General features: G+C 68.5%; 53 protein-coding genes and 1 riboswitch (2 of these 54 cut by a window edge). Of the genes, 32 read left to right on the top strand and 21 right to left on the bottom strand.

The annotated features are described in order from the left end of the window. Positions 1–294: the 3' end of an HlyC/CorC family transporter gene (locus EJO66_RS10445; protein ID WP_021012634.1), read on the top strand. The gene continues 585 nt to the left of window position 1, outside the view; 294 of the gene's 879 nt are visible here — the last part of the coding sequence; its start codon lies beyond the left edge, outside the window; it ends in the stop codon at positions 292–294. Further along, positions 294–1,883: an apolipoprotein N-acyltransferase gene (gene lnt / locus EJO66_RS10440; RefSeq protein WP_125965237.1), complete on the top strand. Its 1,590-nt coding sequence runs from the start codon at positions 294–296 to the stop codon at positions 1,881–1,883. The genes EJO66_RS10445 and lnt overlap by 1 nt, the downstream gene beginning before the upstream one ends. A 21-nt stretch (positions 1,884–1,904) precedes the next feature. Here the strand turns inward: lnt and EJO66_RS10435 are convergent, their stop codons facing one another. The 8 genes from EJO66_RS10435 to EJO66_RS10400 form a co-directional block, all read right to left on the bottom strand. Next, a complete protein-coding gene (locus EJO66_RS10435; RefSeq protein WP_125965236.1) occupies positions 1,905–3,278 on the bottom strand; it encodes an FAD-binding oxidoreductase in 1,374 nt (457 codons plus the stop codon). A 10-nt stretch (positions 3,279–3,288) separates the two neighbouring features. Continuing rightward, complete coding sequence (locus EJO66_RS10430) at positions 3,289–4,092, bottom strand: ABC transporter permease (protein ID WP_124958808.1); 804 nt, start codon at positions 4,090–4,092, stop codon at positions 3,289–3,291. Next, positions 4,089–4,919, bottom strand: coding sequence for an ABC transporter ATP-binding protein (locus EJO66_RS10425; protein ID WP_015867520.1), 831 nt, complete (start codon positions 4,917–4,919; stop codon positions 4,089–4,091). Before EJO66_RS10425 ends, EJO66_RS10430 begins: the two co-directional genes overlap by 4 nt. Before the next feature lie 11 nt (positions 4,920–4,930). Beyond that, positions 4,931–5,917, bottom strand: coding sequence for an ABC transporter substrate-binding protein (locus EJO66_RS10420; RefSeq protein ID WP_124958806.1), 987 nt, complete (start codon positions 5,915–5,917; stop codon positions 4,931–4,933). A gap of 73 nt (positions 5,918–5,990) precedes the next feature. Then, the gene (locus EJO66_RS10415; protein ID WP_125965235.1) at positions 5,991–6,854 is read right to left on the bottom strand and encodes a creatininase family protein; all 864 of its coding nucleotides are present in this window, start codon (positions 6,852–6,854) and stop codon (positions 5,991–5,993) included. A 15-nt stretch (positions 6,855–6,869) separates the two neighbouring features. After that, positions 6,870–8,144, bottom strand: a complete 1,275-nt coding sequence (locus EJO66_RS10410) for an amidohydrolase family protein (protein WP_125965234.1) — start codon at positions 8,142–8,144, stop codon at positions 6,870–6,872. Then, positions 8,141–8,728, bottom strand: a complete 588-nt coding sequence (locus tag EJO66_RS10405) for an NAD(P)H-dependent oxidoreductase (protein WP_124958803.1) — start codon at positions 8,726–8,728, stop codon at positions 8,141–8,143. The genes EJO66_RS10410 and EJO66_RS10405 overlap by 4 nt, the downstream gene beginning before the upstream one ends. A gap of 104 nt (positions 8,729–8,832) precedes the next feature. Next, entirely contained in the window at positions 8,833–10,056 is a 1,224-nt protein-coding gene (locus EJO66_RS10400; protein WP_125965233.1) for an MFS transporter, read from the bottom strand. 110 nt (positions 10,057–10,166) lie between these two features. Between EJO66_RS10400 and EJO66_RS10395 the strand changes: the two genes are divergently transcribed. Continuing rightward, the gene (locus EJO66_RS10395; RefSeq protein ID WP_124958801.1) at positions 10,167–11,108 is read left to right on the top strand and encodes a LysR family transcriptional regulator; all 942 of its coding nucleotides are present in this window, start codon (positions 10,167–10,169) and stop codon (positions 11,106–11,108) included. Positions 11,109–11,126: 18 nt separating this feature from the next. Here the strand turns inward: EJO66_RS10395 and EJO66_RS10390 are convergent, their stop codons facing one another. Next, the gene (locus EJO66_RS10390; protein WP_125965232.1) at positions 11,127–11,984 is read right to left on the bottom strand and encodes a hypothetical protein; all 858 of its coding nucleotides are present in this window, start codon (positions 11,982–11,984) and stop codon (positions 11,127–11,129) included. 123 nt (positions 11,985–12,107) lie between these two features. On the opposite strand from EJO66_RS10390, the gene EJO66_RS10385 reads away from it, so the two are divergent. Next, positions 12,108–12,827: a carbonic anhydrase gene (locus tag EJO66_RS10385; RefSeq protein ID WP_124958799.1), complete on the top strand. Its 720-nt coding sequence runs from the start codon at positions 12,108–12,110 to the stop codon at positions 12,825–12,827. Between the two features lie 45 nt (positions 12,828–12,872). On the opposite strand, the gene EJO66_RS10380 is transcribed toward EJO66_RS10385, so the two are convergent. Then, positions 12,873–14,006: a hypothetical protein gene (locus EJO66_RS10380; RefSeq protein WP_125965231.1), complete on the bottom strand. Its 1,134-nt coding sequence runs from the start codon at positions 14,004–14,006 to the stop codon at positions 12,873–12,875. Between the two features lie 156 nt (positions 14,007–14,162). Beyond that, positions 14,163–14,840 carry a TetR family transcriptional regulator C-terminal domain-containing protein gene (locus EJO66_RS10375; RefSeq protein ID WP_185738310.1) on the bottom strand — a complete coding sequence of 226 codons (678 nt, stop codon included), beginning with the start codon at positions 14,838–14,840 and terminating at the stop codon, positions 14,163–14,165. Positions 14,841–14,992: 152 nt separating this feature from the next. On the opposite strand from EJO66_RS10375, the gene EJO66_RS10370 reads away from it, so the two are divergent. Then, the gene (locus EJO66_RS10370; protein ID WP_124958797.1) at positions 14,993–16,063 is read left to right on the top strand and encodes an asparaginase; all 1,071 of its coding nucleotides are present in this window, start codon (positions 14,993–14,995) and stop codon (positions 16,061–16,063) included. A 7-nt stretch (positions 16,064–16,070) separates the two neighbouring features. On the opposite strand, the gene EJO66_RS10365 is transcribed toward EJO66_RS10370, so the two are convergent. Genes EJO66_RS10365 through EJO66_RS10355 form a run of 3 tightly spaced genes read right to left on the bottom strand, consistent with a single transcriptional unit; the run spans position 16,071 to position 18,686 of the window. Further along, positions 16,071–16,889, bottom strand: a complete 819-nt coding sequence (locus EJO66_RS10365; RefSeq protein ID WP_125965230.1) for a phosphatase PAP2 family protein — start codon at positions 16,887–16,889, stop codon at positions 16,071–16,073. A 10-nt stretch (positions 16,890–16,899) separates the two neighbouring features. Then, positions 16,900–17,724, bottom strand: coding sequence for a metallophosphoesterase family protein (locus tag EJO66_RS10360; protein ID WP_124958795.1), 825 nt, complete (start codon positions 17,722–17,724; stop codon positions 16,900–16,902). Next, positions 17,721–18,686: a diacylglycerol/lipid kinase family protein gene (locus EJO66_RS10355; RefSeq protein ID WP_124958794.1), complete on the bottom strand. Its 966-nt coding sequence runs from the start codon at positions 18,684–18,686 to the stop codon at positions 17,721–17,723. The genes EJO66_RS10360 and EJO66_RS10355 overlap by 4 nt, the downstream gene beginning before the upstream one ends. Before the next feature lie 250 nt (positions 18,687–18,936). Between EJO66_RS10355 and glyQ the strand changes: the two genes are divergently transcribed. Genes glyQ through EJO66_RS10330 form a run of 5 tightly spaced genes read left to right on the top strand, consistent with a single transcriptional unit; the run spans position 18,937 to position 24,377 of the window. Then, on the top strand, positions 18,937–19,842 hold the full coding sequence (glyQ, locus tag EJO66_RS10350) for a glycine--tRNA ligase subunit alpha (RefSeq protein WP_021012613.1): 906 nt from the start codon (positions 18,937–18,939) through the stop codon (positions 19,840–19,842). 3 nt (positions 19,843–19,845) lie between these two features. After that, on the top strand, positions 19,846–21,984 hold the full coding sequence (glyS, locus tag EJO66_RS10345) for a glycine--tRNA ligase subunit beta (RefSeq protein ID WP_125965229.1): 2,139 nt from the start codon (positions 19,846–19,848) through the stop codon (positions 21,982–21,984). Positions 21,985–22,006: 22 nt separating this feature from the next. After that, positions 22,007–22,600 carry a D-glycero-beta-D-manno-heptose 1,7-bisphosphate 7-phosphatase gene (gene gmhB / locus EJO66_RS10340; protein WP_124958792.1) on the top strand — a complete coding sequence of 198 codons (594 nt, stop codon included), beginning with the start codon at positions 22,007–22,009 and terminating at the stop codon, positions 22,598–22,600. Beyond that, positions 22,600–23,373 (top strand): lysophospholipid acyltransferase family protein, encoded by a 774-nt coding sequence (locus EJO66_RS10335; protein WP_125965228.1) that lies wholly within the window; start codon positions 22,600–22,602, stop codon positions 23,371–23,373. Before gmhB ends, EJO66_RS10335 begins: the two co-directional genes overlap by 1 nt. Before the next feature lie 26 nt (positions 23,374–23,399). Continuing rightward, complete coding sequence (locus EJO66_RS10330) at positions 23,400–24,377, top strand: M48 family metallopeptidase (protein WP_399281409.1); 978 nt, start codon at positions 23,400–23,402, stop codon at positions 24,375–24,377. Between the two features lie 54 nt (positions 24,378–24,431). Here EJO66_RS10330 and EJO66_RS10325 read toward each other — a convergent pair whose 3' ends face one another. From EJO66_RS10325 to EJO66_RS10310, 4 genes are all read right to left on the bottom strand, one after another. Further along, on the bottom strand, positions 24,432–25,202 hold the full coding sequence (locus EJO66_RS10325; protein WP_125965227.1) for an SDR family oxidoreductase: 771 nt from the start codon (positions 25,200–25,202) through the stop codon (positions 24,432–24,434). Positions 25,203–25,269: 67 nt separating this feature from the next. Next, on the bottom strand, positions 25,270–26,181 hold the full coding sequence (locus tag EJO66_RS10320) for a pseudouridine synthase (protein WP_125965226.1): 912 nt from the start codon (positions 26,179–26,181) through the stop codon (positions 25,270–25,272). Continuing rightward, the gene (locus tag EJO66_RS10315; RefSeq protein ID WP_125965225.1) at positions 26,178–27,488 is read right to left on the bottom strand and encodes a leucine-rich repeat-containing protein kinase family protein; all 1,311 of its coding nucleotides are present in this window, start codon (positions 27,486–27,488) and stop codon (positions 26,178–26,180) included. The genes EJO66_RS10320 and EJO66_RS10315 overlap by 4 nt, the downstream gene beginning before the upstream one ends. Before the next feature lie 9 nt (positions 27,489–27,497). Next, entirely contained in the window at positions 27,498–28,577 is a 1,080-nt protein-coding gene (locus EJO66_RS10310; RefSeq protein WP_124958787.1) for an MBL fold metallo-hydrolase, read from the bottom strand. Positions 28,578–28,697: 120 nt separating this feature from the next. Here EJO66_RS10310 and EJO66_RS10305 point away from each other — a divergent pair, with 120 nt between their 5' ends. The 8 genes from EJO66_RS10305 to iaaH all read left to right on the top strand — a co-directional run bounded on the left by EJO66_RS10305 (position 28,698) and on the right by iaaH (position 37,909). Further along, positions 28,698–29,096, top strand: a complete 399-nt coding sequence (locus tag EJO66_RS10305) for a MerR family transcriptional regulator (RefSeq protein ID WP_124958786.1) — start codon at positions 28,698–28,700, stop codon at positions 29,094–29,096. Positions 29,097–29,134: 38 nt separating this feature from the next. After that, positions 29,135–29,899 (top strand): carbonate dehydratase, encoded by a 765-nt coding sequence (gene can, locus EJO66_RS10300; protein WP_124958785.1) that lies wholly within the window; start codon positions 29,135–29,137, stop codon positions 29,897–29,899. 4 nt (positions 29,900–29,903) lie between these two features. Continuing rightward, positions 29,904–31,724 carry a bifunctional isocitrate dehydrogenase kinase/phosphatase gene (aceK, locus tag EJO66_RS10295; RefSeq protein ID WP_124958784.1) on the top strand — a complete coding sequence of 607 codons (1,821 nt, stop codon included), beginning with the start codon at positions 29,904–29,906 and terminating at the stop codon, positions 31,722–31,724. Between the two features lie 62 nt (positions 31,725–31,786). After that, entirely contained in the window at positions 31,787–32,971 is a 1,185-nt protein-coding gene (locus EJO66_RS10290; protein WP_125965224.1) for an acetyl-CoA C-acyltransferase, read from the top strand. Positions 32,972–33,056: 85 nt separating this feature from the next. Continuing rightward, a complete protein-coding gene (locus tag EJO66_RS10285) occupies positions 33,057–34,307 on the top strand; it encodes a glutamate carboxypeptidase (RefSeq protein ID WP_124958782.1) in 1,251 nt (416 codons plus the stop codon). A 40-nt stretch (positions 34,308–34,347) separates the two neighbouring features. After that, positions 34,348–35,478: an acyl-CoA dehydrogenase family protein gene (locus EJO66_RS10280; protein WP_124958781.1), complete on the top strand. Its 1,131-nt coding sequence runs from the start codon at positions 34,348–34,350 to the stop codon at positions 35,476–35,478. 8 nt (positions 35,479–35,486) lie between these two features. Next, entirely contained in the window at positions 35,487–36,314 is an 828-nt protein-coding gene (locus EJO66_RS10275) for a metallophosphoesterase (RefSeq protein WP_125965223.1), read from the top strand. Positions 36,315–36,400: 86 nt separating this feature from the next. Then, the gene (gene iaaH, locus EJO66_RS10270; RefSeq protein ID WP_124958779.1) at positions 36,401–37,909 is read left to right on the top strand and encodes an indoleacetamide hydrolase; all 1,509 of its coding nucleotides are present in this window, start codon (positions 36,401–36,403) and stop codon (positions 37,907–37,909) included. Positions 37,910–37,925: 16 nt separating this feature from the next. Here iaaH and EJO66_RS10265 read toward each other — a convergent pair whose 3' ends face one another. Further along, on the bottom strand, positions 37,926–38,660 hold the full coding sequence (locus EJO66_RS10265; protein ID WP_124958778.1) for a helix-turn-helix transcriptional regulator: 735 nt from the start codon (positions 38,658–38,660) through the stop codon (positions 37,926–37,928). A gap of 134 nt (positions 38,661–38,794) precedes the next feature. Here EJO66_RS10265 and EJO66_RS10260 point away from each other — a divergent pair, with 134 nt between their 5' ends. From EJO66_RS10260 to EJO66_RS10245, 4 genes are all read left to right on the top strand, one after another. Further along, positions 38,795–39,223, top strand: coding sequence for a YchJ family protein (locus EJO66_RS10260; protein ID WP_124958777.1), 429 nt, complete (start codon positions 38,795–38,797; stop codon positions 39,221–39,223). 26 nt (positions 39,224–39,249) lie between these two features. Continuing rightward, positions 39,250–39,354, top strand: a riboswitch (TPP riboswitch). Between the two features lie 83 nt (positions 39,355–39,437). Beyond that, the gene (thiC, locus tag EJO66_RS10255; RefSeq protein WP_124958776.1) at positions 39,438–41,324 is read left to right on the top strand and encodes a phosphomethylpyrimidine synthase ThiC; all 1,887 of its coding nucleotides are present in this window, start codon (positions 39,438–39,440) and stop codon (positions 41,322–41,324) included. Between the two features lie 55 nt (positions 41,325–41,379). Beyond that, entirely contained in the window at positions 41,380–42,072 is a 693-nt protein-coding gene (locus tag EJO66_RS10250; RefSeq protein ID WP_125965222.1) for an HAD family hydrolase, read from the top strand. A 97-nt stretch (positions 42,073–42,169) separates the two neighbouring features. Beyond that, positions 42,170–42,496 carry a thioredoxin family protein gene (locus tag EJO66_RS10245; RefSeq protein WP_124958774.1) on the top strand — a complete coding sequence of 109 codons (327 nt, stop codon included), beginning with the start codon at positions 42,170–42,172 and terminating at the stop codon, positions 42,494–42,496. A 193-nt stretch (positions 42,497–42,689) separates the two neighbouring features. Here EJO66_RS10245 and EJO66_RS10240 read toward each other — a convergent pair whose 3' ends face one another. Further along, complete coding sequence (locus EJO66_RS10240; protein ID WP_124958773.1) at positions 42,690–43,718, bottom strand: AraC family transcriptional regulator; 1,029 nt, start codon at positions 43,716–43,718, stop codon at positions 42,690–42,692. Positions 43,719–43,861: 143 nt separating this feature from the next. On the opposite strand from EJO66_RS10240, the gene EJO66_RS10235 reads away from it, so the two are divergent. Genes EJO66_RS10235 through EJO66_RS10200 form a run of 8 tightly spaced genes read left to right on the top strand, consistent with a single transcriptional unit; the run spans position 43,862 to position 53,868 of the window. Next, complete coding sequence (locus tag EJO66_RS10235) at positions 43,862–45,034, top strand: isovaleryl-CoA dehydrogenase (RefSeq protein ID WP_124958772.1); 1,173 nt, start codon at positions 43,862–43,864, stop codon at positions 45,032–45,034. Between the two features lie 42 nt (positions 45,035–45,076). Further along, on the top strand, positions 45,077–46,045 hold the full coding sequence (locus EJO66_RS10230; RefSeq protein ID WP_124958771.1) for a tripartite tricarboxylate transporter substrate binding protein: 969 nt from the start codon (positions 45,077–45,079) through the stop codon (positions 46,043–46,045). Between the two features lie 29 nt (positions 46,046–46,074). Continuing rightward, a complete protein-coding gene (locus tag EJO66_RS10225) occupies positions 46,075–47,745 on the top strand; it encodes an AMP-binding protein (RefSeq protein WP_125965221.1) in 1,671 nt (556 codons plus the stop codon). Then, a complete protein-coding gene (locus tag EJO66_RS10220) occupies positions 47,742–49,370 on the top strand; it encodes a carboxyl transferase domain-containing protein (RefSeq protein WP_124958769.1) in 1,629 nt (542 codons plus the stop codon). Before EJO66_RS10225 ends, EJO66_RS10220 begins: the two co-directional genes overlap by 4 nt. A gap of 13 nt (positions 49,371–49,383) precedes the next feature. Further along, positions 49,384–50,178, top strand: a complete 795-nt coding sequence (locus tag EJO66_RS10215; protein ID WP_125965220.1) for an enoyl-CoA hydratase/isomerase family protein — start codon at positions 49,384–49,386, stop codon at positions 50,176–50,178. A gap of 10 nt (positions 50,179–50,188) precedes the next feature. Then, positions 50,189–50,860, top strand: a complete 672-nt coding sequence (locus EJO66_RS10210; RefSeq protein ID WP_124958767.1) for a DUF4126 domain-containing protein — start codon at positions 50,189–50,191, stop codon at positions 50,858–50,860. Beyond that, positions 50,853–52,856 (top strand): acetyl-CoA carboxylase biotin carboxylase subunit, encoded by a 2,004-nt coding sequence (locus EJO66_RS10205; protein ID WP_125965219.1) that lies wholly within the window; start codon positions 50,853–50,855, stop codon positions 52,854–52,856. Before EJO66_RS10210 ends, EJO66_RS10205 begins: the two co-directional genes overlap by 8 nt. A 58-nt stretch (positions 52,857–52,914) precedes the next feature. Further along, the gene (locus EJO66_RS10200) at positions 52,915–53,868 is read left to right on the top strand and encodes a DUF4349 domain-containing protein (RefSeq protein ID WP_125965218.1); all 954 of its coding nucleotides are present in this window, start codon (positions 52,915–52,917) and stop codon (positions 53,866–53,868) included. A 15-nt stretch (positions 53,869–53,883) separates the two neighbouring features. On the opposite strand, the gene EJO66_RS10195 is transcribed toward EJO66_RS10200, so the two are convergent. Continuing rightward, the gene (locus EJO66_RS10195) at positions 53,884–54,198 is read right to left on the bottom strand and encodes an EthD family reductase (RefSeq protein ID WP_125965217.1); all 315 of its coding nucleotides are present in this window, start codon (positions 54,196–54,198) and stop codon (positions 53,884–53,886) included. Positions 54,199–54,316: 118 nt separating this feature from the next. Here EJO66_RS10195 and EJO66_RS10190 point away from each other — a divergent pair, with 118 nt between their 5' ends. Then, positions 54,317–55,237, top strand: coding sequence for a 2-hydroxyacid dehydrogenase (locus EJO66_RS10190; protein ID WP_124958763.1), 921 nt, complete (start codon positions 54,317–54,319; stop codon positions 55,235–55,237). A gap of 94 nt (positions 55,238–55,331) precedes the next feature. Next, positions 55,332–55,468, top strand: the beginning of a protein-coding gene (locus tag EJO66_RS10185) for an IclR family transcriptional regulator (protein ID WP_027730328.1). It continues 601 nt past the right edge of the window; the window shows 137 of its 738 coding nt (coding positions 1–137); the start codon lies at positions 55,332–55,334; the stop codon falls past the right edge of the window.

The raw sequence follows: 55,468 nt of genomic DNA, 5'->3' as shown, positions 1-55,468 counted from the left end.
ATCGCCGAGGACGAGGGCGACATCTTCGGCCTGGCCGACCACACCTACCGCGTCTCGGGCGACACGCCCATCGAGCGCGTGGCCGAGGCCTTCGGCATCGTCTTCGACGAAGAGCAGCTGAGCGAAGACTTCGACACCATCGGCGGGCTCATCGCGCACGAGATGGGCCACGTGCCCAAGCGCGGCGAGCACCACGCCATCGGCGGCTTCGACTTCGTGGTGCTGCACACCAAGGGCGGGGCCGTGCGCTGGTTCAAGGTGTCTCCGGCCCGCGGCAGCGACGCGGCCGACTGATGCCGCTGCCGGCAGCGGCCACGCTCCGCACGTCTCCCGCCTTTTCCGCCATGGGCCTGCTGCGCCTGCTGGGCTTTGCCTTCGCGGGCCTCGCGCAGGCCGCGGCCATTGCCTGGCCCGCGAACGGCCGGCCGCTGTGGTGGCTGCAGCTCGTCTCGCTGGCGGTGCTCGTCGGCCTGCTGGACTGGCTGCGCGCCGAGGGCGCGGGCTGGCGCCGCGCCGGGCTGCATGGCTGGCTCTTCTCGACCGCCTGGCTCACCGGCAGCTTCTGGTGGCTCTTCATTTCGATGCACACCTACGGCGGGCTGGCGGCGCCGCTCGCGGCCATTGCGGTGCTGCTGCTGGCGGCCGCGCTCGGGCTGTACTACGCGGCGGCCTGCGCCTGGTTCGTCGTTCGCGGGCCGCGAGGGCCGGTGGCCGGCGCGCTGGTGTTCGCCGCGCTGTGGACGCTGGCCGAACTCGTGCGCGGCAGCTGGTTCACCGGCTTTCCCTGGGGCGCTGGCGGCTATGCGCACGTCGAGGGGCCGCTGGCGGCCTGGGCGCCGTGGATCGGCGTGTACGGCATCGGCGCGGTGGCCGCGCTGGTGGCCGCGCTGGTGGCGCTGACCCGGCCCGCGCCCAGCATCGCACTCGCGCAGGTCCTGGTACTTGTCGCCGCTGCATTCGCCGCGCCGCATCTCGCGGCACCGCTGTCCGGCGACGCGCAGGGCGCCAGGGGTTCGAGCGGCAAGCTGCAGCTCGCACTGCTGCAGGGCAACATCCCGCAGGACGAGAAATTCATTCCCGGCGGCGGCATCGACCTGGCGCTGCGCTGGTATGGAGAACAGCTGCGCGATGCCAAGGCCTCGCTCGTGGTGACGCCCGAGACCGCGCTGCCGCTGCTGCCGCAGCAACTGCCCGCGGGCTATCTGGAGGCGATCCAGGCGCGCTACAGCCAGGGTACGCAGGCTGCCATCGTCGGCCTGCCGCTGGGCGGCCAGGGCACCTACAGCAACGCGGTGCTGGGCTTCCAGCCCGGTGCGGCGCAGCCCTACCGCTACAGCAAGCACCACCTGGTTCCGTTCGGCGAATTCATTCCGCCGGGCTTTCGCTGGTTCATCCGCATGATGAACATCCCGCTCGGCGACTTCGCGCGCGGCGGCCTGGCGCAGGCGCCCTTTGCCTGGCAGGGCCAGCGCATCGCGCCGAACATCTGCTACGAAGACCTGTTCGGCGACGAGATCGGCGCCAACTTCAAGGACGAGGCCACGGCGCCGACCATCCTGCTCAACGTGAGCAACATCGCGTGGTTCGGCAACTCGGTGGCGATCGACCAGCACCTGGCCATCTCACGCATGCGCTCGCTCGAATTCGCGCGGCCGATGGTGCGCGCCACCAACACCGGCGCCACGGTGGTCATCGATGCCGAAGGCCGCGTCACGCACCAGCTGCCGCGGCTCACGCGCGGCGTGCTCGAAGCGACAGTCGAAGGCCGCACGGGGCTCACGCCCTTTGCGCGCTGGGTGGCGCCGTTCGGGCTCTGGCCGATCTGGATTGCGGCGATCGCCATCGTGGCCATCGCCTTCGTGCTGCGCCGCCGCCAGGGCTGACCCGGCGGCGCCACGTGATCGTCAGGCTGCCGCCGGCACGGGCCTGACGGGCCAGTCGCGCAGCTTGCCCGGGTTCAGCAGGCCCATCGGGTCGAAGCGCTTCTTCATCTCGATGACCTCGGGCGGCAGCGGCCCGCCCGCCTTGCCGTCCTCCACGATGTTCACGTGCGGATTGTTGATGTGCACGCCGTGCGCGCGGTGAATGCCGATGATCTCGGCGAGCCGCTCCTCGGTGCTGAAGCGCACCAGCTGCAGCCCGCTGCAGGTCATGAGCCCCGCCACGTTGCGGATGAACTCGGCATGCATCATCACCTCGCCGCCGAGCAGCTGCTCCATCTCGATGATCTGCTCGACGTGCCGGCCCGGCACGAAGCCGCTCTGCAGGTAGGTGAGCGTCGGATCGACCTTGAGCGCGTGCAGCGTGGTGTGGTTCCAGGTGAATTCCATCAGCGTGCGGTTGCTCTTGTGCACCTCGGCCGCGGTCCTGCGGTAGCTCACGGTGCCCCCGTGCGCCTCGGCCAGCTGCAGCATGGCCGGCTCGCAGGATTCGGCCACCAGCGACAGCACCGCGTGGCAGCCCTTGGGCAGGTGCGCTGCGAGCTGCGCCAGGTGGTCCGGGATTGGCGCGGCGAAGAAGGCGATTTCCCGCTTCACGATGCCGGGCGCATTCGCGAGCTTGTCGGCGAAGTGCAGCGCGTCGGCAAAATTGCCGAAGGTCACCAGCGTCTCGAGCCAGGGATGCGCCGGCGCCAGTGCGATTTCCAGCTCCAGCACCAGCCCGTTGGTGCCCCAGAGGTGGTGCATGCGCATGGCCTCGGCACCGCGCAGCTCGATCATCTGCGGCTCGGGCTCGATGGTCATCGCGCGGATGCCCAGCACGTTGCCGGGCGCGCCCAGCGGCCCGTAGTTGATGGAGCCCACGCCGCCGAAGCCGCCGCCGAACAGGCCGCCGAGCGTGGCGCTGCGGTAGGTGGAGGGCATGCTGCGCATCTCTTGGCCGGAGGGCCGGGTCTGCTTCTCGAGCTCGCCCAGGCGAATGCCGGCCTGTGCGCGGGCCACGCCGGGCTGCACCCACAGGAAGGCGTTGTAGCCGGTCATGTCGAGCACCACGCCGCCCGCGAGCGGCGTGGTCTGGCCGTAGTTGCCGGTGCCGCTGCCGCGCAGCGTGATCGGTACGCCGCGGCGCGCGCAGGCGCCGACCACGGCGCGGATCTCGTCCTCGGTGCGCGGACGCACGGCCACGTCGGCGCGCTTGTCCTTCAACTGCCGGTTCAGCACCGGGCTGAACCACGAGAAGTCCTGCGACAGGCGCGTGACGCGGCCCTCGTCGGTGATCCAGTCGAGGCCGGGCAGTTCGAGCCGCAGCTCTTCGATGGCGGAAATGGAAGCGGTCATGGTCAAGGGTTCAATCCTGGGAAAGTTCGCTCGCGTGCCACGAGCCCAGCGCCAGCTTGGTGAGCCAGGCCATCAGCACGAAGAGCGCGACGCCGGTCAGCGAGATCAAGAGCAGGGCCGCGAACATGCGCGGAATGTTCAGCTGGAAGCCGGCCTGGAGGATCTGGTAGGCCAGGCCCGCGCCGGAGCCGCCCGTGCCGGCCACGAACTCGGCGACCACCGCGCCGATCAGCGCCAGGCCGCTCGAGATGCGCAGCCCGCCAAAGAAGTACGGCAGCGCGCTCGGGATGCGCAGCCGCACCAGCTGCTGCCAGCGCGTCGCGCGGTTGAGCTTGAAGTAGCTCTGCAGGTCGGGGTCGATGCTGCGCAGGCCGAGCGTGGTGTTGCTGATGATCGGGAACAGCGCCACCAGCGCGGCGCACACCGTCATCGCCGCCACCGGGTTCTTCACCCAGATGATGATGAGCGGCGCCACCGCCACGATGGGCGTCACCTGCAGCAGCACCGCATACGGAAAGAGCGCGGTCTCGATGCGCTTGCTCTGCACGAACAGGAACGAGATCAGCACCCCGGCCACGGTGGCCAGCAGGAACGACAGCAGCGTGATCTTGAGCGTGACCAGCAGCGCATTGCCGAGCGGCGCCCAGTCGGTCACGAGCGTCTGCACCATGAGGAAGGGCGAGGGCACCAGGTAGGGCGGCAGCTCCATCGCCACCACCATCCATTGCCACAGCGCGACCAGCACCACGCCGATGAGCACGGGATAGAGCACGCGCTGCACGCGCGGCTGGCTCAGCAGGGGCGGGCCTTTCATCGCGCGTGCTCCTCGTCGGCCTGGCTCGCGCGCAGCAGGCTGTCCTGCAGGCGCCTGGCGTGGCGCGCGAATTCCGGCGTCACCATGAAGTCGGGTGTGCGCGGGTAGGGCTCGTCGATGTGGAACTGCTCCACCACGCGGCCCGGCCGCGCGGCCATCATCACCACGCGGGTCGACAGGAACACCGCCTCGTGGATCGAGTGCGTCACGAAGATCACCGTGAGTTTCTTCTTGCGCCAGAGGTCGAGCAGGTCGGCGTCGAGCTTGTGGCGCGTGATCTCGTCGAGCGCGCCGAAGGGCTCGTCCATCAGCAGCAGGTCGGGCTGCGTGACCAGGCCGCGCGCGATCGACACGCGCATCTGCATGCCGCCCGAGAGCGCGCGCGGCAGTGCATCGGCAAACTTCTCGAGCCCCACCAGTGCGAGCGATTCCATCACCCGCGCGTCGGCCTCCTTGCGCGGCACGCCGGCCAGGTCGAGCGGCAGCCGCACGTTGGTGCGCACACTGGCCCACGGCATCAGCGTGGCCGACTGGAACACGAAGGACAGCTTGTGCGGGCAGCTGTGAATCTCCGCCACCGGCTTGCGCCACACGAGCAGCCGCCCGTCGCTCGGCTCGAGCATGCCCGCCACCATCTTGAGCAGCGTGCTCTTGCCGCAGCCCGAAGGCCCGAGCAGCGTGACGAATTCGCCTTCGGCGATCGACAGGTCCACCGGCAGCAGCGCCTGCGTGCCGTTGGGATAGGTCTTCTCGGCCGAGAGCACTTCCACCGCGGGCACGGCAGGCGCCGCGGGCGGCGCGAGGGTATGGGGCTCGATGCGGTTCATGGGTGGAAAGCTCAGGGCAGGACCTTGGCGTCTTTCACGAACTCGGTGGTGTAGGTCTTGGCCAGTTCCACCTTCGCCGGGTCGAGCAGCTTGGCGGCGACGAGGAAGTCGTAGCTCGCCTTGGAACGCGCATCGGTGATCACGCCGATGCCGAGCCTGGCCGCGTCGCCGCCGGTGACCATGCCCATCTCCTTGAGCTTGGCCACGCTGTAGGCCAGCTGGTCGTCGGTCATGTTGGGGTTGTCCTTCTTGATCAGTGCATTGGCGGGCGCCGGATCGGCGAGGTAGCTCTTCCAGCCCTCGGCCGAGGCCTTCACGAAGGCTTCCACCTGCTTGCTGCGGTCCTTCACGGTCTTTTCCATGCACGAGACGGTAGTGGCGTAGGCCGGGAAGCCGTGGTCGCTGAACATCAGCACGGTGCTCTTCACGCCGGCCTTCTGGATCGCATAGGGCTCCGAGGTCAGGTAGCCCTGCTGCGCGGTGTTCTTGTCGGCCACGAAGGGCTGGATGTTGAAGGTGTAGGGGCGCGTCTGTTCGTCCTTCAGGCCGAACTTGGCCTTGAGCCACGGCCAGTAGCCGCGGTTGGCCTGCGCGCCGATCAGCAGCGTCTTGCCCTTGAGGTCCTCGAACTTCTTGACGTCGTCGTGCGCGATCAGCACCTGCGGATCCTTCTGGAAGAAGGCCGCCACGTTGACCACCGGCACGCCGCCTTCGCGCACCTGCATCATCTGGATGTCGCTCGAACCCATGATGCAGTCGGCCTGGCCGGCGGCCATCATCTGCGTGATGTTGACCTGCGGGCCGCCCATCTTGATGGTCACGTCGAGGCCGTGCTTCTTGTAGATGCCCTGAGCCACCGCCTGGTAGAAGCCGCCGTGCTCGGCCTGCGCATACCAGTTGGTCATGTAGGTGAACTTGTCTTGCGCCTGGGCCGGTGCGGCAGCGGCGAACAGTGCGAGCGCGGCGGCGCCGGCCATGGAAAGAGCGAAGGAGCGCATGATGGGAACCTCTCGAAGGCTGGTGATGGAACGGTTGGAAAAAAGGCAATGAACCGGATGCAAGTAGCGCGCCTCAGGCGGCTTCGAAGGACTGCTGGATGAAGCCCTGCTGGTGGCCGCGCTCCCAGGTGGCTTCCTCGCGCACCACCCAGCGCAGCGCATGCAGCTCGGTCAGCGCCTGCACCCAGCTGTCGGACAGCGTGTCCAGGATCTCCTGGCCCTGTTCGCGCGTGGCGCTGGTCGGGTCGCCGATCACGCCGCTCGGGCCGAAGTCGCGCGCGGTCCAGGCGCAGGCCGGACGGCCGTCGGCCGACAGCAGCTTGATCGGGAACGGCGGCGGAAAGTTGGCGGCGGCGCGCTCCATGTGCACGGTGTCGGGCGCCAGCGCGAGCATCAGCGCGGTCTCGGAATGGCCGGCGTGCATCGACAGGCGCCTTTCCTGCTCGCTGATCTGCCTGCTCGATGCGTTCGGCAGGCGCGACACGCCATGCGGCACCACCACGAAGTCGCCATGGCGCAGCCGCAGTTCGCGCGCCGCCATCTCCAGCACCTGCGGCTGGCCGCCGTGGCCGTTGGCGAACAGCAGCTTGCGGAAGCCCGCGCGGTAGACCGACTCGCCGATCTCGGTCACGGTCGACAAGAGCGTGGTGCCGGTCAGCGTCATGGTGCCGGGAAAGTGCAGGTGCTCTTCCGACTTGCCGTAGGTGATGGTGGGCAGCGCGAAGGCGCGCACCTCGGCCGGCAGCTTCTCGAGCGCCTTGCCCATCACGCCCGAGGCGATCACGCTGTCGACCGAGCACGGCAGGTGCGGGCCGTGCTGCTCGATGGCGCCGCAGGGCAGCACGATGACGGTGTTCTCGCGGTCGGGCAGCGCGGCAATTTCGGTCCAGCTCAGGTAGGGCAGGAAGCGGTGGGGCGGGATGTAGCCGTGGAGCATGGTTGTCCTTGTTCGTCAGCGGGGAAGGAAGGGCGCCGCATCGCCATGCGTGACGCGGCCCTCGCGCAGCACCACGCGGGTGGCGCTGCGCGAGGGCCAGCCATGGCGGTCGGCTTGCGTGAACAGCACGAGGTCGGCCTTGGCGCCGGCCAGCGTGGGCGCCGCCCGGGCGGGGGCGCGCTGCAGCCAGTCGCCGCGGCACAGCGCCTGCGACCAGTCGTCGAAGGGATCGTCGAGCTGCGCCACCAGCGCGGCCGTGCCGAGCGCCTCGACCGGGTCGAAGCTGCCGAGGCGGCAGAACGGGTCTTGCACGTTGTCGCTCGCGAACAGCAGCGGAATGCCGCGCTCGCGCGCTTCCTTCACCAGCGTGAGGCCGCGCAGGCGCGGCGTGCGGCCCGTCACCGCGTCCTGCAGCAGCAGGTTGGTGGCGGGCAGCGAGACGATGGTGATCGGCGCACGAGCGACGGCATCGAGCGTGGCGAAGGCCTGGGCTTCGGGCTGCGCGGCCAGCGCGCAGACGTGGCCGCAGACCACGCGGCCTTCGAAGCCGATCTCGCGCAGGATGCGGGCGGCGGTCTGCAAGCCGATCGCCGCGGAATTCAGTTCTTCGTCGACGTGCAGGTCGACGTCGAGATCGCAGGCCTGCGCCGCCACCAGCAGGTTGCGCAGCGCGTTCTCGCTCCAGTTGGTGGAATGCACGAAGCCGCCGAGCAGCGCATGCGGCCCCGTGGCCTTCACCTGCCTGGCGAGCCGCAGGGCCTGCGCAGCGTCCTCGAACAGCGGCAGCTTGATGAGGCTGACCTGCTCCAGCCGCACCCTGCCGGCCCATTCCTGCGCGAGCTCGGCCATCACGGGCCAGGCCAGCGGGACCGTATCGGGCTCCCACCAGTCGACATGCGTGCGCAGCTGCGTCGTGCCGCATTCCCAGGCCCACTGCAGGCCGCGCGCGGCGCGCTCGCGCACGTCGCCAGGGCTCCAGTGCACGCGGTCGGCCAGCATCGCGTCGATGGCGCCGAGCAGGCCGGGCTGCACCTTTTTCATGCGCGGCAGCGTGAAGGCCTTGTCCAGGTGCGTGTGGGCGTCGACGAAGCCCGGCAGCACGAGCGTGCCGGCCAGGTTCCACGCTTCGGGATGGCGCTCGTCCTGGCCGGAAGCGGGCCGCACCGACTGCACGCGGCCGGCCTCGAGCGCGATGCGCGCCAGCACCGGCGCGCCGTCGTGCTCGGGCCAGCCGGCCGGCAGCAGCCAGCGCGGCAGGCGCGCATTGCCGAGCAGCGCGGGCGCCTTCATGCGAAGCGCGCCATCGCGGCGCCGACCCGTGCCATGAAGCGCTTGAGCTGGGGCTCGGTCGCCACGTTCATGTGGTAGTGGGCGTGGTAGTCCACGCGGGCGCGGCGGCCCGTGAGCCGCAGCATGTAGCGCGTGACGATCTTGCGCGGCGGGTCGCCCATGTACCAGGCCATCCAGCGCGGGCGCCCGTAGGTGACCACGGCGCTGATGCGCCTGATGTGCGTGAGCATCGGCTTCACGTTGGCCGGATCGCTGATGTCGAAGGCCACGCCGGGCATGAAGAGCCGGTCGAAGTAGCCCTTGAGCATCGCGGGCAGGCCGAAGCACCAGGTCGGAAAGCAGAACACGATGCCCTCGGCCCACTGCAGCCGCTCCACATAGGGCTTGAGCGGCAACTGGTTGCCCGGCACCTCGTGGTAGCCGAGCCGCTCCTCGCGCGAGAGCACCGGGTTGAAGCCCTCGGCGTACAGGTCGCAGTCGTCCACCTCGTGTCCGGCCGCGCGCAGGTTCTTCAGCACCTCCTGGTGCAGGGCGGCGTGGAAGCTGGTTTCGACCGGATGGCAGTAGACGACGAGCACGCGCATGAATTTGACCGCTTAATCAGAGCAAGTGGTCAGGTTATGCAAGCGACGTGCCAGTCCGGATGCACCGGACTGGGGAGGCGGGCGCTGTCCCGCGGCTTTTGCGGCTACGCGGCCTTGCGCGGCCAGAGCCGCACCGCCAGCGCGGCGGCGGCCGTGCCGGTGGCCAGCCCGGTCACGCCGGCCCAGCCCCATTGCGCGAGCGCCAGCGCTCCCAGCGCCGAGCCGGCCGCCATGCCGATGAACATGCTGGTGAACAGCACCGCGTTGAGACGGCTGCGTGCACCGGGCTCGATGCCGTAGACGATGGTCTGGTGCGCGATCAGCGCCGCCTGCATGCCCAGGTCGAAGCCGACCGCGGCGAGCGCCAGCAGCCAGAGCTGTGCATGCGGCGGCATCAGCGGCGCCAGGCCCATGGCCGCGAACGACGCCACCACCAGCCCGGCGCCCAGGCGCGTCACCAGCTCCGGCCCGCGGCGGTCGGCCAGCCGTCCGGCCAGCGGCGCCGCCAGTGCGCCTGCCGCGCCGGCCAGGCCGAAGGCGCCGGCTGCCGCGCTGCCCAGGTGGAAGGGCGCGCCGTGCAGCATCACGGCCAGTGTCGACCAGAAGGCGCTGAACCCCACCGCCAGCAGCGCCTGGGCCAGCGCCGCGCGGCGCAGCGTGCCGTGGCGCGACCACAGCGTGCCCAGCGAGCCCAGCAGCGCACCGTAGGCCAGGTGCGTGGTGGGCCGGAAGCGCGGCAGCCCGCGCCAGGCGGCCGCGCCGATGAGCGCGATGCTGGCCGCAGCGGCAATGAACATCGCGCGCCAGCCGAAGTGCTCGGCCACGAAGCCGCTCACCACGCGCGACAGCAGGATGCCCAGCAGCAGCCCCGTCATCACGGTGCCCACGGTCTTGCCGCGCGTGGCCTCGGGTGCCAGCGTGGCGGCGGCGGGCACGATGTCCTGCGCCATCGTGGCCGCCAGGCCGATGGCCAGGCTGGCCGCGAGCAGCACGCCGATCGACGGCGCGGCGCCAGCCACCAGCAGTGCGGCGCACAGCGCGGCCGCCTTGGCCAGCACGATGCGGCGCCGGTCGAAGCGGTCGCCCAGCGGCGCCAGCAGCAGGATGCCGAGCGCATAGCCCAGCTGCGTGAGCGTGGGAATGAAACCGACGGACCGGGGGGAGGCGCCGATGTCGGCGCCCAGCACGCCAAGCATCGGCTGGGCGTAGTAGAGCGACGCCACCGACAGGCCCGCGCCCGTGGCCAGAAGCAGGACCAGCGAGGCCGGCAGGCCGCGCCCCTCCGGCGCGGCACCCGTCGCTGCATGCACATTTTGAATGGAAGACATGGTGTTAACCCTTGAATATCGAGCGAGGATTGAAATGTGCACCTGAGATGCTTGGCTTGGTAGTCCCGCAGATCGCACAATGCCCATACGCTTCACGCATAAAAAAGGTCATGCCGACTCCCTCCCCCGCCGCCGACCGCATCGAGCTGATGCAGACCTTCGTCCATATCGTCGAGGCCGGCAGCCTCTCGGCCGCCGCGCTCCAGATGGGTGCGACGCAGCCCACCGTGAGCCGCCGCCTGCAGGCGCTGGAGCGCTCGCTGGGCGTGCGGCTGCTGCGCCGGTCCACGCACGCCATGAAGCTCACCGAGGACGGCGAGCGCTGCTACGAGCGCGCCCGGGAGCTGATCGCCGACTGGCACGCCTTCGAGGCCGATTTGCGCGGCGTGGGCGACGAGCCCGAGGGCACGCTGCGCGTGGTGGCCCCGCATGCGCTGGGCCAGTTGCTGCTGGTCGGTCCGCTGGCCGACTACCTTCGTGCCTACCCGCGGGTGGCCGTCGAATGGCTGCTGAACGATCGCCGGCCCGACTTCATCGCCGAAGGCGTCGACTGCGCGATCCAGGTCGGCGAGCTGACCGACACCATGGCGGTGGCGATCAAGCTCTCGGAAGTGCCGCGCGTGGTGGTCGCCGCGCCCTCGGTGCTGGCCGGGCGGGCGCCGCCCGCGCATGCGTCGGCGCTGGCCGAACTGCCGTGGCTCGCGCTGCGCACCTTCTATCGCAGCGAGGTGGTGCTCACGCACCGGCCGACCGGCGAGATCGCCCGGGTGCCGATTCGCCCGCGCATGAGCACCGACAGCCTCTATGCGCTGCAAAGCGCGGCGCGCATGGGCCTGGGCGCCTGCGTGGGCTCGGCATGGCTTGTGAACGAGGACATTGCCGCCGGCCGGCTGGTGCAGCTCGTGCCGCAGTGGCATGTGGCGCCGTTGCCGGTGTACCTGATCTATCCGCCGTCGCGCTTCCAGCCCGCGCGGCTGCGCCGCTTCATCGAGACCATGCGGCTCGCGCTGGCCGACCCGGCGGGCCGCGCCTGGGAGGCGGGCGCGTCCTGAACGCGGCCGCGTGCGGCCTCAGCCGGCCCGCCGCGCCGCATGCGCGGCATCGGCGAACCACGACAGGAAGTGCAGCAGCCAGCTCGTCGCTTCGTCCAGGAAGCGCGACGTGAGCCGCACCTGCGCGCGCCCCGCGTCATGCGCCAGGTGGCCCGCCTCCGTCGCCTCCTTCAGCATGCCGCGCACGTGCGAGTGCGACAGGCCCAGTCCCTCGGCGAGTTCGCGTGCGCGCAGCGGGAAGGCCGCCGGGGGCGAGCCTGCCACCGGGTTGGCCTTGAAATGGTCGCGCAGCAGCAGCATCGCGACCCGGCCGCCGCCGTCGCGCTCGTCGAACCAGCTCCAGCCGCCGAAGCGGCCGCGGTGCAGCGCCACCTGGTCCAGGATGGTGCCGGCGCGGCTCACGAAGGCCGAGAAAAAGGCGGCATCCTCCATGAGCCTGTCGGCATGGCCGGCGCCCAGCCAGCCGAGCGCCTCGCAGCAGCGCAGGTGGTGGGCGATCCAGGCGCGCAGGCCGGCAATCAGCCGCTCCTGCGGCACCAGGTACCGCACGCGGCGGTCGCCGGGATCGGCCTCGGCCGCCACCATGCCCGTGAGCCGCAGCACGGCGACGAAGCTGGCCAGCGTGCGCGTGCCGCGGCTCGCGTGGCGCTGCAGCAGCGCCAGCGTGGGGCGCTCGGCGCCTTCTTCCTTCCAGCGGTAGTGCTGCACCACGATCCGGCCCGCGGCGTGCGACTGCATGGCGCGGCCGAAGATCTTGTTGATGAGCCGCTCCCCCCAGTGCATGCGCACGATCGCGTCGCAATACAGCGCCACGGCCTGGGCGCGGGCCTCGTAGGAGATCGGAAGCGCCAGATCTGGCGGCGGCAGGAAATCCATGCAATGTTTGGACTTTGTTGTTTTCGATACAGAGCGTAACAATTCGTGCGCCAGTGCGAAAGCCCCGGCACTTCCTGCCGGGTGACCCGGCGAACTCGACAACCACCAAGAACGGAGTTCCCCATGTGTGATTGCCTACCTTCCGCCGCAGTGCCGGCAACCTCGCGCCGCCGGCTGCTGAGCGGCGCGGCCGCTTTCGCCGCCCTGGCGTCCGGCGCCGATGCGTTCGCGGCCGACACGCCGCTGCCCGACAACCGCATCGGCGGCGATGCCGCGCTCCAGCGGCTGGTGCAGGGCAATCTGCGCTATGCGCAGGGCCGGCAGACGCAGCGCGATTTCAGCGTGGGCCGCGTGGCACGCACTTCGGGCCAGAAGCCGTTCGCCGCGATCCTTGCCTGCGCGGATTCGCGCGTGGCGCCGGAACTGGCCTTCGACCAGGGCCCGGGCGATCTCTTCGTGGTGCGGCTGGCCGGCAACTTCGTCAACGACGATGCCATTGCCAGCATGGAATACGCGGCCAAGTTCCTCGACGTGCCGCTCATCATGGTGCTCGGCCACAGCAACTGCGGCGCCATCTCGGCCACCATCAAGGTGCTGCAGGAGAACGCCGTGCTGCCGGGGCACCTGCCCGGGCTGGTCGCGTCGATCCGGCCGGCCGTGGAGGCCGCGTCGCGCCGCAGGCCTGCCTCGCTGCTGGAGGCGGCCACAGAGCAGAACGTGCGGCAGAGCGTGGCGCGCCTGTCCACGTCGGCGCCCATCCTCGGGGGCATGGCTTCCAGCGGCGCGGTCAAGGTCGTCGGTGGGATCTATGACCTGGCGACGGGCCGGGTGAGCATGGTCTGATCGTCGCTGCGTCCGGCCCATCCGAGGCAGGGTGCCCAGGCGCGGTCAGCTGCTGCCGTCTTCGATTTCCTTGCCGTCGGGCGATACGCACAGCGGCCCGGTGCAGTTCAGCGACCTGAAGAAGATCGGTGAATCGGGAAGCCCGAAGTAGCGCAGCCCGATCGCGGTCTGGCTGTTCGCCTGCACCGCGTTGGCCTCCTGGATGTCGAAGACAGGGTCGGGGTTCTCGAGGAATTCGTACTCGAAGCTGCTCGACTGCATCGTGTCCTTGAGATAGAAGATGAAGTCCTTGCCGTCCTCCATGAAGCGCGACTTCAGCAGGCGATAGCCCGTGGCGCCCTGCGCGCGGATCTGCGCCTTGACGTCTTCGGCGGTCCCGCCAACCACGCTCAGCGGACTGACGAGCGCCTTCAGGTCGTAGCGGGCTGCGCTGCCCTGGTCCTTGATGAAGAACTGCTGCGTCAGGCCCCTGAGCACCGGCGTCGCCCAGGGCCTGAAGCCGTTGGCGCCCTGCGCATTCGCCAGGTTCACGAAATCGGCGGAGGTGGGGGGAATGTCGGCCGCCGCGTAGTCGTAGGTGGCCGACGATCCGGCGTCCTTGCGGTAGAGCACGGCGAACTCGGCGTTGTCGCTCGCGCTCAGGCCGATCATCCCGAGGATCTTGACGTACACCATGCCCTTCGCGCCCTGCTCCTTCATCTGCTGCAGCAGGCGCGGCAATCCGTCGCTCGACAGGATGTCGACTTCGAAGCGCTTGTATTCGTAGGTGTAGGTCGTCTCGATGTCCTTGACCATCATGAACTGGTCCTGCAGCGTGACGATGGTGCCGCCGGTCACGCCGTCGAGGTAGCGATAGCCTGCGGCACCTTCGCGATTGAGCAGCGCGATGTAGTCGTCGTAACGCTTCTCGGCCGTCTCGGTGTCCGGGTTCCTGTCCTGCTGGAAGCTCAGGAACTTGTAGTGCGCACTGATCGGGGAGGGATTCGGGTTGGGGTTGGGGTTGGGGTTGGGATTGGGGGCCGGATTCGGGTTCGGGTTCGGGCCGGGATCGGGTTGCTGGCCGGGCGGAATTCCGCCGATCGGCAGCCCGCTGTAGCCGCCACCACCGCCGCCGCCGCCGCCGCCGCAGGCCATCAGCAACGCCGTCGCGGCCATTGTCAAAAGCAACTTCGTCTTCATGTTCTCCCGCCTCCTTTGTACGGGCTCGCCGCGACGGACCAGCCCGGCGGCGAGCGTGCGAAGTTACGGCCGCCGCCGCGGGCGAACCAGTGTCGAAAGTCACGAAGCGGCAGGGCCGGGCGTGCTGCGGATGCAGGCAGCCGGACGGAAGAGAACTTAAGTCTTGATGCCGCAGCCGCCCAGCACGAAAGCCACGAGCTCGCGCGCAATCGGCTCGCGGTCGATCGGCGCATCGGGCGGCAGGCCGAGCATCACGCGCGTCTGGATCGCGTAGTCGGCGTAGCTCTGGGTCATGGCCCAGATGTGCATCAGCAGCAGGCGCGCATCGAGCGGGCGCATCTGCCCGCGCGCGATCCAGCCGTTGATGATGTCGACCTTCTTCTGCGTCCAGGCCCGCGCGTTGGGCCAGTAGCGGTCGAGGTTGCGGCCGCCGTCGAGCACTTCGCGCGTGAAGATGCGCGAGATCTCGGGGTTGTCGAAGGCGTGGTCGAGTTTCTTGCGGATGTAGTCGCCCAGCACGGTCGCCGGGTCGCTGGCGTCCTCGAACGAGAACACCACCTTCCAGGCATGCAGCACCTGCATCAGCAGCTCTTCGTAGAGCTCTTCCTTGCCGGCGATGTAGTAGTGCAGCTGGGGCTTGGTGAGGCCGGCGCGCGCGGCAATGGCCTGGGTGGAGGTGCCTTTGAGGCCATGCAGGCTGAACTCGGCGACGGCCGCGGTGCGGATCGCCGCCATGATGCGCTCGCGCCCCGGCCGCGCACGCGACAGCGGGCCGTCGGGGGCGGGCATTTCCTGGGCGGTACTCGGGGACAGGGCGGCGGGATCGGCGTTCATGGCATGGCGGATGTGCGGCGGTGCGCCCGGCGATGGTAATCCTTGGCGCATGGCCGCATGCCATGCCGGCATGGAAGCGCAGGGCATGCGGGCACGGTTCATGTATCTTCTCGCCGCTTCCAGAAATTCATCCAAGACAAGGAGTTCCCTTCATGTACCTTTCCCCCCGTTTCCGCGCCTTCGCGGCCGGTGCCGCGCTGCTCGCGGCCAGCGCCCTGGCGCAAGCCCAGCAGGCACTGCCCAATGTGGTGATCCTGGCCACCGGCGGCACCATTGCGGGCGCCGGCGCCTCGGCCGTCAACAGCGCCACCTACGCAGCCGCCAAGGTCGGCGTCGAGAAGCTGATCGCCGGCCTGCCCGAACTCTCCAAGATCGCCAACGTGCGCGGCGAGCAGGTGTTCCAGGTCGCTTCCGAAAGCCTCACCAACGACAACCTGCTGACGCTCGCCAAGCGCGTCTCGGCGCTGTCCAAGCAGGCGGACGTGGACGGCATCGTCATCACCCACGGCACCGACACGCTGGAAGAAACCGCCTTCTTCCTCACGCTCACCGTGCACACCAGCAAGCCGATCATCGTGGTCGGCTCGATGCGCCCGGGCACGGCCCTGTCGGCCGACGGCGCGCTCAACCTGTACGACGCGGTGAGCGTGGCCGGCAGCAAGGACGCGGCAGGCAAGGGCGTGCTGGTGACGATGAACGACAACATCGACAGCGGCCGCGACGTGAGCAAGAACGTCAACATCAAGACCAGCGCCTTCTCGAGCCAGTGGGGCCCGCTCGGTATGGTGGTCGAGGGCAAGAACTACTGGTTCCGCGCACCGGTGAAGCGCCACACCATGAACTCGGAGTTCGACATCGATGCAATCAATGCGCTGCCGCCGGTGGAGATCGCGATGGGCTACGAGGGCGTCTCGTCCATTGCCATCGACGCGTTCGCCAAGAGCGGCGTGAAGGCGATCATCCATGGCGGCACGGGCAACGGCTCGGTGGCCAACCGCATCGTGCCCAACCTGCAGAAGGCGCGCAGCGACGGCGTGATCGTGATCCGCAGTTCGCGCGTGGCCGACGGCTTCGTGATCCGCAACGCCGAGCAGCCCGACGACAAGTACGACTGGGTGGTGGCGCACGACCTGCGTCCGCAGAAGGCGCGCATCCTGGCGATGGTGGCGCTGACCAAGACCTCCGACACGAAAGAACTCCAACGCATCTTCTGGGAGTATTGACCTCCCCCTAGCGCGCGGCGCGCCGCTTGCGGTGCCGCGCGTATTCGAGGCTGCCCACGCACACGAGCAGCCAGGCCAGGCCGGTCAGCAGGCCGGCCGCCACGTCGCTTGCGAAATGCACCTGCAAGAACACGCGGCTGCTCGCGATGGTGACGATGGCGGCGGCGGCCGCCATGGCCGTCGGCACATGCCAGCGCGCCGGCAACAGGCGCAGCGCCAGATACAGCAGCATGCCGTAGCTCACGATCGCGCCCGCGCTGTGGCCGCTCGGGAAGCTGAAGCTCGTCTCCAGCGCCAGCCCATGGTCGTGCAGCGGCCGCGCGCGCGCGAAGATGCGCTTGAGCGCCGGGTTCAGCAGCACGATGCCTCCGAGCGCCATGACCCAGCCCAGCGCCAGGCCATGGTGTGCGCGGCGCCACAGCAGCAGGGCCACCACGAAGCACACCGGCGCCAGCAGTTCGGCGTCGCCCAGGTGCGTGAGCCAGCTGAAAGCCACGAGCGCTGCCCACGGCACGTGGTCGCCGACCGCATCGGCCAGTGCCTGGTCGGCCAGGCCCAGCAGGCGCCCGTCGCCGAGCTTCGATGCGAGATACGCCACCAGGCTGGCCGCCCCGAGGATCGAGAGGAAGCCGATGGCCAGCCCGGCGGCCAGCCGCGGTTCGTCGGGCTCTTCGCTCGACGATCTCCTGATGCGCCGCCGCTTCAGCGCCCGGCAGGCCATGCCGGCGCCGAGCACCGAGACAGCAAGAACGCCTGCGAACCAGGCGAGCGAATGTTCGCCCAGCTGGCGGGCGAGAAGAACGAGGGCAGGGGCTTCCATCGGCATGCGGCGCACCCTAAGCGGCCACCGCGGCGCTGGCAAGCGGAAGCCGCAAAACCTTGGCGCACACGAAGGCCTTGTCGGCGGCCGAATGGTCCCAGCGCTCGGCCTGGCACACGCGGCCATCTTCCGGCGCGCCCAGGCGCAGCACGTTCACCGAATTGGGATGGCCCGCGCGCACGCGCGACGACACGGCCGTGCCGGCCTGCACAGCCCATGCGGTGCGCGGGCAGCCGGCGTACGCACCGTGCAGCGAGCGCACGAACGGCAGGTGGATGTGGCCGCCCAGGATCAGGTCGGCGCCGGCCGCGCACCAGCGCGCGACGGCGGCTTCGCGCCCGTGCAGCCGGTTCGGCATGTCTTCCTGCCGCGTCACCATCACCGGCTGGTGCGTGACCACCACGCGCAATTGCGAAGGCAAGGCGCCCGCCAGCCGCGCCGCCACCCGCTCGATCTGCGCCGGCGAGACCTCGCCGTCCGCATGCCGGTACCAGCGCGTGGTGTTGACCGCCGCCACCAGCCAGTCGGCGGATTCGAACACCGGTTCCAGGTCGGTGCCGAAGGCGCCGGCGTAGCGCTCGTAAGGCGAGAACAGGCGCGCCCCCAGCTGGAACAGCGGAATGTCGTGGTTCCCCGGAATGGCCACCACGGCCGGTGCGGCCAGCCGGTCGACGAAGGCGCGCGCGGCCGCGAACTGCTTGCGCGTGGCGCGCTGCGTGATGTCGCCCGAGAGCACCACCACCTGCGGCGCCAGGGCCCGCGCGAGCCGCTCGAGCGCCGCCATGACATCGGGCTGCTCGGTGCCGAAATGCGTATCGGAGATCTGCAGCAGGCAGCTCATTGCTTCGCGGCCTCCAGTTCGGGCGCGACGTCGGGCCGCACCAGCCACAGCGGTTCGGGCGAGACCCGGAACAGCAGCGGCATCTCGGCCCAGGCGATCTCGCCGTCGGTGGCCACCTTCACGCGGCGCGGCGGGTGCAGGCGGCCGGCCTTCACCGTCATCGACTCGAACGGAAAGCTCAGCACCTCGTCGGCGTTCCCCAGCCGGCCGAGCGCGCCGCGCACCAGCAGGCCGGGCATGGCAAGCACGCTCGTCGGCTTCAAGGTGATGGCGGCCAGCTGGCCATTCTCGGGCGCATCGGCATGCGCGATGCCCACCTGCAGCAGCTGCAGCGGGTTGTTGCCCACGAAAAGCGTCGTCGTGCGGATGTCGCGCTCCACCCCGTGCGAGGCGATGCGCAGGTTCCAGTGCCGGTGGCCGCGCATCACGGTGAGCAGGCCGGCGAAGAACGCGACCCAGCGGCTGCGGCCGTAGCGCACCTTGTAGCTTTCGCGCTCCTCCAGCAGTTCGGCATACAGGCCCATGCTGGCATTCACCAGGAACAGGCGGTCATTGACCAGCCCCACCTGCACCGGCCGCGGCTGCTCGGCCAGCAGCACCTGGAGCGCCTGCGCCGTATCGCGCGGAATGCCGTGCACGCGGCTGAAATAGTTGAAGGTGCCCTGTGGCAGCACGCCGAAGGCCAGCCCGCTGCCGAGCGTGGCCCGCGCCACCGTGTTGATGGTGCCGTCGCCACCCGCCGCAACCACCACCCCGCCCACGGCGCGGGCGCGTTCGACCGCCTCGCGCGCGAGCGCCTGCACCGTTGCGCGTTCGTCCACCAGGAAGATGCGCAGCCTGCGGCCGGCCGCGGCGCAGCCCTGCTCGATGATTTCGCGGGTTTCGGCGGCGTCCGCGCTGCCGGAGCCGGCGTTGAGAACGATAAACAAGGGAGAGCTCGGACCGAGGGGAGACGGCTGCATGTCGATGGAAACCGGAAAAAGGAGGGGAAGAGCCCCATGGGCTGCGAAAGTTCGGTCGCGAGGGGGCAGGAAGCCTCGGAAAAGCGCGGTGCGCGCCCCCGCCCCGTGGTTGTCGCACGGCCGGCCGGTCCGCGCAGGCGGCCGGCATCCCGGCTTGCTGTGGGAGAGCGGCCCTCCGCCCGTAAAATCGTCTGCTTTCGCGGTGCTTCATCGCGCTACCGTCCAATGCCCGGTCACGCCGGCCTGCTTCATGTTGACCTTCCAGCAAATCATTCTCAAACTGCAGTCGTACTGGGCCGACAAGGGCTGTGCGCTGCTGCAACCCTACGACATGGAAGTGGGCGCGGGCACCTCGCACACCGCCACCTTCCTGCGCGCGCTCGGCCCTGAGCCCTGGAAGGCCGCCTACGTGCAGCCCAGCCGCCGCCCCAAGGACGGCCGCTACGGCGAGAACCCCAACCGCCTGCAGCACTACTACCAGTACCAGGTGGTGCTCAAGCCCGCGCCCAGCAACATCCTGGAGCTGTACCTCGGCAGCCTCGAGGCGCTGGGCTTCGACCTGAAAAAGAACGACATCCGCTTCGTCGAAGACGACTGGGAGAACCCCACGCTCGGCGCCTGGGGCCTGGGCTGGGAGGTCTGGCTCAACGGCATGGAGGTGACGCAGTTCACCTATTTCCAGCAGGTCGGCGGCATCGACTGCAAGCCCATCACCGGCGAGATCACCTACGGCCTGGAGCGCCTGGCCATGTACCTGCAGGGCGTGGACAACGTCTACAACCTCACGTGGACCGAGGGCCTGAGCTATGGCGACGTCTACAAGCAGAACGAGGTCGAGCAGTCGACCTACAACTTCGAGCACAGCGATGCCGAGTTCCTGTTCACCGCCTTCGCGGCGCACGAGAAACAGGCCAGGCACCTCATGACCGAGCAGCTCGCGCTGCCGGCCTACGAGCAGGTGCTCAAGGCCGCGCACAGCTTCAACCTGCTCGACGCGCGCGGCGCCATCAGCGTGACCGAGCGCGCGGCCTACATCGGCCGCATCCGCAACCTCGCGCGCAGCGTGGCGCAGAGCTACTACGAGAGCCGCGAGCGGCTCGGTTTCCCGATGGCGCCTCGCGAGTGGGTTGCACAAATCACGAAGAAGGCGGCCTGAGCGATGACGAGCGTGCAAAAGAACCTGTTGGTCGAACTCTTCGTCGAAGAGCTGCCGCCCAAGGCGCTGAAGAAACTCGGCGATGCCTTCGCCGGCGTGCTGCGCGACCAGCTCGTGGCCCAGGGGCTCGCCGAGCCCGCCTCGGTGCTCACGGCCTATGCGTCGCCGCGCCGCCTCGCTGCGCACCTCACGCACGTGGCCGAGCGCGCCGTCGACAAGGCCGTCTCGCAAAAGCTCATGCCCGTGGCCGTGGGGCTCGACGCCTCCGGCCAGCCCACGCCCGCCCTGCTCAAGCGGCTTGCCGCGCTGGGCGCCGACGCCTCGGCCGTGCCCGGCCTGAAGCGCGCGATGGACGGCAAGGCCGAAGCGCTGTTCTACGAAAGCACCGCCAAGGGCGCAACGCTGGCTGAAGGCCTGCAGAAGGCGCTGGCCGAGGCCATCGCCAAGCTGCCGATTCCCAAGGTGATGAGCTACCAGCTCGAAAGCGGCTGCGAGCTGCCCGGCTGGAGCAGCGTGAGCTTCGTGCGCCCCGCGCATGGCCTGGTGGCGCTGCATGGCGATGCCGTGGTGCCGGTCGAGGCGCTCGGCCTGAAGGCCGGCCGCGAAACCCACGGCCACCGCTTCGAGGCGGCCGTCGATCCCGTGGTGCTGCGCGACGCCAACAGCTATGCGCTGCAGATGCAGGACGAGGGCGCGGTCATCGCGAGCTTCGAAGCGCGCCGCACCGAGATCGCGCGCCAGCTCGCGGCCGCGGCCGTGCGGGTCGGCGGCGCCGCCGTGCCCATTCATGACGACGCGCTGCTCGACGAAGTGACCGCGCTGGTCGAGCGGCCCAACGTGCTGGTCTGCAGCTTCGAGCGAGAATTCCTCGAAGTGCCGCAGGAGTGCCTCATCCTCACGATGAAGGCCAACCAGAAGTACTTTCCGCTGCTCGACGCCTCGAACAGGCTCACCAACAAGTTCCTGGTCGTCAGCAACATCAGCCCCGAGGACGCGAGCGCGGTGGTCGGCGGCAACGAGCGCGTGGTGCGCCCGCGCCTGGCCGACGCCAAGTTCTTCTTCGACCAGGACCGCAAGAAGTCGCTGGCCTCGCGCGTCGAATCGCTGGGCAAGGTGGTCTACCACAACAAGCTCGGCACCCAGGGCGAGCGTGTCGAACGCGTGATGCGCATTGCGCGCGGCATCGCCGAAAAGCTCGGCGCCGCCGCGCTCATCGCGCATGCCGTGCAGGCCGCGCAACTGGCCAAGGCCGACCTGGTGACCGACATGGTCGGCGAGTTCCCGGAGCTGCAGGGCACCATGGGCCGCTACTACGCGCTGCACGACGGCCTGTCTGCCGAAGTGGCCGACGCGATCGAAGACCACTACAAGCCGCGCTTTGCCGGCGACGAGCTGCCGCGCAACAGCGTGGGCCTGGTGGTCGCGCTGGCCGACAAGCTCGAGACGCTGGTCGGCATGTTCGGCATCGGCAACCTGCCCACCGGCGACCGCGACCCCTTCGCGCTGCGCCGCCATGCGCTCGGCGTGATCCGCATGCTGATCGAGAAAGACCTGCCGCTGAAGCTCGACGCGCTGCTGCAGGACGCCGCCGCGCAGTTCAAGGACATCGGCGGCTTCGACACCGGCAAGGCCACGGCCGAGCTGCAGGACTTCATCCTCGACCGGCTGGCCGGCAGCCTGCGCGAGCAGGGCGCCAGCGCGCAGGAAGTCGACGCCGTGCTGGCGCCGCGGCCGCAGCGCCTGGGCGAGGTGCCCAAGCTGCTGGCGGCGGTGCGCGCCTTTGCCGCGCTGCCCGCCGCCGCCGCGCTGGCCGCCGCCAACAAGCGCATCGGCAACATCCTCAAGAAGGCGCCCGAAGCCGACGCGCATGTCAGCGAGCTGCTGCTGCAGGAGCCCGCCGAGAAGGCGCTGCATGCCGCCATGGCCGAGGTCGTGCCCGCCGCCAACACCCAGTTCGATGCCGGCGACTACACCGCCTCGCTGCAGACCCTGGCCGCGCTGCGCGAGCCGGTCGATGCCTTCTTCGACGGCGTGATGGTCAATGCCGAACAGGCCGACCTGCGCCTCAACCGGCTCGGCCTGCTGATGTCGCTGCACGCCGCGATGAACCGCGTGGCGCAGCTCGAGCGGCTGGCTGCTTGATCATCCCCCCGGCGACCTCACGATGGGCGGCACTGCCATGAAACTCGTCATCCTCGACCGCAACGGCACGATCAACGTGCACCGCGAGGACTTCGTCAAGAGCGACATCGAGTGGACGCCGCTGCCCGGTGCGCTCGAGGCCGTGGCCCGGCTCAACCATGCGGGCTGGCATGTGGTGATCGCGTCCAACCAGTCGGGCCTGGGCCGCGGGCTGTTCGACATGGCCTCGCTCAACGCCATGCACGCCAAGATGCACAAGATGCTCGCGGCCGTGGGCGGGCGGGTCGATGCGGTCTTCTATTGCCCGCACAGCCCCGACGAGGGCTGCGAATGCCGCAAGCCCGCGCCGGGCCTGTTCCGCCAGATCGGCGACCGCTACGGCATCGACCTGAAGGACGTGCCCACCGCGGGCGACAGCCTGCGCGACCTGCAGGCCGGCGCGGCCGCCGGCTGCGAGCCGCACCTGCTTCTCACCGGCATGGGCGCGGCCTGCCGCGGCGTCAGTCCGCTGCCCCCCGAATACCCGGCGAACACCCTGGTTCACGAGAACCTCGCCGCCTTTGTCGACTTTTTGCTTGCGCGCGAAGCGCAGGCTGCACTGCAGGTGGCTGTCTGATGGCATTGATCCGTTCCGTTCTCCATGCCCTGTGGATGCTCGTCACCGTGGTGCCCTGGGGCATCATCATGTGCGTCAGTTCGCTCTGGAAGCGCGGCATCCCGCTCTACTGGATGGCGGTGCAGTGGCTCAGCTGGGCCATCGGCGGCGCGCGGGTGCTGCTGGGCATCCAGACCCGCGTGACCGGCATGGAAAACCTGCCCGCCGACAAGCTGGCCGGCGCGGTCCTGCTGGTGAAGCACCAGTCGACCTTCGAGACCTTCCTGATGCCCACGCTGATGCCGCATCCGCTGGCCTTCGTGTTCAAGAAGGAACTGATCTACGTGCCCTTCTTCGGCTGGGCGATGGCCCGGCTCGACATGATCCACATCGACCGCAGCCAGCGCGCGCAGGCCTTCAACAAGGTCGTGAACCAGGGCCGCAAGCTGCTTGCGCAGGGCATCTGGATCATCATGTTTCCCGAGGGCACCCGCATTCCGCGTGGCCAGAGGGGCACCTACAAGAGCGGCGGCACGCGCCTCGCATGCGAGACCGGCGTGCCGGTGATCCCGGTGGCCGTCACCTCGGCCAAGGTCTGGCCGCGCAAGGCCTTCATCAAGCGCCCCGGTGTGGTCGACGTGTCGATCGGCCCGGCCATTCCCAGCGTGGGCCGCAGGCCCGACGAGCTGATGCGCGAGGTCGAGGCCTGGATCGAATCCGAGATGCGTCGGCTCGACCCCGAGGCGTACCGCGACAGCCTGCCGCTGCCGCAGGCGCCGCGAGAGGCGCGCTGAAGAAGAAAAAAAAGAAAGAACCCGAGATGCGGGGACTGCTTCAGTTCACGATGGACCTGTTCGAAGGGCTGGGCAACGAGTTTGCGCCGGCCAATCCGAGCGAGCCGCGCGGCAAGAAGGTCAGGAAAAAGGCGGCGCCGCCGGCCGTGCCCGCACCCCCGGTGGCCGATGCGCAGCAAGGCAGGGCCGGAGACGCCGGTCCCGCGCAGCCCGCCGTCCCGCTGCGCGACACGCTTGCGCTCGCGAGCTTCGTGCACCCGCAGGCCACGCGCGAAGCGGTGCTGGGATCGGCGCGCGTGGCCTACGAGTTCAAGCGCGGCAAGCGCAAGACCATCGGCTTCCTTGTGGGTGCCGAAGGCCTGTCGGTGCGCGCGCCGCGCTGGGTCACGCTGCGCGACGTCGATGCCGCCATCCAGGAAAAGGCCGGCTGGATCCTGCGCAAGCTGCTGGAGACGCAGCAGCGCCACGCGCGCGTCGAGGCCACGCGCATCGACTGGAAGGACGGCGCGGAGTTTCCGTTCATGGGCGAGACGGTCGTGATCCGCCTCGATCCGAAGCACGGCTTTGCAAGCGTGGGCGGCACGCTCGATGCGAGCGACGACGGCATCGGGCCGCGCACTTTGCGCCTGGCCGTGGCGCAGAACGCCGAAGCCTCGCAGATCCGCGATGCCGCCCAGGCCTGGCTCATGCGGCAGGCGCGCCGGCTCTTCATCGAGCGGCTCGACCACTTCGCGCCGCGGCTCGGGGTGCGGTGGCAGAAGCTGTCGCTCTCGAATGCCGCGACTCGTTGGGGGAGCGCGAGCGCGGATGGGTCGATCCGGCTGAACTGGCGCCTGATCCACTTTCGCCTGCCGGTGATCGACTATGTGGTGGCGCATGAGCTGGCCCATCTGCGGGTGATGGACCACTCGCAGCGGTTCTGGGACACGGTGGAGAGCGTGGTGCCGGACTATGGCCTGCTCCGGCAGCAGCTCAAGGATGAGGCTGTGCCTCGGTGGTCTTGATCGCTTGCTTTTTTCCGGGGCCGGGGCGAGACCCGGCCCCCCACCTCAAAAAAATCACCGGGCGTGCGTAACCCCCCCATCCACCACCAACGTAGACCCCATCACATAGTCCCCCGCCCGGGAGGCGAGATAGATGGCCGCCCCCGCCATGTCCTCGGGCACCCCGATGCGCCCCGCGGGAATCCGCTCCTTCACCTCGTCGCCATGGTCGCGCGCGAGCTTGTTCATGTCCGAGGCAAACGCCCCGGGCGCAATCGCGCTCACCACGATCCGGTCTTGCGCGAGCCGCAGCGCCATGCGCCGCGTGAGCTGGATCAGGCCGGCCTTGCTTGCGGCATAAGAGTACGTCTCCTGCGGATTCACCGAGATGCCGTCGATGGACGCAATGTTGATCACCTTCGCAAGGTGGTCGGTCGCCGCTTTCTTGAGCATCGGCGTCAGCGCCTGGGTCAGGAAGAAGGGCGTCTTCAGGTTCAGGTCGACCACCTTGTCCCAGCCGCTCTCGGGAAATTCGTCGTACGGCGCGCCCCAGGCCGCGCCGGCGTTGTTGACCAGGATGTCGAGCGCGTCCTCATGCTTCGCATAGGCAGCGACCAGCGCCTGCGCGCCTTCCAGCGTGGACACGTCGGCCGGCAGCGACACGCAATGGCCGAAGGCCGAAAGCGCCTTGGCGGTCTGGTCGCAGGCCGCGGCCTTGCGCGCCGAGATGTACACGCGCGCGCCCTGGGCCAGGAAGCCCTCGGCAATCATGCGGCCGATGCCGCGTGAGCCGCCGGTGATCAAGGCGCTGCGGCCCTTCAGCGAGAAGAGTTGGGTGGTGTCCATGGTGCGGGTGTCTCCTGAATGAAAGTTTTCAGGAAACGAGCTTAGTGCGCGGCGTGCCCGCGGGGCGTCACCTTGGCGGCAGTGCCAGGCTTCGGGGGCTCGTGAAGCTGCGCCGCTCGCCGCTCACCGGGTCCTCGAACGCCACCGACTTGGCCAGCAGCTGCAATGGCTTGTCGAAGTCGTCGCTGTCGGGCGGCAGCAGCACGGGATAGAACGGATCGTTCACGATCGGCATGCCCAGCGCCATGCAATGCACCCGCAGCTGGTGCTTGCGGCCGGTGACCGGTGAAAGCTCCAGCAGGGCGTGCCCGCCCACCGTCTTCCGCAGCGTGATGCGCGTTTCCGAATTGGGCTCGCCGGCCTCTTCCTTCACGCGCATGAAGTGGTCGTCGTCGACCAGCCGGCTGCGGTAGGTGCCGGGCACCGAGGACACGCCCGGCCGCCACGGCACCACGGCCTCGTAGTGCTTGTCGATGCGGCGCTCCGGGAACATGGCCTGGTAGGCGCCGCGCGTTTCGGGGCGCACCGAAAACAGCACCAGCCCCGCCGTGCTGCGGTCGATGCGATGCAGCGGCACCAGGTCGTCGAGCTTCAGCTTGCGCTTGAGCCGCACCAGCAGGCTCTCCTGCAGGTACTTGCCGGTGGGGGTCACGGGCAGGAAAGGGGGCTTGTCCGCGACCACGAGCTGGTCGTCCTGGAACAGCACCTGCTCGTCGAAGGGAATGCGCGCCTCGGCATCGAGCGTGCGGTAGTAGTACACGCGCAATGGCGCCTGGTAGCGGCGCTGCGCGGTCACGGGCACGCCGTGCTCGTCGACCACGTCGCGGGCCTCCATGCGGGCCATCCAGGCTTCGCGCGTGATCGCCGGAAAGCGTTCGATCAGGAACTCGGCGATGGTGGGCCATTCGCCTTGCGGAAGGCCGACGCAGCTCGGGCCGACGCCGTCGCGCGTGGGCAGGGGCAGGCGCTGACCCGTCATGGCGAGAGCTCGCCCTGGAGCAGCGCCAAGGCTTCGGCGAACGAAGGCCGCGCGGACACATCGGCCTGCAGGCAGCGGTCCTTCAGCGCCACCATGGCCTGCGGCGGCGCATCGCTGCAGCGCTCGAGCAGTTCTTCCAGCAGGCAGCCGAAGGCGCGCATCTCCAGCCGCTGCAGTGCCTGGGCCTGCGGCGCGTCGAGCGCGCCGGTCATCCAGGCCGCGCCGAAGTCGCCCAGCAGTCCGCCGCCCTGCGCGTTCCAGAGGATGTTGTGCGCGTAGAGGTCGCCGTGCAGGACGCCGCGCGCATGCAGGTGCTGCATGGCGGACGCGATGTCGCGGGCGATGCGCAATGCCACGCCGGAAGTCCACTGCGCATCGTCCGCATAGACGTCGCGCGTGCAGGATGCGAGGCTCGGCGGGCCGGCGAGCGTGCGGAAAGACGGATCCACCAGCGCCATGACCAGGCCCTGGGTGCCGTCGGGGTGGCCGTCGATCCGGCCTTGCGCGGCGATCAGCGTCGGATGCGCGCCGGCTGCGATGCTGGCGGCCATCTCGCTGTGCGGCCAGCCGTCGCTGGTGACCGCGCCCTTGAACAGCTTGACGGCCACCGGCTGCGACGCGGGGCCCAGCGCCGCCTGGTGGATGACCCCCGATGCACCTTCGCCGAGCTTTGGGCCAAGCTTCAGCTCGGGCCAGTCGACATGCGGCACCGACTGCGCGGCGATGGCTGCCTGCTCGGCCTGCATGTCGAAGGGGTTGCCTGCGCCCGCGAGCCACGACAGGCGCGGCAGCGCAAGCAGCCATGCGGGCAGCGCCTCGAAGTCATTGGCCGAAATGCGCAGCAGCTCGAGCCGGCTGCAGGCCGCCAGCGATTCCGGCAGCGCACGCAGCCGGTTGCCGGCCAGCATGAGCTTCTGCATGGCGGCGCATTGGCCCAGTGCCTCGGGCAGGGTCTCGATCTGGTTGTCCGTGAGGATCAGCCAGCGCAGCGCCGGCAGCTGCAGCGCGGCGGCAGGCACGGTGCGGATGCGGTTGGCCTTGAACCCGACCATCTCCAGCGCCTGGCACTGGCCGATGGATTCGGGCAGCTGCGCGAAGCGGTTGTCGGAGCAGAACAGCACGCGCAGGCGGTGCAGCCGGCCGAGGTCGCCCGGCAGCGCGTCGAGCGCATTGCCGGAGAGATTCAGGGTCTCGAGCGAATCGGCCAGGTCGAAGATCTCGCGCGGAAACTCGGTGAGTCCGCACGAGAGATCGATTCGTCTTGCGCCTGCCAGCCGGCCCGCGCGCAGCTCAGCCAGCGTGTCCATCCGCCGAGTCTAAGGGGCCTTGGCCGCGGTGCTTCGGGGTCCGAAGCGGTAGATGCCATCCTCGCCCAGTTCGCGCCGGACCTGGCCTGCGAACCACAGCAGGTGCAGGTGCGCCACGGTCTCGCCCATCGCGAAGGTCATCTGGTGCAGGTCGAGTTCGCGCTTGAACAGGATGGGCAGGCCCTCGGCCGCGGTGAGCGGGCGCGCGGTGCAGGCTTCGAGCAGTTCGGCCAGGCGGTCGCGGTGGTGCTCCTGCAGCTGGTCGACGCGGCGGTGAATGCCCGTGAACGGCTTGCCGTGCGAAGGCAGGCCCAGCGTGTCGGCCGGCAGCGCCTTGAACTTGTCGATGCTGTCCAGGAAGAGCCGCAGCGAGTTGGCCTCGGGCTCGCCCGCGTGCACGCTCACGTTGGTCGAGATGCGCGGCAGCATCATGTCGCCGCCCAGCAGCAGCTTGAGTTCGTCGCAGTACAGCGCGATGTGCTCGGGCGCGTGGCCGTAGCCGCTGATGCAGCGCCAGGCGTGGCCGTTGATGGCCACGGTGTCGCCATCCATCATGCGCGTGAAGCGGTCGGGTACGGAGGGCACCATGTTGGCGTAGTAGTTGGTGCGGGCGCGGATCTTGGCCACCGCCTCGGGGTCGACGAGGCCGTGCGAGGCGAAGAAGCGCGCCGCCGCGTCGCCGCCCGCCAGCGTGTCGCCGGCGGTGCTCAGCACGCGCGCCACGTGGTAGTCGGTCGAGCTGATCCACAGCGGCGCGTTCCAGCGCGTGCACAGCCACTCGGCCAGGCCGATGTGGTCGGGGTGCATGTGGGTGACGATCACGCGCAGGATCGGCAGGCCCTGCAGCTGCGTTTCGAACACCTGCTCCCACTGCGCGCGGGCTTCATCGTGTGCGATGCAGCAATCGACCACCGTCCAGCCTTCGACGCCGTCGAGGCTGTCGCGCAGCAGCCAGAGGTTGATGTGGTCGAGCGCGAACGGCAGCCGCATGCGGATCCATCGCACGCCCGGCGCGACTTCCAGTGCTTCGCCGGGGGCGGGCAGGGTGTCGCCCAGGGGGTAGTGGAGTTCGCGTTCGAGGAGGTTCATGTAAGATTGACGTTTACGTAAACGTCATGGGTTGAGGGCATCATTGTAGGCAGAGCGGGGCCATCCTGCTGTCGCCACGGCAACGCCCCCCCAGACGGCTTTTCGACAGATTGCAGTCCAATGTCCGCGCCAACCTTCACCATCAGCCAGCTCGCGAAGGAGTTCGATCTCACGACGCGCGCCATCCGCTTCTACGAAGACATGGGGCTGCTGACGCCGGAACGCGCGGGCGTGCAGCGCGTCTACAGCGCGCGCGACCGGGCGCGGCTCACGCTCACGCTGCGTGCCAAGCGCCTGGGCCTGAGCCTGACCGAGGCCAGGGACATCCTCGACATGTACGACAGCCCGCGCGACACCGTGCCGCAGCTGCAGAAGTTCCTTGGCGTACTGGGTGCGCACCGTGCCCAGCTCGAATCGCAGCTGGCCGAGCTGCAGGCCAACCTGGCGGAAGTGCGCGAGCACGAGAAAAAGGGCCGCGCGGCCCTGGCCAGGGCGCAGAAAGCGGCCAGGACCGCCTGAGATCCCGACCGAACCACGACTCATCGACAATCACGCCCATGTCCGACACTCTTGATGACCTGTTTGCCCACAACCGTGCCTGGTCCGCACAGATGGAACGCGACCGGCCCGGCTTCTTCACCAGCCTGGTGAAGCAGCAGACGCCGCGCTACATGTGGATCGGCTGCTCCGACAGCCGCGTGCCCGCCAACCAGATCACCGGCCTGGAGCCGGGCGAGGTGTTCGTGCACCGCAACGTCGCCAACATCGTGGTGCACTCCGACCTCAACGCGCTCTCGGCGATCCAGTTCGCGGTCGAGCACCTGAAGGTCGAGCACATCATGGTGGTCGGCCACTACGGCTGCGCCGGCGTGAAGGCGGCGCTCAGCGGCAAGCGCATCGGCCTGGCCGACAACTGGATCCGCCACATCCAGGACGTGCGCGACCGCCACGCCGTGATGCTCGACACCCTGCCCGAGGACGTGCGCGTCGATGCGCTGTGCGAACTCAACGTGGCCGAGCAGGTGGTCAACGTGGCCGTCAGCACCGTGATGGTCGATGCCTGGGGCCGCGGCCAGAAGGTCAAGATCCACGGCTGGACCTTCGGTGTGCACGACGGCCTGCTGCAGGACCTGGGCCTGAACGTCGATGGCGCGAAGCCGCTCGACGCGGTCTACAAGGCCGCGGTGCAGCGCATCCGCTACAAGTGGAGCAAGCCCCTGGGTGCCTCGCCGTCGGCGCAGGCCGGGGCCGATGGGACGGAAGCCATCGCAGCGCCCCCGGTCGACCCGATCGGCGAAAGCACCGGAACGAAAACCGGCTGAACCCATGTTCCCGCAGCGTCTCGATTCACCGCTGGCCTACGACATCGCCAAGGCGATGATCGACGGGTTCAATCGCCACTACACGCTGTTCCGCGCCGAATCGGCGCGCGCCAAGCACCGCTTCGAAACGGCCGACTGGCACGGCCAGCAGCGCGCGCAGCGCGAGCGCATCGAGTTCTACGACATGCGCGTGAACGAGGCCGTGGCCCGGCTCGAGAAGGAATTCAAGGCCGGCGACCAGCCGATGGAGGTGTGGCACCAGGTCAAGCTGCACTTCATCGGCCTGCTGGTGGACCACCACCAGCCCGAGCTGGCCGAGAGCTTCTTCAATTCGGTGACCACGAAGATCCTGCACCGGGCCTACTTCCAGAACGACTTCATCTTCGTTCGCCCGGCCATCAGCACCGAGTACATCGAGCCGCGCGGCGCGCCCACGTACAGGCCCTACTACCCTTCGCACGACACGCTGGCCGACACCATCGAGCAGATGCTGGACGACTACGGCCTGCAGGGCAGCTTTGCCAACAAGCGGCGCGACGCCGAGCGCGTGGCGCACGCCATCATGGGGCGCTTCCACCAGGTGAAGCTGCGCGCCAACTTCCAGCTGCAGGTGCTCTCGGGGCTGTTCTACCGCAACAAGGGCGCCTACGTGGTCGGCAAGATCATGAACGGCTTCGTCGAGCTCCCGTTCTCGCTGCCGATCCTGCACGACAGCCAGGGCCGGTTCTACGTGGACGCGGCGCTCTTCGGCGAGGACGACCTGCAGATGCTCTTCAGCTTTGCGCGCGCCTACTTCATGGTCGACATGGAAGTGCCCTCGGCCTGCGTGCAGTTCCTGCGCTCGCTCATGCCGCGCAAGCCGCGCGCCGAAATCTACAACGCGCTGGGCCTCGCCAAGCAGGGCAAGACGCTGTTCTACCGCGACTTCCTCTCGCACCTGAACTACTCGAGCGACCGCTTCCGCATTGCGCCCGGCATCAAGGGCATGGTCATGCTGGTGTTCGACCTGCCCTCGTTCCCCTTCGTGTTCAAGGTCATCAAGGACTTCTATCCGCCGCAGAAGGACACCACGCGCGAGCAGATCAAGGGCAAGTACATGCTCGTGAAGCAGCATGACCGCGTGGGCCGCATGGCCGACACGCTGGAATACAGCGACGTGGGTTTTCCGCTCGACCGCTTCGAGCCCGAGCTGATCGAGGAGATCCGCAAGTTCGCGCCCAGCCAGCTCGAGATCGGCGACCGCGACGGCAACGGGGAGATGGAGCTCGTGCTCAAGCACGTCTACATCGAGCGCCGCATGATCCCGCTCAACATCTTCCTGCAGGAGGCCTTCGACACGCTGGCCAACCCCGAAAGCCCGGCGCATGCCAGGCGCGCGAAGGAGCAGCTCGAGCATGCGGTGGTCGAGTACGGCAACGCCATCAAGGACATGGTGGCGGCCAACATCTTTCCGGGCGACATGCTGTGGAAGAACTTCGGCGTCACGCGCGGCGGCAAGGTGGTGTTCTACGACTACGACGAGATCGAATACATCACCGACTGCCAGTTCCGCAAGGTGCCCGCTGCGCGCAACGAGGAGGACGAGATGAGCGGCGAGGTCTGGTATTCGGTGGGCCCGAAGGACGTGTTCCCCGAGACCTTCGGGCCTTTCCTGCTCGGCAACGACGCGGTGCGCGAAGCCTTCATGGCGCACCATGCCGACCTGCTCGACGCTGCCTTCTGGCAGCACCACAAGGAACGCATCCGGGCCGGCCAGATGCTCGATGTGTTCCCGTACGAAGAGTCGCAGCGCTTTCCGCACGAGGGCCATGCGACCCATTTCTGATTGAGCCCCGGTCGGCGACGACCGCTTTCTTTCTTTCTTTCCACTTTCCGAAGGAGACCACCATGCCTGAATCCATCGTCATCGTCGGCGCCGCCCGCACCCCCATGGGGAGCTTCCAGGGCGACTTCTCTTCCCTCTCGGCGCACGACCTCGGCGGCGCCGCCATCAAGGCCGCCGTGGAGCGCGCGGGCATTGCGCCCGACAGCGTGGGCGAAGTGCTGTTCGGCAACTGCCTGATGGCCGGCCAGGGCCAGGCGCCGGCGCGCCAGGCGGCCTACAAGGGCGGCCTGCCCGACAGCGCGGGCGCGGTCACGCTCAGCAAGATGTGCGGCTCGGCCATGAAGGCCGCGATGCTCGCGCACGACCTGCTGCTGGCAGGCACGCACGAGGTGATGGTGGCCGGCGGCATGGAAAGCATGACCAACGCGCCCTACCTCATGCTCAAGGGCCGCGGCGGCTACCGCATGGGCCATGACCGCATCTTCGACCACATGATGCTCGACGGCCTGGAAGACGCCTACCAGCCGGGCCGCTCCATGGGCACCTTCGGCGAGGATTGCGCCGCCAAGTACAAGTTCACGCGCGAGCAGCAGGACGCCTTCGCCATCGCCAGCGTGCAGCGCGCCAAGGCCGCCACCGAATCCGGTGCGTTCAAGGACGAGATCACGCCCGTCACCGTGAAGGGCCGCGGCGGCGACACCGTCGTTTCCATCGACGAAGGTCCGGGCAAGGTCAAGCTCGACAAGATCGCCACGCTCAAGCCCGCGTTCAAGAAGGAGAACGGCACCATCACCGCCGCCTCGAGCTCGTCGATCAACGACGGCGCCGCGGCGCTGGTGATGATGACCGAGTCGCACGCGAAGAAGATCGGCGCCAGGCCGATCGCCCGCATCGTCGGCCACGCCACGCACGCGCAGCAGCCCGAGTGGTTCTCCACCGCGCCGGTGGGCGCCGTGGCCAAGCTGTTCAAGAAGACCGGCTGGACCGTCAAGGACGTGGACCTGTGGGAAGTGAACGAGGCTTTCGCGGTGGTGCCGATGGCGCTGATGCACGAGCTCGACGTGTCGCACGAGATCGTCAACGTGAACGGCGGCGCCTGCGCGCTGGGCCACCCGATCGGCGCCAGCGGCGCGCGCATCATGGTCACGCTGATCCATGCGCTGAAGGCGCGCGGCAAGAAGCGCGGCGTGGCCACGCTGTGCATCGGCGGCGGCGAAGGCACCGCCGTGGCACTCGAGTTGCTTTAACAAAAACAACCGCCGCAAGCGCCCCCTGCCGGGGCGCTTCGTGGTTTTTCTCTCTACGAATACTGCAGACGCCAGGAGATTCTTCATGCGCCCATTCAATCAACGCACCCTGCTCGCAGCCCTGCTGGCCGCCGCCTTGCTGGCGCCAGCCGCCGGCTGGGCGCAGAAGCGCGACAACGTGCTGTTCCAGGCCGCCACCGATGCGCAGCCCGCAGTGCTCAAGACGCTGGAGCAGCTGGTCAACATCGAAACCGGCACGGGCGATGCCGAAGGCATTGCGGCCGCGGGGAACTACCTCGAGGGCGAGCTCAGGAATCTTGGTTTCACCGTCACGCGCAGCAAGTCGGCCGGCCTCGTGGTGGGCGACAACATCGTCGGCAAGCTCAAGGGCCGGGGCGGCAAGAACCTGCTGCTGATGTCGCACATGGACACCGTGTACCTCAAGGGCACGCTCGCCAAGGCGCCGTTCCGCATCGAAGGCAACAAGGCCTACGGCCCCGGCATTGCCGACGACAAGGGCGGCAATGCCGTCATCCTGCACACGCTGAAGCTGCTCAAGGATTACGGCGTGCGCGACTACGGCACCATCACCGTGCTGTTCAACACCGACGAGGAAAAGGGCTCCTTCGGTTCGCGCGACCTGATCCAGGAAGAAGCGAAGCAGGCCGACTACGTGCTCTCGTTCGAACCCACGAGCGCGGGCGACGAGAAGCTCTCGCTCGGCACTTCGGGCATTGCCTATGTGCAGGTCAGCATCACCGGCAAGGCCTCGCACGCGGGCGCCGCGCCCGACCTGGGCGTGAACGCGCTGGTCGAGGCGTCCGACCTCGTGCTGCGCACCATGAGCATCGACGACAAGGCCAAACACCTGCGCTTCAACTGGACCATGGCCAAGGCCGGCAACGTGTCGAACATCATTCCGGCCAGCGCCACGCTGAACGCCGACGTGCGCTACGCGCAGAACGAGGACTTCGAGGCCGCCATGAAGACGCTCGAAGAAAAGGCGCAGCAGAAGAAGCTGCCCGAATCCGATGTCAAGGTGGTGGTCACGCGCGGCCGCCCGGCCTTCAACGCCGGCGAAGGCGGCAGGAAGCTGGTCGACAAGGCCGTGGCCTACTACAAGGAAGCCGGCGGCACGCTGGGCGTGGAAGAGCGCACCGGCGGCGGCACCGACGCGGCCTACGCGGCGCTCTCGGGCAAGCCCGTGATCGAGAGCCTGGGCCTGCCGGGCTTCGGCTACCACAGCGACAAGGCCGAGTACGTCGACATCAGCGCGATTCCACGGCGCCTGTACATGGCGGCGCGGCTCATCATGGACCTGGGCGCCGGCAAGTAAGCAGGCAAGCAAGCAAGTAAAAAAGACAGGAGACCACGCCATGCTGCTCAGTGCCGACCAGGAAGCCATCCGCGACGCAGTGCGCGACTTTTCACAGGCCGAACTCTGGCCCAACGCCCCGCAATGGGACCGCGAGCACAGCTTCCCGAAGGAAGCGCACCAGGGCCTCGCGGCACTCGGCGCCTACGGCATCTGCGTGCCCGAGGAGCACGGCGGCGCGGGCCTCGACTACCTCACGCTCGCGCTGGTGCTCGAGGAGATCGCGGCTGGCGACGGCGGCACCAGCACCGCCATCAGCGTGACCAACTGCCCGGTCAACGCGATCCTCATGCGCTACGGCAACGCGCAGCAGAAGAAGCAGTGGCTCGAGCCGCTGGCGCAAGGCCGGATGCTCGGCGCCTTCTGCCTCACCGAGCCGCAGGCCGGCAGCGACGCATCGAGCCTGCGCACCACGGCGCGCAAGGACGGCGATGGCTACGTGATCGACGGCGTGAAGCAGTTCATCACCAGCGGCAAGAACGGCCAGGTCGCCATCGTCATCGCGGTGACCGACAAGGGCGCCGGCAAGCGCGGCATGAGCGCCTTCATCGTGCCCACCGACGCGCCCGGCTACAGCGTGGCGCGTCTCGAGGACAAGCTGGGCCAGCACAGCAGCGACACCGCGCAGATCAATTTCGACGGCTGCCGCATCCCGGCGGAAAACCTCATCGGCGCCGAGGGCGAGGGCTACAAGATTGCGCTGGGCGCACTCGAGGGCGGCCGCATCGGCATCGCCGCGCAGAGCGTGGGCATGGCGCGCAGCGCCTTCGACGTGGCGCTGGCCTATGCCAAGGAGCGCCAGGCCTTCGGCGGGGCGATCTTCGACCAGCAGGCCGTCGGTTTCAGGCTGGCCGAATGCGCCACGCAGCTCGAAGCCGCCCGCCAGCTCATCTGGCACGCCGCCAGCCTGCGCGACGCCGGCCAGCCCTGCCTCAAGGAAGCCGCCATGGCCAAGCTGTTCGCGAGCGAGATGGCCGAGCGCGTCTGCAGCGCCGCGATCCAGACGCTGGGCGGCTATGGCTACGTGAACGACTTTCCGCTCGAGCGCATCTACCGCGACGTGCGGGTGTGCCAGATCTACGAAGGCACGTCCGACATCCAGAAGCTGCTCATTCAACGCGCGCTGGCTTGAGCGCCGGCATGCGCCGCCGGCCGCCGGTGCTCCGGATCGCCGCGGCGGTCCTGCTGCCGGCGCTGGCCGTCTGGACAGTTGCCATCGAGCCGCGATGGGTCGCGGCACGCGTCGAGCCGTTGAGTTCGGCGCAATGGCAGGCGCCCGCCGGCCTCAAGGTGGCCATGGCGGGCGATTGGCATCTCACCACGCGCTCGGCGTGGCGCATTACCAGTGTGGAGCGCGCTGCACGCATCGTCGACGAGATCAATGCTGCACAACCCGATGTGATCCTGCTGCCCGGCGACTTTCTTGCGGGCTCGGGCGATGACGAAGACCTGTCCATCGAAGAAATGGCTGCCGTGCTGGGCCGCCTGAAAGCGCCGCAGGGCGTGTACGCGGTGCTCGGCAATCACGACTGGTGGCACGACGGCGAACGCACGGCGCACGCCTTGTCCGCAGAGGGCATCCGCGTGCTGGAGAACGCCTCGATGCGCCTGCCGGACCATGACATCTGGGTGGTCGGCATCGGCGACGACTCGACCGGCCATTCGCAGCCGGACAAGGCACTGGCCGGGGTGCCGAAGGGCGTCGCCACGCTGGTCATGATGCACGATCCCTTCAGCTTTTCGGCCATGCCGCCCACCCGGGGGCTGGTGGTGGCCGCGCACACGCACGGCGGGCAGATCAGCGTGCCGGGCTACGGCGCACTGGTGGTACCGGGGCGCGCGCCGCGCGAATGGGCCCATGGCTGGATCGCGCACAAGGACCGGCGCATGTACGTGACCAGCGGGCTGGGCGTGAGCATTCTCCCGGTGCGCTTCAACATGCGGCCCGAGTGGGTGATGTTCCAGTAAGGCCTTCATGCCGTGTCATCGGTTTCGATGACAGACAGGACGGCGCCCGCGGCGCAGCATGGCGTCCTCTTTCGGAGGTCCTTGCCATGTCCGTCTTCAGACCCTTTTCCTTCGCCGCGGCCCTGCTGTGCCTCGGTGCATCCGCACAGGCGCAGCCCACCGCTGCTGACATTGCCGCGCTGACAGCGAGCGATGCCGTGCGACAACTCTGCGCCGGCACCCTGGCCAGCGAGCAACTCGTGACGGCGTACCTTGCGCAGGCAAAGGGGAAGGCGAGCCTCAACGCCTTCATCACGCTCGACGAGGGCGGCGCGCTCCGGGCCGCGCGCGCCGCCGATGCCGGACGCAAGCGCGGCGGTGCCTGCAAGCCGCTGGCCGGATTGCCAGTCGTCATCAAGGACAACATCCAGGTTCAGGGCCTGCCCGCCACGGCTGGCTCGCCGGCGCTCAAGGGCTTTGTACCCAGGGCCGATGCGCCGGTGGTCGCGAAGCTGCGCGCAGCGGGCGCCGTCATTCTTGGCAAGACGAACATGCACGAGCTGGCCTTCGGCGTCACGGGCTACAACCCCGCATTCCAGACCGGTCCCGAGGTGGGCGTGCGCAATGCCTACGACGCGACCCGCGTGGCGGGCGGATCGTCGTCGGGCAACGGCGTGGCGCTCGGTGCGCGCATGGCGCCGGCGGCGCTGGGCACCGACACCGGCGGCTCGGTGCGCATTCCGTGCGCGTTCAACGGCTGCGCTTCGCTGCGTCCGACCATGGGGCGCTATTCGCAGCAGGGCATCGCGCCGATCTCGCACACGCGCGACACCGCGGGGCCGATGGCGCAGTCGATGGCCGATGTTGCGCTGCTTGATCGCGTGATTGCGGGCGGCGCGCCGCTGAAGCCCGTCGATCTGAAGCGCGTGCGCCTGGGCGTGGTGCCGGCCTTCTATGCGAATCTCGACGCCGACACGCGCGCCGCCACCGACGCGGCGCTCGGCAAGCTGCGCGCGGCGGGCGTCACGCTGGTGGACGTGGAGATGCCGAAACTCATGGAACTCAACGGCGCCATCGGTTTTCCGGTTGCGCTCTACGAGGCACACGACGACATGGTCGCCTACCTCGCGAAGTACCGCACCGGCATCGACATCGCGCAGCTCACGGCCGGCATCGCGAGTCCCGACGTCAAGGGCACCTTCGAGGCCTTCGTGATCCCGCGCAAGCTGCCCGCGCCGAATGGCACCGTCGATGCGAAGCCGGCCTACGACAACGCGATGCGTGTTGCGCGGCCCGCATTGCAAAAGCTCTACCGCGACACCTTCGCGCAGCACCGGCTCGATGCGCTGGTGTTCCCGACCGTGCCGCGGGTGGCTCCGGTGGCCGCGCCCGAAGCCAGCAGCCCCGAGAACTTCGGCGCGCTGATCCAGAACACCGACCCCGGCAGCAACGCCGGCATTCCAGGCGTGCAGTTGCCCTCGGGCCTCGGCGCGACCAGCGGGCTGCCTGTGGGACTGGAACTGGACGGACCGGCCGGCAGCGATCGCAAGCTGCTCGCCGTGGGCCTTGCGGTTGAAAACGTGCTGGGCCGCCTGCCCGCTCCGAAGGCGAAGTAGGGCGCCTGCGGCCGCATCAACGCCGGGCCAGGCCGGCCAGCGCCGAACGGCGCTCGATGCCGAGCTTGTCGAAGATCCGCCGCAAATAGGTGCGCACCGTCGGCACGCTCACCGTCATCCGGCGCGCGATCTCCTTGTCGGTCAGGCCCTCGCACACGGCCCGTGCAACCTCCTGTTCGCGTCCGCTCAAGGCACTCCAGAGGGCTTCGGCCGGCATCGGCACAGAAGCCGCCGTGCGCTGCGCGCGCTGCAATGCACCGATGAAGGCGGGCTCGATCAGGTCGAGCAGCGCCTTCTCGTGGTCGCCGAAATCGCCGCGGCCCTTGCGCCGCCAGACGCGCAGGTCGCCCAGCGCGCGGTTGCCTTCGAAGGCATGCAGGTTCATGCCCCAGTGCAGCCCGTCGCGCGAGAGAAAGTCGGTGAAGAATTCGGTGCGCATCAATTCGCGCTGCGGCATCACGTCGGTGACGCGGGTTGCACGGCGGTGCGACTGCAGCACGAAGGTGATCGGGTCGTGATGCTGGTGCCACTCGCCATAGCGGTCGAGGTTGGCTGCGTCCATGTTCAAGGCCACGCGGCCGTCGAACCGGCCGGTTTCGGCGTTCCAGACGAAGGAGGCGAACTGGTCTGCACGCAGCAGGTCGAGCAGCGCCCGGCCGAGGCGCTCGCGGATGTCGATTTCGCATCGGTCTTCCGCCAGCAGCGTGAAAACGCCGCGCAGCGCCCGCTGTTCGGGGCTTGTCAGGTACATCGCCACCTCGCTCTTTCGTGTGCACAAGCAAGGCTAGCGGCAAGCAAGCACTGCGCCAAGAGTGGATGTCCGGGGCGGCCCCGGGGTTGCCCCATCGGGCGAAGGGCCCCGAGGATGTTCCAATAGCATCCTTCATGAGTGCCACCGATCCCCCCACCGGACCTTGCCCCTGCGGCCGCACGGACCGCCGAGACAAGCCCATCGGCTATGCCCTGTGCTGCGGCCGCTACCTCGAGGACTTCGAGGGCACGCCCGCGCCCGACGCCGAGTCGCTGATGCGTTCGCGCTATACCGCGTTCGTGCTGGAGCGCGGCCCCTACCTGCTCGCCACCTGGCATGCGTCGACCCGGCCGGCGTCGATCGAGTTCGAACCCGGCGTGAAGTGGCTGGGCCTGGACATCCGCTCGCGCTCGGTGCTCGACGCCGACCATGCCGAGGTCGAATTCGTCGCCCGCCAGCGCAGCAGCACCGGCGCCGCCACGCGCCTGCACGAGCGCAGCCGCTTCGTGCGCGAGGGCGACCGCTGGTTCTACCTCGAAGGCGATCTGCAGACCCCCGGTTGACGCACCGGGCCACGGCCCGCACAATAGTCCCCGCTCCGGGGTGCACGCATGTGGCGTGCTGAGATGGCAAAGTGCCGACCCGCGAACTTGATCCGGGTCATACCGGCGTAAGAAGAGCTGCACTCCCCGACTCCGGTCCCGCCACCCAACGTGGCGGCCCAAAGTCCTCAGAGCGATTGCGGAGCACCCTTTCCCTCAACAAGGAGTGCCCCGCATGAATGCCCCCGACAAGTTCACCTCCCTGCTCTCGCTCACGCGCGAGCCCTTTCCCGCATCGCACAAGTGCCTGATCCCGGGCAGCCGGCCCGACCTCAACGTGCCGGTGCGCGACGTGCTGCTGACCAACGGCGAGACCGTGTCGCTCTATGACACCTCGGGCCCCTACACCGATGCCAGGGTCGAGATCGACGTGCGCCGCGGCCTGCCCGGCGTGCGCGGCACCTGGATCGCCGAGCGCAACGACACCGAAAGCTACGAAGGCCGCTCGCACCAGGCGCTCGACGAGGGCCTGAAGCACGCCCACGACCACGATGCCCAGCGCCTGGCCGAACTGCGCGCCGGCGCCTCGGCGCTGCAGCGCACGCCGCGCCGCGCCAAGGCGGGCGCCAACGTCACGCAGATGCACTACGCGCGCCGCGGCATCGTCACGCCCGAGATGGAATACGTGGCGCTGCGCGAGAACGGCAAGCGCGAGTGGATGGCCGAATACCTCGCCAACGAGGAGCGCGCGAAGCGCGTGGCCGGCAACCCGATGGGCGCCAGCATTCCGCGCATCATCACGCCCGAGTTCGTGCGCGACGAGGTGGCGCGCGGCCGCGCGATCATTCCGGCCAACATCAACCACCCCGAAGTCGAGCCGATGGCCATCGGCCGCAACTTCAAGGTCAAGATCAACGCCAACATCGGCAACTCGGCCGTCACCTCGAGCATCGAGGAAGAAGTGGAAAAGCTCGTGTGGGCGATCCGCTGGGGCGCCGACAACGTGATGGACCTTTCCACCGGCAAGAACATCCACACCACGCGCGACTGGATCGTGCGCAACAGCCCCGTGCCCATCGGCACCGTGCCGATCTACCAGGCGCTCGAGAAGGTGGGCGGCGTGGCCGAGGACCTGACCTGGGAGATCTTCCGCGACACGCTGATCGAGCAGGCCGAGCAGGGCATCGACTACTTCACCATCCACGCCGGCGTGCGCCTGCCGTTCATCCACCTGACGGCCGATCGCATGACCGGCATCGTCTCGCGCGGTGGCTCGATCATGGCCAAGTGGTGCATCGCGCACCACAAGGAGAGCTTCCTGTACGAACGCTTCGAGGACATCTGCGACATCATGAAGGCCTACGACGTGAGCTTCTCGCTCGGCGACGGCCTGCGTCCGGGCTCGGGCGCCGATGCCAACGACGAAGCGCAGTTCGCCGAGCTGCGCACGCTGGGCGAGCTCACGCAGATCGCGTGGAAGCACGACGTGCAGACCATGATCGAGGGCCCCGGCCACGTGCCGATGCACATGATCCAGGCCAACATGGACGAGCAGCTCAAGCACTGCCACGAGGCGCCGTTCTACACGCTCGGCCCGCTGACCATCGACATCGCGCCGGGCTACGACCACATCTCGAGCGCCATCGGCGCCGCGATGATCGGCTGGGCCGGCACCGCGATGCTCTGCTACGTGACGCCCAAGGAGCACCTGGGCCTGCCCGACCGCGACGACGTCAAGCAGGGAATCATTGCCTACAAGATCGCCGCGCATGCGGCCGACGTGGCCAAGGGGCACCCGGGAGCGCGCTCGCGCGACGATGCGCTCAGCAAGGCGCGCTTCGAATTCCGCTGGCAGGACCAGTTCAACCTGGGCCTCGACCCCGACACGGCACGCGAATTCCATGACGAGACGCTGCCCAAGGATTCGAGCAAGGTGGCGCACTTCTGCTCGATGTGCGGACCGAAGTTCTGCTCCATGAAGATCACGCAGGAAGTGCGCGAGTACGCGGCGAAGAAGGGCGTGGCCGAGGCGGAAGCCATGGCCGAAGGAATGGCGCAGAAATCCAGGGAGTTCATGGCGGGCGGCGGCGAGATCTACATCCCGATCCAGCCCGCGTCCTGAGCCCGGCCGGGGTCATTGCTACCATGGGGGAATTCCCCCGAACCCCTTTCGCGCAATGACCCCATTCCCCTTCGACGCCGTCCTTTTCGACTGCGACGGCGTCCTCGTCGATTCCGAACCCATCACCAACCGCGTGCTCGCCGAGATGCTCGGCGAACTCGGCTGGCACCTCACCACCGAAGAGTCGATGAACACCTTCACCGGCAAGGCCGTGAAGGACGAAGCCGCGCTCATCGAATCGAAGACCGGCGTCAGGATCACCGAAGACTGGCTCAAGGCCTTCAGGGCCCGCCGCAACGAAGCCCTCGAGCGCGACCTCGTGGCCATTGCGCACGCCCCGGCGGCCATCCGCGAAATTCATGCGCGGCTCCGGGGCCGCATCGCCTGCGCCTCGGGCGCCGACCGCCACAAGGTCGAGCTGCAACTGGCGAAGGTCGGCCTGCTCGAGTGCTTCGAGGGCCGCATCTTCAGCGGCCACGAGATGCCACGCTCCAAGCCCTACCCCGACGTTTATCTGGCCGCCGCCGAGGCGCTGGGTGTCGATCCGAAGCGCTGCGCGGTGGTCGAGGACACCGTCACGGGCGCCATGGCCGGTGTGGCCGCGGGTGCCACGGTGTTCGGCTACAGCACCGGCGAATCGGGCCACAGCGGCCCCGAGGCGCTGCGCAGCGTCGGCGCGCTGCAGGTGTTCAGCGACATGCGGGAGCTGCCCGCGCTGCTCGCTTCGCACGGCCTGCAGCCGGCCTGAAAAGCGGGCCCGAAGACCAAGCCCCTGCCGCGAGCAAGCCCGCAGCGTTTCTGCTGCAATGGCATCAAGCAAGCCAGTCCACAAGGAGCCGGATCCCATGACTTCCGAATACAAGACCGAGCAGCCCGACCGCGCCGAGATCGATGCCCTGAAGGGCCCGGCCGTGGTCGAGTTCGGCACCAACTGGTGCGGCATCTGCAAGGCCGCGCAGCCCCACATCGCCGAGGCCTTTGCCAAGTACCCGGACATTCCGCGCATCAAGGTCGAGGACGGCAGCGGACGACCGCTGGGCCGCTCGTTCAACGTGCGCTTGTGGCCCACGCTGGTGTTCATGCGTGACGGCAAGGAGGTTGCGAAGCTGGTGCGGCCGGAAGACGGCAAATCCATCGCCGATGCGCTGGCGCTGATTGCGCAGCCGGGCTGACCTTCGGGTTGGTGCTCTGTTTGGGGGGCTGCTGTTCGGGGCGCGCTCACGTCGATGGGGTGCCTTGCGCAGCGAATTAAAGGAGGAGGCCGCAGGCCGGGGGACATTCGCGGAGGGGAGTACCCGGTGGCCTTTGCACTCGCCCCGAACAAATGCGCCCCGAACCCAAGCGCCGCTAAAAAGCCGAGCCCCGCTACAGCCCCTGCTGCCGAAAGTCACGCGGCGCGTGTCCAGTCCACTGCAGGAACGCACGCGAAAAACTCTTCTCGTTGCGAAACCCCACCGACAGCGCCACCTGCTTGATCGGCCGATTGGTTCGGCGCAACTGCTCCACCGCCATCTCGTGGCGCACTTCGTTCTTCAGCACCTGCAGCGATGTCCCTTCTTCGTGGAGCTGCCGGTGCAACGTGCGGCCCGAGACATTGAGCAGCGTGGCCAACGCCTCCGCCGTGGTGGCCTCGGCGGCGCGCGAACGCAGCAACTCTCGCACCCGCTGCCCCAGCAGGCGGTCGCGGCGGTACTGCAGGATGGTCAGGGGCAGCGCACGCTTGAGCATGGCCCGTAGCGCCCGCTCGTCACGCTGCAGGGGCAGGGCGAGATAGCGCTCGTCGAAGCTGATGGTGGCCTGCGGTGCGTCGAAGCGAACCTCGGGCGTGAACATTGGCGCATAGGCGTCGCGGTGCGGCGGCGCCGCAAACGGAAAGGTCGCATTGCGCAGGGAAATGCGCGAGTCGATGGCCCAGCACATGTAGCCGTGCATGAAGCGCAGGCTGGTTACCAGGCAAAACTCGCGGAAGGCCTCGTCGAGCGGGCGGTTCTCGGTAATGCGCAGTGTGGCCACGCCGTCCGCCACTTCGAGCGCGAGCCCGATGTCCTCGGTCAGCAACCGGTGGTGCCGGCACCAGCGCTTGATGGCCACGCCCAGGTCGGGCGAGCTCAGCGATGCGCGGCACAGCATGCCGTAGCTGCCCCAGGGCAGGCGCCGCGAGAACCAGCCCAGCGCCTCATCGTCCAGCTCCTGCATGGCATGTTCCGAAAGCGCCTCGAACTGCGCCGCCGTCACCCGCGCGCCCGGCCGCGCCAGTTCGCGCGGCGTGATCTGTGCCGCTTTCAGGGCCTCGGCAGGGTCGATGCCGTAGCGCTCATAGCCCTTCAAGATGGCTCTCACAAAGGCCATGGGCGTGACGGCTCGGGCGGGCTTCAGGAAGGCGGGCGAGGTCATGATTCAGCGAGGCGTGCGTGGCGCAATTTGCAACCATTGTGGCGCCAATTGCGGCGCGGCGAGGCGTAAGCTGCATTCTTCCAAGCGCCCATCCGCGTGGGACAGCCTGCCTGCGCGCCGACCCTTCAGAGGAGACAACACACATGCACGATCCCGGCCTGAACTTCGACCTGGGCGAAACCATCGATTCGCTGCGCAGCGCGATCCAGGACTTTGCCGCGAACGAGATCGCCCCGCGCGCCGCCGACATCGACCGCGACAACCTGTTCCCGCACGACCTGTGGCAGAAGCTCGGCGAGCTCGGCCTGCACGGCATGACGGTGAAGGAAGAATTCGGCGGCACCGAGCTGGGCTATCTTGCCCACATCGTGGCGATGGAAGAGGTGTCGCGCGCCTCGGCCTCGGTGGGCCTCTCGTACGGCGCGCACTCCAACCTGTGCGTCAACCAGATCCACCGCAACGGCAGCGACGCGCAAAAGAAGAAATACCTGCCCAGGCTCGTGAGCGGCGAGCACGTGGGCGCGCTGGCCATGAGCGAGCCCAACGCCGGCTCCGACGTAGTGAGCATGAAGCTCAAGGCCGAGAAGAAGAACGGCTACTACGTGCTCAACGGCGGCAAGATGTGGATCACCAACGGCGGCGACGCCGACACGCTCGTGATCTACGCCAAGACCGAACCCGAGATGGGCGCGCGCGGCATGACCGCCTTCATCGTCGAGAAGGGCTTCAAGGGCTTCTCGGCCGGCACCAAGCTCGACAAGCTCGGCATGCGCGGCTCCAACACCTACCCGCTGTTCTTCGACAACTGCGAAGTGCCCGAAGAGAACGTGCTCGGCGGCGAAGGCATGGGCGCCAAGGTGCTGATGAGCGGGCTCGACTATGAGCGCGCGGTGCTCTCGGGCGGGCCGCTGGGCATCATGGCGGCCTGCATGGATGCGGTGCTGCCCTTCATCCACGAGCGCAAGCAGTTCGGCCAGAGCATCGGCGAATTCCAGCTGATGCAGGGCAAGCTCGCGGACATGTACTCGACCTGGCAGGCCACGCGCGCCTATGTGTACGCGGTGGGCAAGGCCTGCGACCGCAACGACCACGCGCGCACCTTCCGCAAGGACGCGGCTGGCGCCATCCTTTACTCGGCCGAGAAGGCCACGTGGATGGCCGGCGAGGCGATCCAGGCACTGGGCGGCGTGGGCTACACGAAGGACTTTCCGGTCGAGCGGCTGTGGCGCGATGCCAAGCTGTACGAGATCGGCGCGGGCACGAGCGAGATCCGCCGCATGCTGATCGGGCGCGAGCTGTTTGCCGAGACTTCCTGAAAGCGGCCAGCCGAACTTTCGAAAGACATAAGGAGACAACCCATGACCTTGACCCGCCGCCACGCCGCGGTGGCTGTGGCCGCCACGTTGTGCGCTGCCGCTTTCGCCCAGGACAAATACCCATCCAAACCCATCACCCTCGTCGTCCCCCAAACCGCCGGCGGTGCGAACGACGCCATTGCGCGCGTGGTTGCGCAGCGCCTGTCGGAGCAAATGGGCCAGAGCGTGATCGTGGACAACCGTCCTGGTGCGGGCGGCACGGTGGCCACGGCGGCGCTGGCGCGCGCCAGGCATGACGGCTACACGCTGCTGCTCACGGCAGACAGCGCTCACGTGGTCGGCCCCGCGCTCTACAAGAACCCCGGGTTCGATGCGGTCAAGGACTTCGAGCCCGTCGCGCCCGTCGCCACGGCGGGCTATGTGCTGGTGGCCAACCCCTCCTTTCCCGCCAACAACGTAGCGGAACTGATCGCACAGGCCAAGGCCCACCCCGGCCAGTACACCATCGCTTCGGCGGGCAACGGCACGCTCAACCACCTGATCGGCGAAATGCTGCAAAAACAGGCAGGCATCCAACTCCGGCATGTGCCCTACAAGGGCTCGGCGGCGGCGGCGACCGACGTGGTGGGCGGGCAGGTGCCACTGTCGGTGCAAAGCCTGCCTTCGGTCATGGGCTTCATCAAAGCGGGCAGGCTCAAGGTGCTGGGGGTGGTGAACGCCAAACGCGTGGCCGTACTGCCGGATGTGCCGACCATCGGTGAAACGCTCAAGGGCTTTGGCGAAGCGCCGTGGTATGCGTTGTTTGCGCCTGCAGGCACGCCCGCGCCCATCGTGGCGCAGTTGCAGGCCGAAGTGGCTCGCGCGCTGGATCAGAAGGACGTGGCCGACAAGCTTGCCGCCGTGGGCTGCGAGCCCTTCAAGGGCACCGCGGCCCAGTTGGGCGCGCTCGTGCGCGCCGATCTGCCCAAGTGGGCGCGCGTGGTGAAGGACACCGGCGCCACGGTGGACTGATTTCTGAACAGCAACAGGAAACACGCAACATGTCTGCACAATTGAGTTTTGCCCAGGGCGATGCCCGCGTTCCGCTGATCGAGCAGACCATCGGCGACTTCTTCGATGCAATGGTGGCGCGCCAGCCCGATGCGCTGGCGCTGGTGAGCCGCCATGAAGGGCGGCGCTTCACCTACCGTGAGCTGCAGGCCGAATCGAACCGCCTCGCCAGCGCGCTGCTGAATCTGGGGCTCGCACCCGGCGACCGCGTGGGCATCTGGTCGCACAACAACGCGCCCTGGGTGCTGATGCAGATCGCGACCGCCAAGGCCGGGCTGATCCTGGTCAACATCAACCCGGCCTACCGCACCTCCGAGCTCGAATACGCGCTCAACAAGGTCGGCTGCAAGGCGCTGGTGACGATGGCGCGGTTCAAGACCAGCGACTACCTCGGCATGCTGCGCGAGCTGGGGCCCCAGCGCCTGCCGCAGCTGCGCCACACCTTCTGGATCGACGGCAAGGCCGCGGCCGATGTGCAGGAGCCCGGCATGCAGCGCTTCAGCGAGCTGCTCGCGAGCGGCGATGCGGCCGACCCGCGCGTGGCCGCCACGCAGAAGACGCTCAAGGCCACCGATCCGATCAACATCCAGTTCACGAGCGGCACCACGGGCTTTCCGAAGGGCGCGACGCTCACGCACCGCAACATCCTGAACAACGGCTTCTTCATCGGCGAATGCATGAAGCTCACGCCCGCCGACAGGCTGTGCATTCCGGTGCCGCTCTACCACTGCTTCGGCATGGTGCTGGGCAACCTCGCCTGCCTCACGCATGGCTCGGCCATCGTCTATCCGAACGACGGCTTCGACCCGCTCACCGTGCTCGAGACCGTGCAGGCCGAAAAGTGCACGGGCCTGCATGGCGTGCCCACGATGTTCATCGCCGAGCTCGACCATCCGCGCTTCAAGGAGTTCGACCTGTCCACGCTGCGCACCGGCATCATGGCCGGCTCGCCGTGCCCCACCGAGGTGATGAAGCGCGTGGTGAACGAGATGCACCTCAGCGAAATCACCATCGCCTACGGCATGACCGAGACCAGCCCCGTGAGCTGCCAGAGCAGCACCGACACGCCGCTGGACAAGCGCGTGTCCACCGTGGGCACGGTGCAGCCGCACCTGGAGATCAAGATCATCGATCCCGAGACTGGCGCCATCGTGCCGCGCGGCAGCTCTGGCGAGTTCTGCACACGCGGCTACTCGGTGATGCACGGCTACTGGGAAGACGAGCCCAAGACGCGCGAAGCCATCGACGTCGAGCACTGGATGCACACCGGCGACCTGGCCACCATGGACGCCGAGGGCTACGTCAACATCGTCGGCCGCATCAAGGACCTCGTGATCCGCGGCGGCGAGAACATCTACCCGCGCGAGATCGAGGAATTCCTGTACCGCCACCCGAAGGTGCAGGACGTGCAGGTGGTCGGCCTGCCCGACCGGAAGTACGGCGAGGAGCTGTGCGCCTGGATCATCGTCAAGCCCGGCCAGGCCGCGACCGAAGACGAGATCCGCGATTTCTGCAAGGGGCAGATCGCGCACTACAAGGTGCCGAGGTACATCCGCTTCGTCACCGAGTTTCCGATGACGGTGACGGGCAAGATCCAGAAATTCAAGATCCGCGAAGCAATGGCCGAGCAGCTCGGCCTCGAACAAGAAAAGACAGCATGAGCAAGATCGAAACGAAATTGAATGCCCGCTCGGCCGACTTCCAGGCCAATGCCGCAGCCATGCGCGCACTCGTCGACGACCTGCACAAGCAGTTCGCGAAAGTGGAGCAGGGCGGCGGCGAGGCCGCGCGCGCCAAGCACACGGCGCGCGGCAAGCTGCTGCCGCGCGACCGCGTGGCCGAGCTGCTCGACCCCGGCACACCGTTCCTCGAGATCGCGCCGCTGGCCGCGCATGCGATGTACCTCGACGCCAAGGGCGCGGAGTCCGCGCCCGGCGCCGGCCTCATCGCGGGCATCGGCCGCGTGAACGGCGTCGACTGCATGATCGTCTGCAACGACGCGACGGTGAAGGGCGGCACCTACTACCCGATGACGGTCAAGAAGCACCTGCGCGCGCAGGAGATCGCCGAGCAGAACCGCCTGCCCTGCATCTACCTGGTCGACTCGGGCGGCGCCAACCTGCCGAACCAGGACGAGGTGTTCCCCGACCGCGACCACTTCGGCCGCATCTTCTACAACCAGGCCAACATGAGCGCCCAGGGCATCGCGCAGATCGCGGTGGTCATGGGCTCGTGCACGGCGGGCGGCGCGTACGTGCCGGCGATGAGCGACGAGTCGATCATCGTGAAGAACCAGGGCACCATCTTCCTGGGCGGCCCGCCACTCGTGAAGGCGGCCACCGGCGAAGTTGTCACGGCCGAGGACCTGGGCGGCGGCGACGTGCACACGCGGCTGTCGGGCGTGGTCGACCACCTGGCGCAGAACGACCTGCATGCGCTGGCGCTTGCGCGTTCGGCCGTGGCCAATCTCAATGCGAACGCGGCTTCGGTCCAGGGCGCGGCAAAGGCCGAGGTGCGCGAGCCCGCGTTCCCGCGCGAAGAGCTCTACGGCGTGATCCCGACCGACACGCGCAAGCCCTTCGACGTGCGCGAGATCATTGCCCGCATCGTCGACGGCAGCGAGTTCCACGAGTTCAAGGCGCGCTTCGGCGCCACGCTGGTCTGCGGCTTTGCCGAGATCGAGGGCATGCCGGTGGGCATCATCGCCAACAACGGCATCCTGTTTTCCGAATCGGCGCAGAAGGGCGCGCACTTCATCGAGCTGTGCTGCCACCGCAAGATCCCGCTGGTGTTCCTGCAGAACATCACGGGCTTCATGGTGGGCCGCAAGTACGAGAACGAAGGCATCGCGCGCCACGGCGCCAAGATGGTGACGGCCGTGGCCACGGCCAACGTGCCCAAGTTCACCATCATCATCGGCGGCAGCTTCGGCGCCGGCAACTACGGCATGTGCGGCCGGGCCTACAGCCCGCGCTTTCTCTGGATGTGGCCCAACGCGCGCATCAGCGTGATGGGCGGCGAGCAGGCCGCGAGTGTGCTGGCGACGGTGAAGCGCGACGGCATCGAACTCAAGGGCGGCAGCTGGAGCAAGGAAGAGGAAGAAGCCTTCAAGGCGCCGATCCGCCAGCAATACGAAGACCAGGGCCACCCGTACTACGCGACGGCGCGGCTGTGGGACGACGGGATCATCGATCCGGCGGACACGCGGCGGGTGCTGGCGCTCGGCCTGGCCGCGTCGCGCAACGCCCCGATCCCCGAGCCGAAGTTCGGCATCTTCCGCATGTGACGAGGGACACGGCATGAGCAACTTCACCAAACTGAAACTCGAAGCAGGCGCAGGCCCCATCGCACGCATCTGGCTCGACCAGCCCGACGCGCGCAATGCCTTCGACGACGTGGTCATCGCCGAGCTCGCGCAGGCGTTCACCGACGCCGGTGCCGCGCCGCAGGTGAAAGCCATCGTGCTGGGCGCCAACGGCCCGGCCTTCTGCGCGGGCGCCAACCTCAACTGGATGCGCCGCATGGCCGACTACACGCGCAGCGAGAACATCGCCGACGCGGGCAAGCTGGCCGCCATGCTGCGCACGATTGCCGAGTGCCCCAAGCCCACCATCGCGCGCGTGCAGGGCGATGTATATGCGGGCGGCATGGGCCTGGTCGCGGCCTGCGACATGGCCGTGAGCGTGGACACCGCGTGGTACTGCCTCAGCGAGGTCAAGATCGGCCTCGTGCCCGCGACCATCAGCCCGTACGTGCTGCGTGCCATGGGCACGCGCGCATCGCAGCGCTACTTTCTCACGGCCGAGCGCTTCACCGCGGCCGAGGCGCACCGCATCGGCTTCGTGCATGAAGTGGTGGCGGCCGATGCGCTCGATGCCAAGGTCGACGAACTCCTGAAGGCGCTCACCAGCGCCAGCCCCGCCGCGGTGCGTGCCTGCAAGCAATTGATCGCCGACGTGGACGGCCGCGAGATCGACGACGCGCTGATCGCGAAGACCGTCGAAGGCATTGCCGACATCCGCGCCAGCGGCGAGGGCCGCGAGGGCGTGCAGGCCTTCCTGCAGAAGCGCAAGCCGTCCTGGCTGGTCCACTGAGCGCCAGGCGATGAATGCGCTCGACATGCCCCAGCTGCTCGCACTGGCCGCGGCCATCGGCTGGGCCAGTGGCGTGCGGCTGTACCTGGTCGTGCTGCTGACCGGGCTGGCCGGCTACTTCGGCTGGGTGCCGCTGCCCAGCGGACTGCAGCTGCTGGCGCATCCGGTGGTCATCGCGGCCAGCGGCTTCATGGTGTTCATCGAATTCTTCGCCGACAAGATTCCCGGCCTCGATTCGCTGTGGGACGTGGTGCACACGGCCATCCGAATTCCCGCAGGCGCGGCGCTCGCGGCCAGCGTGTTCGGTGCCGACCATGGCGCGATGGCCATCGTGGCCGCGCTCGTGGGCGGCGGCTTCGCGGCCACCGCGCATGCGGCCAAGGCCACGACGCGCGCGGCCATCAACACATCGCCCGAGCCGTTCTCGAACGTGGGCGCGTCGCTGGTCGAGGACAGCATGGTGCCCGCGGGCCTGTGGCTTGCCGTCGCGCATCCGCTGGTCTTCCTGGTGCTGTTCGTCCTGGTGCTGGTGCTCAGCGTGTGGCTCATCCGCAAGAGCTGGCGCTTTCTCAAGGCGCTGTTCACTCGCGTGGCCCGCATCTTCAGCGGGCGGCCCGATCCGGGCGTCACGCCCGCGTTTCAACTGAAAAAGAATCCTCCGGGAGACACTCCGAATGTTTAAGAAGATCCTGATCGCCAACCGTGGCGAGATCGCCTGCCGCGTGGCGGCTACTGCTCGCCGCATGGCCATCCGCACCGTGGCCGTGTACTCCGATGCCGACGCGCATGCCAACCACGTGCGCGCCTGCGACGAATCGGTGCACCTCGGCGGCAGCGCGCCCAAGGACAGCTACCTGCGCTGGGAGAAGATCCTCGAAGCCGCCAAGGCCACGGGTGCCGAAGCCGTGCATCCGGGCTACGGCTTCCTGAGCGAGAACGAGGAGTTCGCACAGGCCTGCGCCGACGCGGGCCTGGTCTTCATCGGCCCGCCGCCTTCGGCCATCAAGGCCATGGGCCTGAAGGCCGAGTCGAAGCAGCTGATGGAAAAGGCCGGCGTGCCGCTGGTGCCCGGCTACCACGGCCACGACCAGAACCCGCAGCTGCTGCAGCGCGAGGCCGACCGCATCGGCTACCCGGTGCTCATCAAGGCCAGCGCGGGCGGCGGCGGCAAGGGCATGCGCGCGGTCGACCGGGCCGAAGACTTTGCGGCGGCGCTGGCCTCGTGCCAGCGCGAGGCGATCAACAGCTTCGGCGACGATGCGGTGCTGATCGAGAAGTACGTGCAGCGCCCGCGCCACATCGAGATCCAGGTGTTCGGCGACACGCACGGCAACTACGTCTACCTGTTCGAGCGCGACTGCTCGGTGCAGCGGCGCCACCAGAAGGTGCTGGAAGAAGCACCCGCGCCCGGCATGACCGAGGCGATGCGCAAGCAGATGGGCGAGGCCGCGGTAGCTGCGGCGCGTGCCGTGAACTACGTGGGTGCAGGCACCGTCGAGTTCATCGTCGAGCAGCGTGAAGGCGGCGAAATGAATTTCTTCTTCATGGAGATGAACACGCGCCTGCAAGTCGAGCACCCGGTGACCGAAGCGATCACCGGCCTCGACCTCGTCGAATGGCAATTGCGCGTGGCCTCGGGCGAGACGCTGCCCGCGAAGCAGTCGGAGCTGCAGATCCATGGCCACGCGATCGAGGCGCGCATCTGCGCCGAGAACCCCGACAACAACTTCCTGCCTGCGACAGGCAGCTTGCGCGTCTACCGCAAGCCGCAGGCGACGGCCTTCCAGCGCAGCCGCGTGCGCATCGACGACGGCGTGCGCGAGGGCGGCGAGATCTCTCCGTTCTACGACTCGATGATCGCCAAGCTGATCGTGCACGGCAGCACGCGCGCCGAGGCGCTGGCGCGGCTCGATGCGGCGCTGGCGCAGGTGCAGATCGTGGGCGTGTCGACCAATGTGCAGTTCCTGCGCGGCATCCTCGCGACCGAATCGTTCTCGAAAGCCAATCTCGACACCGCGCTGATCGAGCGCGAGCGCACCATGCTGTTCGACCGCGAGGCGCTGGGCCTGCCGCTGGCCGCCGCCGCCGCCATCACGCGCACGCTGGTCACCGAGCGGCCGGTGGGCGCGCACTATCCTTTCGAACGGCGCGACGGCTGGCGCTCGCATGGCGAGTACCGGCGCCACTTCGACTTCGAGTTCCGCGGCGCCGAGCAGACCGCGTTGCTGACCTACAGGCGCGACGGCAGCCTGTGGCTCGAAGCCGGCGGCGCCCAGGGCCCGCTGGTCGTGGGCCAGTTCCCGACGGGCGAGTTCGAGGTCGAGTTCGCCGGCACGCGGCAGACCGTGGACGTGCATCTGGACGGCGCCACGGCCCATGTGTTCGCCTCGAAGGGCGCCACGAAGATCACCGCCATCGACCGCCTGGCCCATGCGGGCGACACCCATGCCGAAGCCGGCCGGCTCACCGCGCCGATGCCCGGCAAGGTGGTCTCTTTCGCGGTCAAGGCCGGCGACAAGGTCAGCCGCGGCCAGCCGCTGGCGGTGATGGAGGCCATGAAGATGGAGCACACCATCGCCGCGCCGGCCGATGGCACGGTGGAAGAACTGATGTTCTCGCCCGGCGAGCAGGTGGCCGAGGGTGACGAACTGTTGCGGATGGCTGCGGCGGCGGTTTAACCCCGTTTCGGGCGCTCGCCCGTATCAGCTGCGGTAGCCATTTCTTCAAGGGACTTTCATGACCTGCCGCAAGCAACTGCGTTCGCCTTCTTCTTTTTCTTCTTCTTTCGCTCGCCGCCCGGGCGTTCTCCTGCTGGTCCTGGCCGCAGCCCTGTCGCTCGGCGGCTGCAAGCGAAGCGACAACGAGACCTCGGCCGCCGCCGAGCCTGCGGTGGCCTACGGCGGATCGATGCGCATGAAGAGCGCGCGGCTTGAAGCCGCGGCCCCGCCGGCGCCAGCGGCCGCCACCGCGTCCGACCAGGCCCAGGACGCGCCGCTGCAGCAGCGCTTTCTCGCGGTGCGGCAAGAGCTGAACATCGAAGTCCCGCCCGAGCAACTGGCCGACGCCTGGGGCAAGGTGCGCGAGCTGTGCGGCACGCTGCAGTGCGAGCTGCTGTCGTCCTCGCTGCTGCGCGAGACACCGCAGCAGCCCGGCAACGCCATGCTCGAAATGCGCGTGGCGCCGGCCGATGTCGACAAGCTGCTGGGCGGCCTGGCCGGCGTGGCCAGGGTGGTGTCGCAAAACACCACCAGCGAAGACAAGACCGCCGAGGTGATCGACGTCGAGGCGCGCATCAGGAACCGCATCGAGTTCCGCGACAGCCTGCGCCTGATGCTGCGCGACACGGTCACCAAGCGCACCATGGCCGACCTGCTCGCCATCCAGCGCACGCTGTCCGACACGCAGGCCGAGCTCGACGCCATCGCCACCCAGCGCAAGGTGCTGGAGCAGCAGACGAGCAAGCAGCACATCCAGGTCCAGTTCACGCCCGCACGCACGCTGGTGCAGGGCGGCCGCAGCTACAACCCGATGATGCGCGCGCTGCGCGAGGCGGGCTCGGTGCTGGCCGAGAGCGTGGGCGCGCTCATCACCTTCCTGGCGGCGGTGCTGCCGTGGCTGCTGCTGGTGGGGCTGCCGCTGGCGTGGCTGGTGCGGCTGCTGTGGCGCCGCCGCCGCACCAAGGCGGCCTGAGCCGCCGGAGGGCGGTCAGCCCACCACCACTTCGCTGATCTGCATGACGGGCGCGATGTCGGTGTAGTTCTTGATGTCGCCCAGGATCTCCTTGGCATGCGGGCCGAACGCCGTCTGGAAGGCTTCGGCCGAGTCGCAGAACACGTGGCACATGCCGACATAGGTCGGCGGCGTGCCGGGCGCGCCGCCGGCCAGTCCCTTGTCGATGGTGTACGACCTGCAGGCATCGCCCATGCGCGCCTTCAGCAGCGGCATGTGCTTGTCGCGGTAGTAGGCGTGGTCGAACCGCGCGCCTTCGGTGTAGGGGTACATCACGCTGACTTTGATCATGCTGGGGTCTCCGGGTGTGTCGATGTTCTGGATGGTCGCGCACGAGCATAGAAGAAGGCCCCGGGCGCCACAAGCCGCCGATCCGGCTCATGGGCCCGGGGCCCCTAAGATCCGGCTCATGAAAATCATCGTTTCCCTGACCGACAACCGCCCCGAACCCTGGATCGAAGGCCTCCGGGCCGAGCTGCCCGACGCGCAGATCGAGGCCTGGAAGCCGGGCGCCGCCCAGGCCGACCATGCGGTGGTGTGGGCGCCGCCCCAGCAGCTGCTCGACGAGCAGCCCGGGCTGCGCGGCCTGTTCAACATCGGCGCCGGCGTCGATGCGCTGCTCAAGCTGCGCGTGCCGGCGCACACGCGCATCGTGCGGCTCGACGACGCCGGCATGTCGGTGCAGATGGCCGAGTACGTGTGCCACACGCTGATCCGGCACTTTCGCGAGTTCGACGTCTACGAGGCCGATGCGCGCGAAGGCCGCTGGAGCTACCGCAAGCCGCGGCTGCGGCGCGACTTTCCGGTCGGCATCATGGGCCTGGGCGTGCTCGGCGAGCGCGTGGCCAAGGCCGTCGCGCAGTTCGAGTTTCCGGTGCTGGGCTGGAGCCGTTCGCCAAAAGCCATCGACGGCGTGAAGGTGTTCAGCGGCGAGGCGCAGTTCGACGAGTTCCTGTCGTCCACGCGCGTGCTGGTCAACCTGCTGCCGCTGACCGAGGCCACGCGCGGCATCCTCAACCGCGAGACGCTCGGCAAGCTGCGGCCGGGCGGCTATCTCATCAGCATCGCGCGCGGCGCGCACCTGGTGGAAGACGACCTGATTCCGATGCTCGATGCGGGTCAACTGGCTGGCGCCACGCTCGACGTGTTCCAGGTCGAGCCGCTGCCCGCCGGCCACGCGTTCTGGCGCCACCCGAAGATCACCGTCACGCCGCACGGCTCGGCGCGCACGCTGCGCGAGGAGTCCATCACCCAGATCGCTGGAAAGATCCGCGCGATGGAGCAGGGCCTGCCGGTCAGCGGCGTGGTCGATCCGGTCCGGGGTTACTGACAACGCCATGCGTTACCGGCGATTACGCTGAAAGGAGGCGCAGCCAGGGGCAAACCCTGAGGCTTTTGTTTTTCACATACGCGAAAATTTCTTCATGGTTGTGAAAACAGCGTTTCGCGTGATCGAGATCGTCGAGCTCTTTGCCCGGGAGAAGCAGCCGCTGGCGCTGTCCGAGATGGCGCGCCTGCTCGAGATGCCGGTGTCCAGCTGCCTGGGCCTGATCCGCACGCT

Source organism: Variovorax beijingensis (assembly GCF_003951285.1).
Taxonomy (GTDB): domain Bacteria; phylum Pseudomonadota; class Gammaproteobacteria; order Burkholderiales; family Burkholderiaceae_C; genus Variovorax; species Variovorax beijingensis.
This window is presented reverse-complemented; position numbering and strand designations above follow the sequence as displayed.

Excerpts from the sequence above, each read along its gene's own strand:
- gmhB (WP_124958792.1), top strand. The coding sequence starts at position 22,007 with ATGGGCGGCACTGCCATGAAACTCGTCATCCTCGACCGCAACGGCACG.
- EJO66_RS10200 (WP_125965218.1), top strand. The coding sequence starts at position 52,915 with ATGACCTGCCGCAAGCAACTGCGTTCGCCTTCTTCTTTTTCTTCTTCT.
- EJO66_RS10245 (WP_124958774.1), top strand. The coding sequence starts at position 42,170 with ATGACTTCCGAATACAAGACCGAGCAGCCCGACCGCGCCGAGATCGAT.
- EJO66_RS10435 (WP_125965236.1), bottom strand. The coding sequence starts at position 3,278 with ATGACCGCTTCCATTTCCGCCATCGAAGAGCTGCGGCTCGAACTGCCC.
- EJO66_RS10260 (WP_124958777.1), top strand. The coding sequence starts at position 38,795 with ATGAGTGCCACCGATCCCCCCACCGGACCTTGCCCCTGCGGCCGCACG.
- EJO66_RS10305 (WP_124958786.1), top strand. The coding sequence starts at position 28,698 with ATGTCCGCGCCAACCTTCACCATCAGCCAGCTCGCGAAGGAGTTCGAT.
- EJO66_RS10385 (WP_124958799.1), top strand. The coding sequence starts at position 12,108 with ATGTGTGATTGCCTACCTTCCGCCGCAGTGCCGGCAACCTCGCGCCGC.
- EJO66_RS10230 (WP_124958771.1), top strand. The coding sequence starts at position 45,077 with ATGACCTTGACCCGCCGCCACGCCGCGGTGGCTGTGGCCGCCACGTTG.
- EJO66_RS10405 (WP_124958803.1), bottom strand. The coding sequence starts at position 8,728 with ATGCGCGTGCTCGTCGTCTACTGCCATCCGGTCGAAACCAGCTTCCAC.
- EJO66_RS10395 (WP_124958801.1), top strand. The coding sequence starts at position 10,167 with ATGCCGACTCCCTCCCCCGCCGCCGACCGCATCGAGCTGATGCAGACC.
- EJO66_RS10430 (WP_124958808.1), bottom strand. The coding sequence starts at position 4,092 with ATGAAAGGCCCGCCCCTGCTGAGCCAGCCGCGCGTGCAGCGCGTGCTC.
- EJO66_RS10225 (WP_125965221.1), top strand. The coding sequence starts at position 46,075 with ATGTCTGCACAATTGAGTTTTGCCCAGGGCGATGCCCGCGTTCCGCTG.
- EJO66_RS10365 (WP_125965230.1), bottom strand. The coding sequence starts at position 16,889 with ATGCCGATGGAAGCCCCTGCCCTCGTTCTTCTCGCCCGCCAGCTGGGC.
- EJO66_RS10240 (WP_124958773.1), bottom strand. The coding sequence starts at position 43,718 with ATGACCTCGCCCGCCTTCCTGAAGCCCGCCCGAGCCGTCACGCCCATG.
- EJO66_RS10355 (WP_124958794.1), bottom strand. The coding sequence starts at position 18,686 with ATGCAGCCGTCTCCCCTCGGTCCGAGCTCTCCCTTGTTTATCGTTCTC.
- EJO66_RS10420 (WP_124958806.1), bottom strand. The coding sequence starts at position 5,917 with ATGCGCTCCTTCGCTCTTTCCATGGCCGGCGCCGCCGCGCTCGCACTG.
- EJO66_RS10335 (WP_125965228.1), top strand. The coding sequence starts at position 22,600 with ATGGCATTGATCCGTTCCGTTCTCCATGCCCTGTGGATGCTCGTCACC.
- EJO66_RS10190 (WP_124958763.1), top strand. The coding sequence starts at position 54,317 with ATGAAAATCATCGTTTCCCTGACCGACAACCGCCCCGAACCCTGGATC.
- EJO66_RS10375 (WP_185738310.1), bottom strand. The coding sequence starts at position 14,840 with ATGAACGCCGATCCCGCCGCCCTGTCCCCGAGTACCGCCCAGGAAATG.
- EJO66_RS10250 (WP_125965222.1), top strand. The coding sequence starts at position 41,380 with ATGACCCCATTCCCCTTCGACGCCGTCCTTTTCGACTGCGACGGCGTC.
- EJO66_RS10360 (WP_124958795.1), bottom strand. The coding sequence starts at position 17,724 with ATGAGCTGCCTGCTGCAGATCTCCGATACGCATTTCGGCACCGAGCAG.
- EJO66_RS10265 (WP_124958778.1), bottom strand. The coding sequence starts at position 38,660 with ATGTACCTGACAAGCCCCGAACAGCGGGCGCTGCGCGGCGTTTTCACG.
- EJO66_RS10320 (WP_125965226.1), bottom strand. The coding sequence starts at position 26,181 with ATGACGGGTCAGCGCCTGCCCCTGCCCACGCGCGACGGCGTCGGCCCG.
- EJO66_RS10195 (WP_125965217.1), bottom strand. The coding sequence starts at position 54,198 with ATGATCAAAGTCAGCGTGATGTACCCCTACACCGAAGGCGCGCGGTTC.
- EJO66_RS10285 (WP_124958782.1), top strand. The coding sequence starts at position 33,057 with ATGCGCCCATTCAATCAACGCACCCTGCTCGCAGCCCTGCTGGCCGCC.
- EJO66_RS10235 (WP_124958772.1), top strand. The coding sequence starts at position 43,862 with ATGCACGATCCCGGCCTGAACTTCGACCTGGGCGAAACCATCGATTCG.
- aceK (WP_124958784.1), top strand. The coding sequence starts at position 29,904 with ATGTTCCCGCAGCGTCTCGATTCACCGCTGGCCTACGACATCGCCAAG.
- glyQ (WP_021012613.1), top strand. The coding sequence starts at position 18,937 with ATGTTGACCTTCCAGCAAATCATTCTCAAACTGCAGTCGTACTGGGCC.
- lnt (WP_125965237.1), top strand. The coding sequence starts at position 294 with ATGCCGCTGCCGGCAGCGGCCACGCTCCGCACGTCTCCCGCCTTTTCC.
- EJO66_RS10325 (WP_125965227.1), bottom strand. The coding sequence starts at position 25,202 with ATGGACACCACCCAACTCTTCTCGCTGAAGGGCCGCAGCGCCTTGATC.
- can (WP_124958785.1), top strand. The coding sequence starts at position 29,135 with ATGTCCGACACTCTTGATGACCTGTTTGCCCACAACCGTGCCTGGTCC.
- EJO66_RS10370 (WP_124958797.1), top strand. The coding sequence starts at position 14,993 with ATGTACCTTTCCCCCCGTTTCCGCGCCTTCGCGGCCGGTGCCGCGCTG.
- EJO66_RS10400 (WP_125965233.1), bottom strand. The coding sequence starts at position 10,056 with ATGTCTTCCATTCAAAATGTGCATGCAGCGACGGGTGCCGCGCCGGAG.
- EJO66_RS10210 (WP_124958767.1), top strand. The coding sequence starts at position 50,189 with ATGAATGCGCTCGACATGCCCCAGCTGCTCGCACTGGCCGCGGCCATC.
- EJO66_RS10280 (WP_124958781.1), top strand. The coding sequence starts at position 34,348 with ATGCTGCTCAGTGCCGACCAGGAAGCCATCCGCGACGCAGTGCGCGAC.
- EJO66_RS10275 (WP_125965223.1), top strand. The coding sequence starts at position 35,487 with ATGCGCCGCCGGCCGCCGGTGCTCCGGATCGCCGCGGCGGTCCTGCTG.
- EJO66_RS10415 (WP_125965235.1), bottom strand. The coding sequence starts at position 6,854 with ATGCTCCACGGCTACATCCCGCCCCACCGCTTCCTGCCCTACCTGAGC.
- EJO66_RS10310 (WP_124958787.1), bottom strand. The coding sequence starts at position 28,577 with ATGAACCTCCTCGAACGCGAACTCCACTACCCCCTGGGCGACACCCTG.
- thiC (WP_124958776.1), top strand. The coding sequence starts at position 39,438 with ATGAATGCCCCCGACAAGTTCACCTCCCTGCTCTCGCTCACGCGCGAG.
- EJO66_RS10390 (WP_125965232.1), bottom strand. The coding sequence starts at position 11,984 with ATGGATTTCCTGCCGCCGCCAGATCTGGCGCTTCCGATCTCCTACGAG.
- glyS (WP_125965229.1), top strand. The coding sequence starts at position 19,846 with ATGACGAGCGTGCAAAAGAACCTGTTGGTCGAACTCTTCGTCGAAGAG.
- EJO66_RS10330 (WP_399281409.1), top strand. The coding sequence starts at position 23,400 with ATGCGGGGACTGCTTCAGTTCACGATGGACCTGTTCGAAGGGCTGGGC.
- EJO66_RS10290 (WP_125965224.1), top strand. The coding sequence starts at position 31,787 with ATGCCTGAATCCATCGTCATCGTCGGCGCCGCCCGCACCCCCATGGGG.
- EJO66_RS10380 (WP_125965231.1), bottom strand. The coding sequence starts at position 14,006 with ATGAAGACGAAGTTGCTTTTGACAATGGCCGCGACGGCGTTGCTGATG.
- EJO66_RS10410 (WP_125965234.1), bottom strand. The coding sequence starts at position 8,144 with ATGAAGGCGCCCGCGCTGCTCGGCAATGCGCGCCTGCCGCGCTGGCTG.
- EJO66_RS10315 (WP_125965225.1), bottom strand. The coding sequence starts at position 27,488 with ATGGACACGCTGGCTGAGCTGCGCGCGGGCCGGCTGGCAGGCGCAAGA.
- EJO66_RS10205 (WP_125965219.1), top strand. The coding sequence starts at position 50,853 with ATGTTTAAGAAGATCCTGATCGCCAACCGTGGCGAGATCGCCTGCCGC.
- EJO66_RS10220 (WP_124958769.1), top strand. The coding sequence starts at position 47,742 with ATGAGCAAGATCGAAACGAAATTGAATGCCCGCTCGGCCGACTTCCAG.
- iaaH (WP_124958779.1), top strand. The coding sequence starts at position 36,401 with ATGTCCGTCTTCAGACCCTTTTCCTTCGCCGCGGCCCTGCTGTGCCTC.
- EJO66_RS10215 (WP_125965220.1), top strand. The coding sequence starts at position 49,384 with ATGAGCAACTTCACCAAACTGAAACTCGAAGCAGGCGCAGGCCCCATC.
- EJO66_RS10425 (WP_015867520.1), bottom strand. The coding sequence starts at position 4,919 with ATGAACCGCATCGAGCCCCATACCCTCGCGCCGCCCGCGGCGCCTGCC.